The 56517-nt window shown below is 72.1% G+C and carries 50 protein-coding genes and 1 pseudogene (1 of these 51 only partly in view); 23 read left to right on the plus strand and 28 right to left on the minus strand.

Going from position 1 to position 56517, the window contains the following annotated elements:
- On the plus strand, positions 1-983 hold a 983-nt coding region (locus BZZ08_RS15770), incomplete at its 5' end, for a VWA domain-containing protein (RefSeq protein WP_133169200.1).
- A gap of 30 nt (positions 984-1013) precedes the next feature.
- Here BZZ08_RS15770 and BZZ08_RS15775 read toward each other — a convergent pair.
- Positions 1014-1829, minus strand: coding sequence for an SAM-dependent methyltransferase (locus tag BZZ08_RS15775; protein ID WP_104632854.1), 816 nt, complete (start codon positions 1827-1829; stop codon positions 1014-1016).
- A gap of 44 nt (positions 1830-1873) precedes the next feature.
- A complete protein-coding gene (locus BZZ08_RS15780) occupies positions 1874-2749 on the minus strand; it encodes a helix-turn-helix domain-containing protein (RefSeq protein WP_104632855.1) in 876 nt (291 codons plus the stop codon).
- Positions 2750-3035: 286 nt separating this feature from the next.
- On the opposite strand from BZZ08_RS15780, the gene BZZ08_RS15785 reads away from it, so the two are divergent.
- Positions 3036-3506, plus strand: coding sequence for a hypothetical protein (locus BZZ08_RS15785; RefSeq protein WP_104632856.1), 471 nt, complete (start codon positions 3036-3038; stop codon positions 3504-3506).
- A gap of 31 nt (positions 3507-3537) precedes the next feature.
- On the opposite strand, the gene BZZ08_RS15790 is transcribed toward BZZ08_RS15785, so the two are convergent.
- Positions 3538-4647 (minus strand): glycoside hydrolase family 43 protein, encoded by a 1110-nt coding sequence (locus BZZ08_RS15790; RefSeq protein WP_104632857.1) that lies wholly within the window; start codon positions 4645-4647, stop codon positions 3538-3540.
- Between the two features lie 253 nt (positions 4648-4900).
- On the opposite strand from BZZ08_RS15790, the gene BZZ08_RS15795 reads away from it, so the two are divergent.
- Both BZZ08_RS15795 and BZZ08_RS15800 read left to right on the plus strand, forming a co-directional pair.
- Positions 4901-6094, plus strand: a complete 1194-nt coding sequence (locus BZZ08_RS15795; RefSeq protein WP_104632858.1) for a glycoside hydrolase family 64 protein — start codon at positions 4901-4903, stop codon at positions 6092-6094.
- Between the two features lie 99 nt (positions 6095-6193).
- Positions 6194-7042: pseudogene (locus BZZ08_RS15800) on the plus strand (glycoside hydrolase family 16 protein); the annotation flags it as partial.
- Positions 7043-7151: 109 nt separating this feature from the next.
- Here BZZ08_RS15800 and BZZ08_RS15805 read toward each other — a convergent pair.
- Complete coding sequence (locus BZZ08_RS15805) at positions 7152-7298, minus strand: hypothetical protein (protein ID WP_037922471.1); 147 nt, start codon at positions 7296-7298, stop codon at positions 7152-7154.
- A 227-nt stretch (positions 7299-7525) separates the two neighbouring features.
- Between BZZ08_RS15805 and BZZ08_RS15810 the strand changes: the two genes are divergently transcribed.
- The 3 genes from BZZ08_RS15810 to BZZ08_RS15820 all read left to right on the plus strand — a co-directional run bounded on the left by BZZ08_RS15810 (position 7526) and on the right by BZZ08_RS15820 (position 11116).
- The gene (locus tag BZZ08_RS15810) at positions 7526-7870 is read left to right on the plus strand and encodes an STAS domain-containing protein (protein ID WP_104632860.1); all 345 of its coding nucleotides are present in this window, start codon (positions 7526-7528) and stop codon (positions 7868-7870) included.
- A gap of 142 nt (positions 7871-8012) precedes the next feature.
- Complete coding sequence (locus tag BZZ08_RS15815) at positions 8013-10262, plus strand: alpha-N-acetylglucosaminidase (RefSeq protein WP_241965487.1); 2250 nt, start codon at positions 8013-8015, stop codon at positions 10260-10262.
- Positions 10259-11116, plus strand: a complete 858-nt coding sequence (locus tag BZZ08_RS15820) for a glycerophosphodiester phosphodiesterase (protein ID WP_104632862.1) — start codon at positions 10259-10261, stop codon at positions 11114-11116. The genes BZZ08_RS15815 and BZZ08_RS15820 overlap by 4 nt, the downstream gene beginning before the upstream one ends.
- 6 nt (positions 11117-11122) lie before the next feature.
- Here BZZ08_RS15820 and BZZ08_RS15825 read toward each other — a convergent pair whose 3' ends face one another.
- From BZZ08_RS15825 to BZZ08_RS15840, 4 genes are all read right to left on the minus strand, one after another.
- A complete protein-coding gene (locus BZZ08_RS15825) occupies positions 11123-14047 on the minus strand; it encodes an FAD-binding and (Fe-S)-binding domain-containing protein (protein WP_104632930.1) in 2925 nt (974 codons plus the stop codon).
- A 92-nt stretch (positions 14048-14139) separates the two neighbouring features.
- Entirely contained in the window at positions 14140-14547 is a 408-nt protein-coding gene (locus tag BZZ08_RS15830; RefSeq protein ID WP_104632863.1) for a RidA family protein, read from the minus strand.
- Entirely contained in the window at positions 14544-15671 is a 1128-nt protein-coding gene (locus BZZ08_RS15835; protein WP_104632864.1) for a mandelate racemase/muconate lactonizing enzyme family protein, read from the minus strand. Before BZZ08_RS15835 ends, BZZ08_RS15830 begins: the two co-directional genes overlap by 4 nt.
- Positions 15672-15694: 23 nt before the next feature.
- Positions 15695-16486: a creatininase family protein gene (locus BZZ08_RS15840; protein ID WP_104632865.1), complete on the minus strand. Its 792-nt coding sequence runs from the start codon at positions 16484-16486 to the stop codon at positions 15695-15697.
- A 41-nt stretch (positions 16487-16527) separates the two neighbouring features.
- On the opposite strand from BZZ08_RS15840, the gene BZZ08_RS15845 reads away from it, so the two are divergent.
- On the plus strand, positions 16528-17487 hold the full coding sequence (locus BZZ08_RS15845) for an ROK family protein (RefSeq protein ID WP_104632866.1): 960 nt from the start codon (positions 16528-16530) through the stop codon (positions 17485-17487).
- An 11-nt stretch (positions 17488-17498) separates the two neighbouring features.
- Here BZZ08_RS15845 and BZZ08_RS15850 read toward each other — a convergent pair whose 3' ends face one another.
- From BZZ08_RS15850 to BZZ08_RS15870, 5 genes are read right to left on the minus strand one after another with little or no spacing between them, the layout of a single operon-like run.
- A complete protein-coding gene (locus BZZ08_RS15850; protein WP_104632867.1) occupies positions 17499-18398 on the minus strand; it encodes an ATP-binding cassette domain-containing protein in 900 nt (299 codons plus the stop codon).
- Entirely contained in the window at positions 18395-19261 is an 867-nt protein-coding gene (locus tag BZZ08_RS15855) for an ATP-binding cassette domain-containing protein (protein WP_104632868.1), read from the minus strand. Before BZZ08_RS15855 ends, BZZ08_RS15850 begins: the two co-directional genes overlap by 4 nt.
- Positions 19258-20172, minus strand: coding sequence for an ABC transporter permease (locus BZZ08_RS15860; protein WP_198601497.1), 915 nt, complete (start codon positions 20170-20172; stop codon positions 19258-19260). The genes BZZ08_RS15855 and BZZ08_RS15860 overlap by 4 nt, the downstream gene beginning before the upstream one ends.
- Positions 20169-21161: an ABC transporter permease gene (locus tag BZZ08_RS15865; protein WP_104632869.1), complete on the minus strand. Its 993-nt coding sequence runs from the start codon at positions 21159-21161 to the stop codon at positions 20169-20171. The genes BZZ08_RS15860 and BZZ08_RS15865 overlap by 4 nt, the downstream gene beginning before the upstream one ends.
- Positions 21158-22735 carry an ABC transporter substrate-binding protein gene (locus tag BZZ08_RS15870; protein ID WP_198601498.1) on the minus strand — a complete coding sequence of 526 codons (1578 nt, stop codon included), beginning with the start codon at positions 22733-22735 and terminating at the stop codon, positions 21158-21160. Before BZZ08_RS15870 ends, BZZ08_RS15865 begins: the two co-directional genes overlap by 4 nt.
- Before the next feature lie 54 nt (positions 22736-22789).
- Here BZZ08_RS15870 and BZZ08_RS15875 point away from each other — a divergent pair, with 54 nt between their 5' ends.
- The 4 genes from BZZ08_RS15875 to BZZ08_RS15890 all read left to right on the plus strand — a co-directional run bounded on the left by BZZ08_RS15875 (position 22790) and on the right by BZZ08_RS15890 (position 26570).
- Positions 22790-23626 (plus strand): IclR family transcriptional regulator, encoded by an 837-nt coding sequence (locus tag BZZ08_RS15875; RefSeq protein ID WP_104632871.1) that lies wholly within the window; start codon positions 22790-22792, stop codon positions 23624-23626.
- A complete protein-coding gene (locus BZZ08_RS15880) occupies positions 23623-24684 on the plus strand; it encodes a serine hydrolase domain-containing protein (RefSeq protein ID WP_104632872.1) in 1062 nt (353 codons plus the stop codon). The genes BZZ08_RS15875 and BZZ08_RS15880 overlap by 4 nt, the downstream gene beginning before the upstream one ends.
- A gap of 4 nt (positions 24685-24688) precedes the next feature.
- Positions 24689-25222, plus strand: coding sequence for a nucleotide triphosphate diphosphatase NUDT15 (locus BZZ08_RS15885; protein WP_104632873.1), 534 nt, complete (start codon positions 24689-24691; stop codon positions 25220-25222).
- Between the two features lie 151 nt (positions 25223-25373).
- Positions 25374-26570 carry a glycoside hydrolase family 64 protein gene (locus tag BZZ08_RS15890; protein WP_104632874.1) on the plus strand — a complete coding sequence of 399 codons (1197 nt, stop codon included), beginning with the start codon at positions 25374-25376 and terminating at the stop codon, positions 26568-26570.
- Between the two features lie 69 nt (positions 26571-26639).
- Here the strand turns inward: BZZ08_RS15890 and BZZ08_RS15895 are convergent, their stop codons facing one another.
- The 4 genes from BZZ08_RS15895 to BZZ08_RS15910 form a co-directional block, all read right to left on the minus strand.
- On the minus strand, positions 26640-28079 hold the full coding sequence (locus BZZ08_RS15895; RefSeq protein WP_104632875.1) for a GH1 family beta-glucosidase: 1440 nt from the start codon (positions 28077-28079) through the stop codon (positions 26640-26642).
- A 47-nt stretch (positions 28080-28126) separates the two neighbouring features.
- Entirely contained in the window at positions 28127-29050 is a 924-nt protein-coding gene (locus BZZ08_RS15900) for a carbohydrate ABC transporter permease (RefSeq protein ID WP_104632876.1), read from the minus strand.
- A 12-nt stretch (positions 29051-29062) separates the two neighbouring features.
- Positions 29063-30058 carry a carbohydrate ABC transporter permease gene (locus BZZ08_RS15905; RefSeq protein WP_104632877.1) on the minus strand — a complete coding sequence of 332 codons (996 nt, stop codon included), beginning with the start codon at positions 30056-30058 and terminating at the stop codon, positions 29063-29065.
- Positions 30059-30162: 104 nt separating this feature from the next.
- Positions 30163-31473, minus strand: a complete 1311-nt coding sequence (locus BZZ08_RS15910; RefSeq protein WP_104632878.1) for an ABC transporter substrate-binding protein — start codon at positions 31471-31473, stop codon at positions 30163-30165.
- Between the two features lie 337 nt (positions 31474-31810).
- Here BZZ08_RS15910 and BZZ08_RS15915 point away from each other — a divergent pair, with 337 nt between their 5' ends.
- Entirely contained in the window at positions 31811-32824 is a 1014-nt protein-coding gene (locus BZZ08_RS15915) for a LacI family DNA-binding transcriptional regulator (RefSeq protein WP_104632879.1), read from the plus strand.
- A 63-nt stretch (positions 32825-32887) separates the two neighbouring features.
- On the opposite strand, the gene BZZ08_RS15920 is transcribed toward BZZ08_RS15915, so the two are convergent.
- The gene (locus BZZ08_RS15920; protein WP_104632880.1) at positions 32888-33283 is read right to left on the minus strand and encodes a YunG family protein; all 396 of its coding nucleotides are present in this window, start codon (positions 33281-33283) and stop codon (positions 32888-32890) included.
- 95 nt (positions 33284-33378) lie between these two features.
- Here BZZ08_RS15920 and BZZ08_RS15925 point away from each other — a divergent pair, with 95 nt between their 5' ends.
- Positions 33379-34221 (plus strand): class I SAM-dependent methyltransferase, encoded by an 843-nt coding sequence (locus tag BZZ08_RS15925; RefSeq protein ID WP_104632881.1) that lies wholly within the window; start codon positions 33379-33381, stop codon positions 34219-34221.
- A gap of 6 nt (positions 34222-34227) precedes the next feature.
- On the opposite strand, the gene BZZ08_RS15930 is transcribed toward BZZ08_RS15925, so the two are convergent.
- Positions 34228-35190, minus strand: coding sequence for a zinc-binding dehydrogenase (locus BZZ08_RS15930; protein ID WP_198601499.1), 963 nt, complete (start codon positions 35188-35190; stop codon positions 34228-34230).
- Positions 35191-35298: 108 nt separating this feature from the next.
- On the opposite strand from BZZ08_RS15930, the gene BZZ08_RS15935 reads away from it, so the two are divergent.
- From BZZ08_RS15935 to BZZ08_RS15950, 4 genes are all read left to right on the plus strand, one after another.
- The gene (locus BZZ08_RS15935) at positions 35299-35916 is read left to right on the plus strand and encodes a TetR/AcrR family transcriptional regulator (RefSeq protein WP_198601500.1); all 618 of its coding nucleotides are present in this window, start codon (positions 35299-35301) and stop codon (positions 35914-35916) included.
- Between the two features lie 65 nt (positions 35917-35981).
- Complete coding sequence (locus BZZ08_RS15940; RefSeq protein WP_104632883.1) at positions 35982-36185, plus strand: hypothetical protein; 204 nt, start codon at positions 35982-35984, stop codon at positions 36183-36185.
- 167 nt (positions 36186-36352) lie between these two features.
- Complete coding sequence (locus BZZ08_RS15945) at positions 36353-37207, plus strand: glycerophosphodiester phosphodiesterase (protein WP_104632884.1); 855 nt, start codon at positions 36353-36355, stop codon at positions 37205-37207.
- Between the two features lie 121 nt (positions 37208-37328).
- On the plus strand, positions 37329-37673 hold the full coding sequence (locus BZZ08_RS15950; protein ID WP_104632885.1) for a hypothetical protein: 345 nt from the start codon (positions 37329-37331) through the stop codon (positions 37671-37673).
- On the opposite strand, the gene BZZ08_RS15955 is transcribed toward BZZ08_RS15950, so the two are convergent.
- The 6 genes from BZZ08_RS15955 to BZZ08_RS15980 are packed head-to-tail and all read right to left on the minus strand — an operon-like array spanning position 37648 to position 44192.
- Positions 37648-38646, minus strand: coding sequence for a formylglycine-generating enzyme family protein (locus BZZ08_RS15955; protein WP_198601501.1), 999 nt, complete (start codon positions 38644-38646; stop codon positions 37648-37650). The two genes, BZZ08_RS15950 and BZZ08_RS15955, sit on opposite strands and share 26 nt — an antisense overlap.
- A 31-nt stretch (positions 38647-38677) precedes the next feature.
- Positions 38678-40195 (minus strand): sulfatase-like hydrolase/transferase, encoded by a 1518-nt coding sequence (locus tag BZZ08_RS15960; protein WP_104632933.1) that lies wholly within the window; start codon positions 40193-40195, stop codon positions 38678-38680.
- A 32-nt stretch (positions 40196-40227) separates the two neighbouring features.
- Positions 40228-41253 (minus strand): aliphatic sulfonate ABC transporter substrate-binding protein, encoded by a 1026-nt coding sequence (locus BZZ08_RS15965; RefSeq protein ID WP_104632887.1) that lies wholly within the window; start codon positions 41251-41253, stop codon positions 40228-40230.
- A complete protein-coding gene (locus BZZ08_RS15970; RefSeq protein ID WP_104632888.1) occupies positions 41250-42062 on the minus strand; it encodes an ABC transporter ATP-binding protein in 813 nt (270 codons plus the stop codon). Before BZZ08_RS15970 ends, BZZ08_RS15965 begins: the two co-directional genes overlap by 4 nt.
- Positions 42059-42940, minus strand: a complete 882-nt coding sequence (locus BZZ08_RS15975; RefSeq protein WP_104632889.1) for an ABC transporter permease — start codon at positions 42938-42940, stop codon at positions 42059-42061. Before BZZ08_RS15975 ends, BZZ08_RS15970 begins: the two co-directional genes overlap by 4 nt.
- On the minus strand, positions 42927-44192 hold the full coding sequence (locus tag BZZ08_RS15980) for an ROK family transcriptional regulator (protein ID WP_198601502.1): 1266 nt from the start codon (positions 44190-44192) through the stop codon (positions 42927-42929). Before BZZ08_RS15980 ends, BZZ08_RS15975 begins: the two co-directional genes overlap by 14 nt.
- Before the next feature lie 236 nt (positions 44193-44428).
- Here BZZ08_RS15980 and BZZ08_RS15985 point away from each other — a divergent pair, with 236 nt between their 5' ends.
- The 3 genes from BZZ08_RS15985 to BZZ08_RS15995 all read left to right on the plus strand — a co-directional run bounded on the left by BZZ08_RS15985 (position 44429) and on the right by BZZ08_RS15995 (position 48753).
- A complete protein-coding gene (locus tag BZZ08_RS15985; RefSeq protein WP_104632891.1) occupies positions 44429-45790 on the plus strand; it encodes a family 43 glycosylhydrolase in 1362 nt (453 codons plus the stop codon).
- A gap of 132 nt (positions 45791-45922) precedes the next feature.
- A complete protein-coding gene (locus BZZ08_RS15990; RefSeq protein WP_104632892.1) occupies positions 45923-48085 on the plus strand; it encodes a SpoIIE family protein phosphatase in 2163 nt (720 codons plus the stop codon).
- Complete coding sequence (locus BZZ08_RS15995; RefSeq protein WP_104632893.1) at positions 48082-48753, plus strand: CBS domain-containing protein; 672 nt, start codon at positions 48082-48084, stop codon at positions 48751-48753. The genes BZZ08_RS15990 and BZZ08_RS15995 overlap by 4 nt, the downstream gene beginning before the upstream one ends.
- A 107-nt stretch (positions 48754-48860) precedes the next feature.
- Here BZZ08_RS15995 and BZZ08_RS16000 read toward each other — a convergent pair whose 3' ends face one another.
- Entirely contained in the window at positions 48861-51086 is a 2226-nt protein-coding gene (locus BZZ08_RS16000; RefSeq protein WP_104632894.1) for an MMPL family transporter, read from the minus strand.
- Positions 51087-51273: 187 nt separating this feature from the next.
- On the opposite strand from BZZ08_RS16000, the gene BZZ08_RS16005 reads away from it, so the two are divergent.
- Positions 51274-52008, plus strand: a complete 735-nt coding sequence (locus BZZ08_RS16005) for a TetR/AcrR family transcriptional regulator (RefSeq protein WP_104632895.1) — start codon at positions 51274-51276, stop codon at positions 52006-52008.
- 13 nt (positions 52009-52021) lie between these two features.
- Here the strand turns inward: BZZ08_RS16005 and BZZ08_RS16010 are convergent, their stop codons facing one another.
- Entirely contained in the window at positions 52022-52969 is a 948-nt protein-coding gene (locus BZZ08_RS16010; protein ID WP_104632896.1) for a LysR family transcriptional regulator, read from the minus strand.
- Between the two features lie 106 nt (positions 52970-53075).
- Between BZZ08_RS16010 and BZZ08_RS16015 the strand changes: the two genes are divergently transcribed.
- Positions 53076-54389, plus strand: a complete 1314-nt coding sequence (locus BZZ08_RS16015; protein ID WP_104632897.1) for an aspartate aminotransferase family protein — start codon at positions 53076-53078, stop codon at positions 54387-54389.
- A gap of 63 nt (positions 54390-54452) precedes the next feature.
- Here the strand turns inward: BZZ08_RS16015 and BZZ08_RS16020 are convergent, their stop codons facing one another.
- A protein-coding gene (locus BZZ08_RS16020) for an MMPL family transporter (RefSeq protein ID WP_104632898.1) crosses the window boundary here: on the minus strand, positions 54453-56517 show its 3' portion. Its footprint extends 155 nt past the window's final position; 2065 of the gene's 2220 nt are visible here — the last part of the coding sequence; its start codon lies off the right edge, out of view — the gene reads right to left on this strand; it ends in the stop codon at positions 54453-54455.

Consider the following 56517-nt stretch of genomic DNA (forward strand, 5'->3'; position numbering starts at 1 on the left):
CCCGGTCGCTCGCGGTGGCCGTGCCCGGCGGCGTCCGTGCCGCGGCCGGCGGTGCGGTGGCGCGGTCGGCGTCGGCGGCACGGCAGGAGGCCGCGCTGATGCGGGCCTGGGGTGTCGGTTCCAGCGAGCTGGAGCGGATGTCCTTCGACGAGCGGGCCCGGCTGGCCGAGCGGCTGCGCACCGGCCGGCTCGCCGAGTGGGCCGAACTGATCGGCCGTTTCAGGCGGATGGCCGACGGGGAACGGGCTCGCAAGGTGGAGAACGCCACCGGTGAGCTGATCGGGGTCACGCTCGGCGACGACCTCTCCCGGGTCGTCCCGTCCGAACTGGCGCATCTCGGACTGCCCGGACTGCGCGCGGTGTTCGCCGCGCGCTACGCCGCCGGGGAGCTGATGCTCTACGACGGTCAGGGCGAGCAGGCCACCGGCCGGGGTGCCGTCATCGCGTGCGTGGACACCTCGCACTCCATGTACGAGGCGGGGCCCGGCGGCATCACCCGGGAGGCGTGGGCGAAGGCGTGCGCTCTGGCGCTGCTGGACCAGGCCCGCCACGCGGGGCGTGACTTCGTCGGCATCGTGTTCTCCGCCGCCGACCGGCTCCGCGTCTTCCGCTTCCCGGCCGGCCGGCCCGCGGACCTCGCCCGCACCCTCGACTTCGCGGAGACCTTCCTCGGCGGCGGCACCAGCTACCAGCGGCCCTTGTCGGCGGCGGGCGAACTGCTCGAGGAGGAGTTCAACGACGCCGCCCGCACCCGGGGCGACATCGTCATGCTCACCGACGACGACTGCGGCGTCACCGAGGCGTGGATGCGGGGCTGGAACGCGGCCAAGCGCCGGCTGGGCTTCCGGGTCTTCGGCGTGGGCATCGGTGCCCCGCGCGTCGCGGCGGCCGGCTCGGTCCTCGCGGCGCTGTGCGACAACCTCCGTTCCGTCGAGGACTTCACCGACGTCCACGCCGCCGCGGACCTGTTCCGCGTGATCTGACCCGGCCGCCCCACGCCGCACGCCGGGCGGTCACGGCTTGCGGGCGACCGCCCCGTACATCGCGATGTCCTCGTCCCGGATGCCCTGTTCCCCGGTGCCGTCCGGGCGCCACTTGTGGACCTGGACGATGCCCGGCCCGGTCAGCTCCAGCCCCTCGAAGAACTCGTGGGCCTCGTCGAGGGTCCGCAGCCGCATCGGCATGTCGCGGGCCGCGTACTCGCGTGCGACCCGCCCCACCTCCTCGGGGGCGAACTCGGCGGTGCCGATGGTCATGGCCAGGTAGCTGCCCGCGGGCAGCGGTTCCAGGAGGCGGCGGACGATGCCGACCGCGTCGTCCTCGTCCAGGACGAAGTGGACGATCGCGATCACGGTGAGCGCGACGGGCTCGGCCAGGTCCAGTGTCTTGCGGAACTCGTCGGATTCGAGGACGGCTTCCGGGCGCTGGAAGTCCGCCTCGAGGTACGTCGTGCGGCCCTCGGGCGTGCTGGACAGCAGCCCCTGGGACAGGGTGAGGACGATCGGGTCGTTGTCCACGTAGACGACCCGTGACGCGGGGGCCACCGACTGGGCTATCTCGTGCAGGTTGGGCGAGGTGGGGATGCCGGTGCCGATGTCGAGGAACTGGCGGATGCCCGCCTCCTCGGCCAGCCATCGCACCGCGCGGTTCATCCAGTCCCGGTTGGCGCGCATGTGGACGGGCAGCGCGGGCCATTCCCGGGCCATCGCGTCACCCGCCTCCCGGTCGGCGGGGTAGTAGTCCTTCCCGCCCAGGATGTAGTCGTAGATCCGGGCCGAGTGCGCGTGCTCGGTGTCGATTCGGTCGGCCGGCCATCCGCTGTCGGACATCGTTCGCCTTTCTCCATGGGGTGGTGCGGTACGAGTGGAAGTCCTCACAGCTCCTTGCGCAGCGCGCCGAGGAGTTCCTCGGTGCCCCGGGCGGGCACCGCCTGGGCGCCCAGGCGGTCCAGGGCCTCGCGGTAGACCACGACGTCGTCGCCCTTGTCCAGGTAGACGGCGCCCACGAGCCCGCCGAGGTAGACGATGTCGGGGAGCTCGGGGGCCCGGAACCGGAAGAGGTCGAAGGCGCCGGCGCGCATGGCGGGGTGCGGACCCCCGGCGAACGGCATGATCTGCAGGGTCACGTGGGGCAGCCGGCCCACCTCGATCAGATGGTCCACCTGCCGCCGCATCACCTCGGTGCCGCCGACGGGCCAGCGCAGGACCGTTTCGTCCATCACGACCCACAGGCGGGGCGGGGAGGGGCGGGTGAGGATCTCCTGGCGCCGCATGCGCAGCGCCACCCGCCGTTCGGTGTCCACGGAGGGGGCGTGCGGGTTGCCCGCGCTCAGCAGGGCCCGCGCGTAGTCGGGGGTCTGCAGCAGTCCGTGCACGAACCCGGCCTCGTAGGCGCGGATGTGCAGGGCCGCCTGTTCCAGGCTCAGGTACGCCGCGAACCAGTCCGGCATGACGTCGCGGTAGGTGTGCCACCAGCCGCGTTTGTTCGCCTCGCGCGCCGACTTCAGGAAGGTGTCGATCTCCTGCTGGTCGCGGACACCGTAGACCTGGAGCAGCTTCTCCACGTCCGGGAGGCGCAGCCGGGCCACCTTCGCCGCCTCGAGGCGGCGGATCGTGGAGTGGCTCACCCCGATCGCCTCACCGGCCTGCTCGAACGTGAGACCGGCGCGGGTGCGCAGCTCCTCCAGCTGTCTGCCGAGGATCATCCGCAGCACGGAGGGGGCACCGCCCCAGTCGGTCTCCGCGGTCACACCATCTCCCCTTCGCCGTCCCGCGCCCGGGCCCGGACACGCCAGTCTGTCACGGGCGTCGTCCCGCCGCAGGAGCATGCCTCCAGTCAGCTGCAATTTTCAACTTGCCGGTTGCGCACCGTTGTTGACGGATGACACAGTGGCTCCACCGCCCCCTGCCCTCCCGACCCGCGTTTCTCGACCGACGACCAGGACCGTCCTTGGCGACCCGTCCCCCACCCCCACGGGCCGGTCTCGCATGACAACGTTCTCCTGACGTCCGTCGCGGCCAAAGGACCCACCCCCCATGGACCTGCAGCACACCCGTGATCCACGTCCGTCCGCAGCCACCGTCCGTGACCGCCCGTGCTCGTCCGGTACCGCCCGCCCGCCCCGGCGGCGCCGCCCGGGACCGGCCCCGCTCAGCCTTCCCGTCGGGCTCCGCGCCGGCCTGGGGCACGACGCCGTGGGCACCTCCGCGTCCCACGGCGAACGCATTCTGGCCCGCCTCCCCCGTGCGGGCTGCGTGTTCGCCGACGAGGGGCGATGGTGGTGGATCGTCCCGTCCGGGTCCGACATCGGCGTCGCGTGGCCCGCCGGCGCCCACTACATCGTCGGCGACCCGTCCTGGACCCGGGCTCGGCCGGGCGCACGGGCGGCCGGTCCGCGCCTGATCCACGGCCCCGACGGCGACTCGCCCTACACCGCGCCCATCCCCTTGTACTTCCTCGTCTGCCGGCTCGCCGGTGTGCCGCCGCGCTGGTCCCTGGCGCCCTGAACGGACCGCACCGCCGGCCGGCGCGACGGCGCTACTCGAAGAACTTGAGGCTCCAGCCGGTGTCGCTGGTGGGACCGGGCACGTTGGCCCGGCTGTAGGTGGTCCCGCCCCACCAGCAGAAGGTGCCGGTGTACCAGTAGCGGTTCTCCCACGCGTACGGCGTCCCCTTGGCGACCGCGTGGAACATCAGCGGGAACCGGGGGCCGGCGGGCGGGCTGGTGGCGATGTCGCCGTCGAGCAGGACGAAGCTGTGGTGGCCCGGCCCGTCGACGTACAGGGTGGGGTCCCAGCCGGTCATCATCGTCGCGCGGCGGGACCCGAAGAGGCAGCCGTTGGACTTGTACCAGTCCCACACGTACGTGGGGTCGCCGCCGGAGCGCAGCCTCAGGTCGGCCAGGCAGTACTGGTCGCTCCAGCTGCCGTTGGCGGAGTAGGCGATGTGCAGCTGCCCGTTGGGGTCCTTGATCGGCTCGGGGCCCTCGTTGATGTACGGGTTGCCCACCACGCGCTCCCAGCTCTCGCGCGGCTGCGAGATGACGTACCGCGCGCCGGCCGGTGCGGTCGGGCTGCTCATGCGCGCGATGTAGAGGTTCTGTTCGACGTTGGTGTCACCGGCCCAGCCCGACCAGACGAACCACCGCTGCCCCTCGAAGGTGAACAGGGTGCCGTCGATGGCCCACTTGTCGTCCGGCAGGGCCAGCTTCGTCTCGGCCGTGTATCCGCTGTCGGCGACGGCGGAGCTGATCACGTACATCCGGTGGGCCGCTCCGCGGCCGGCCGAGAAGTAGATGTAGTACCGGCCGCCGTCCCGCACGATCTCGGGGGCCCACACCTCGCCCCGGTCGCGGGTGTCCGACCAGACCTGACGGGCGGGCGCCGCCGCCAGCGCGGCCGTGGACGCGGCCTGGCGTACGGCGATGCCGCCCCCGGTGGACTGCACCGAGACGTAGGTCCCGCCGACCCGGATCACGCTGGGGTCGGCGGCCCGCAGACCGGTCCGGTCCGCCCGCGCGGGCCCGGCGGAGGACACCAGCAGCAGGAAGGCGACGAGGACGCCGGACAGCAGGGCGGCGACGGCACCGCGGAGGCGGCGGGAGGGCTTTCCGGTTCCGCTCGGCGGGCTTCCGGTCAGGGTCGGCATGTCCCTCCGCTTCCACGGGCCGTGATGTACATCGATGGAAGTAGACAGCGGATCCAGGATCGTAAGGGACGGCGAACATGTCAATGACCGCACCGCAACACCTCCTGCGCGCACGGCATCCGGAGGGCCGGCCCTTCCTCCGCTTCACCTTCCGAACCTGGAGGGCCTTCTTCCGATTGATCTCGTTCAACTAGTTGACATGCACAGGGAAGGACTACAACCCTGCAAGTCCCCCCACACCAAGGAGGACCGTGTGCTTTCCCCACGCAAGCTGACGGCGTCCCTGGCCGTAGCGGCGTCGATCGGCGCCGTCGCCGTCGTCGTCGGGCCGGCCCAACCGGCTTCGGCGGTACCGGACACCATCCCGCTCACCCTGAAGAACGACTCGGGCAACGCCGAGCAGGTCTACGTCTACGTCATCGGCACCGAACTCGCTTCCGGGAAGCAGGGGTACGCCGACGAGAGCGGCGCCTTCCACGCCTGGCCGGCCGGTGGCGCCCCGCCGGTGCCCGCCCCCGACGCCTCGTTCGAGGGGCCCGCAAACGGCGGGTCAAAGACCGTTCGGCTTCCGAAGTTCTCGGGCCGGGTCTACTTCTCGTACGGCAAGAAGCTCGACTTCCGGCTCGCCGAGGGCGGCCTCGTGCAGCCCGCCGTCCAGAACGCCGACGACCCCAACCACGACACGCTGTTCAACTGGACCGAGTACACGCTCAACGACTCCGGGCTGTGGCTCAACTCCACCCAGGTGGACATGTTCTCGGCGCCCTACTCCGTCGGTCTGACGGCGGGCGACGGCTCCACGAAGCAGACGGGTTCGCTGAAGCCCGGCGGGTACAAGGCGGTTGCCGACGGCCTGACCCGACAGGGCGGCGGCTGGGAGGGACTGGTCCAGACGCGGAGCGACGGCTCGCCACTGCGCGTCCTGGCCCCGGGGCACGGCATCGGTTCCGGCGACCTGCCCGCCGACGTGATGGACGACTACATCAACCGTGTCTGGAGCAAGTACGCCACCGACACGCTGACGGTGACGCCGTTCAAGGAGCAGCCGGACACGAAGTTCTACGGCAAGGTCAACGGCGACAGGATGGACTTCACCGACGGCAGCGGCGCGGTGGTGACCTCCTTCGAGAAGCCGGACTCCGACTCGGTCTTCGGCTGCTACAACAAGCTCGACGCCCCCAACGACCAGGTGCGCGGCCCCGTCTCGCGGACCCTGTGCGCCGCGTACAACCGCTCCACGCTGCTCACCAATGCCGAGCAGCCCGACGCCGACGCCTCCGGCTTCTACCAGGACGACGTCACCAACCACTACGCCCGCCTCGTCCACGCGCAGATGCGGGACGGCCAGGCGTACGCCTTCGCCTTCGACGACGTCGGCAACCACGAGTCGCTGGTGCACGACGGCGACCCCAAGGACGCGGCGATCACGCTGGAGTCCTTCGACTGACCGGGCCGGCCCCACCCGCGCCCGAACCGACGCACCACCTTCCCCCCACCCCCCTGCCCGCTCCCCTCCCGTGGGAGCGGGCCCACGAAAGGGAGAGACATGGCCTCCCCACGACTGCTCCGCGGTTGTCTCCTCGCCGCCCTGTCCGCCACCCTCGTCGCGGCCGCCGCGGTGACCCCCGCCCAGGCCGAGTACCGGCCGGAGTCCGCCGCGGCGGTGACGTTCTCCGACACCTTCGACGGACCCGCCGGATCCGGCGTCGACACCGCCAAGTGGCAGCTCGAGACCGGTGACAACGTCAACAACCACGAGCGGCAGTACTACACGCCCGGCACCGACAACGCGAAGCTCGACGGCCAGGGCAACCTGGTGATCGAGGCCCGCCGCGAGAACCCGGGCAACTACCAGTGCTGGTACGGCACGTGCGAGTACACCTCCGCCCGGCTGAACACCTCCGGCAAGTTCACGGCGACCTACGGTCACGTCGAGGCCCGGATGAAGATCCCGCGCGGGCAGGGCATCTGGCCCGCGTTCTGGATGCTCGGCCAGGACATCGGCGAGGTCGGCTGGCCCAACTCGGGCGAGATCGACGTCATGGAGAACGTCGGCTTCGAACCGTCCACCGTGCACGGCACCCTCCACGGCCCCGGCTACTCCGGCTCGGGCGGCATCGGCGCGGCCTACACGCTGCCGAACGGCGAGGCGTTCGCGGACGCCTTCCACACCTTCGCGGTGGACTGGGCCCCGGACAAGATCACCTGGTCGGTCGACGGCAACGTCTACCAGACCCGTACGCCGGCCGACCTGGGCGGCAAGGACTGGGTCTTCGACAAGCCGTTCTTCCTCATCCTGAACCTCGCGGTCGGCGGCTACTGGCCGGGCGACCCCGACGGTTCGACCACCTTCCCGCAGCAGCTGGTGGTCGACGAGGTGAAGGTGACCACGAGCGGCGGCTGACGGCCCCGGGCCGTATCCGGAACCGGAGCGGGCCGCCGCCTCCCCGAGGTGGCGGCCCGCTTCCCGGTCTCCCGTTCGGCCGCGAGTGACCTCGCGGGGCTCAGGGAGACGTGGTCCGGGCGATGTCCCCGGCCGGAGCGTCCTCGTCCGGGGCCGCCGGGGGCGGGAAGATCAGGTCTTCGAGCGCGTCCGCGGCGAAGAGGAAGGCCATCATCACGACTGGCAGGAGCAGCGCGAGCAGAATCACAGGACCTCCCGGTGGGTCGGTCTGTGGGCTTCGTGGCCCGGCTTCAAGGATGGACCCGAATGGCGGAACCCGCACGGCGGGAGCCGACGGAGCCGAACGCCCGGGACGACGTCCATGCGCCCAGGCACGGGCCGTACTACCTCTGGTGATCCTTTGGCCAGTCGTTCACGCATATGCAGAACGAATGTGCGGCGCCACCTCTGCCCAGGGCATGCCGTTGGGTACGTATGGAACCTCCCATCGAGATCAACCACAGCGTCGTCGGGGACTGGACCATCGTGGAGATCCGCGGAGAGGTGGACGTGTACACCGTGCCGACGATCAAGCAGTACGTGATCGAGCGGCTCGCGGACGGTCTCCGCCGGTTCGTCGTCGACCTGCGCGGAGTGGCGTTCATCGACTCCATGGGCCTGGGCGTGCTGGTCGGCGCCCTCAAACGGGTCCAGGCGGTGCACGGGGAACTGAAGCTGGTCATCACGGACGCCAACACCAAGCAGCTCTTCGCCCTGACCGGCCTGCGGCACGTCTTCCCCATCTACGACTCCGTGTACCAGGCGCGGCGAACCTCCTAGCCACGAGGGGCGTTTCGGCCACCCGCGCAGGACGGCCCGTGGTGTCCGAAGACCCACTGGCGCGCGGCGAGGCGCCCTTGACTGGCTGCTCGCCCACCCCCATATTCACCAGCACCCCGTCAACAACTCCCCAGAGGTGACCGTGAGAAGCCTCAGACCCTGGGCTGCCCTCTGCGCAGCCGCCGCCCTCGCCCTTCTCACCACCACGCTCACTCCCTCCCCCGCCCCCGCTGCGGCGTCCCCGCCGGGCGGACCGGCCTTCGCCACGCACTCCGCCCGGGCGGCACTCGCCCGGCTGCTGCCGCGGCACGTCTCGCAGTTCACCCTGGTTCCGGCGCGCCGATCCGCGTCCGGCGACTGGTTCAGCGTCTCCGGCCGCGCCGGCCACCTCCGGGTCCGGGGAACCAGTCCCGCGGTGATCCTCAGCGGCGTCAACTGGTACCTGAAGTACACGGCCAAGGTGGACATCGGGTGGCCCGGGCGCAGCACGGCCAAGCTGCCGCGCACGCTGCCCGCGCCCGAGGGCACCGTGCGCCGGCAGGCCTCGGTGCCGCACCGCTTCGCGCTCAACGACACCGACGACGGCTACTCCGGCGCCTACCGGGACTGGGCCTCCTACGAGAAGCAGATCGATCTCCTCGCCCTGCACGGCGCGAACGAGGTCTTCGTGCAGATGGGCGCGGACGCCGTCTACTACCAGACCCTCCAGGAGTTCGGGTACTCGAAGCAGGAGCTCAGATCCTGGATCCCGGGTCCAGCGCACCAGCCGTGGTGGCTGATGCAGAACATGTCCGGCTTCGCCGGTCCCGTCTCCGAGCGGCTGATCGAGGACCGCGCCGCACTCGGCCGCAGGATCGCGCACCGCTTGCGCGAGCTGGGCATGACCCCCGTGCTCCCCGGCTACTACGGCACCGTGCCGCCGGGCTTCACGGAACGGAACCCCGGCGGCACCGTCGTCCCGCAGGGCGAGTGGGTCGGCTTCGAGCGGCCCGACTGGCTGGACCCGCGCACCGACGTCTTCCCGAGGGTCGCCGCCTCGTTCTACCGCCATCAGCGTGCGCTGTTCGGCGACTCCGCGATGTACAAGATGGACCTGCTGCACGAGGGCGGCCGACCGGGGAACGTGCCCGTCCCGGATGCCGCCCGGGCCGTGATGAAGGCACTCCAGACGGCGCGTCCCGGTGCCGTGTGGACCCTGATCGGCTGGCAGAAGAACCCGTCGACGCAGATCATCGACGCCGTCGACAAGAGCAGGCTGCTCATCGTCGACGGCCTGTCCGACCGCTACGACGGCCTCGACCGCGAGACCACCTGGCACGGTGCGCCCTACGCGTTCGGCACCATCCCCAACTTCGGCGGTCACACCACCGTCGGTGCCAACACCGCCGTGTGGGCGGAGCTTTTCGACCGGTGGCGCACCGAACCCGGCAGCGCCCTCGCGGGTATCGCCTACCTGCCGGAAGGAACGGGGGGCAATCCGGTCGCCTACGAGCTGTTCACCGAACTGGCCTGGCGCACGGGCCCGGTGGACCACGCGGCCTGGTTCGCCGGATACGCGGAACGCCGCTACGGCGGGCCCGATCCGCACGCGGCCCGGGCCTGGGAGCTGCTGCGCACGGGCCCGTACAGCATGCCGTCCGGCACCTGGAGCGAGGCCCAGGACAGCCTCTTCACCGCCCGTCCCCGGCTGACGGCCACCTCGGCGGCCAGCTGGAGCCCCGGCGCGATGCGCTACGACCCGGACACGGTGCGCGAGGCGCTGGCGGAGCTGCTGAAGGTCGCACCGGCCCTGCGGACGACCGACGCCTACCGCTTCGACCTGGTCGACGTCGCCCGTCAGGCACTGGCCAACCGCAGCCGCTCCCTGCTCCCGGAGATCAAGGCCGCCCATGACGCCCGTGACCTGTCCCGCTTCCGTGCGGGGGCGGCCGAGTGGAAGGGCGACCTGGTCCTGCTGGACCGGCTGCTGGCCACCGACACCCGCTTCCTGCTGGGCCCGTGGCTGGCGGACGCCAGGTCATGGGGCCGTACCGGTGCGGAGCGCGACGCCGCGGAGTTCGACGCCCGCTCGATCCTCACCACCTGGGGCCACCGCTCCGGCAGCGACTCGGGCGGCCTGCGGGACTACGCCAACCGGGAGTGGTCCGGGCTGGTCTCCGACTTCTACGCGATGCGCTGGACGACGTACCTCGACTCCCTCGACACCGCGCTGGCCACCGGACGGCCACCGGCCGCCATCGACTGGTTCGCGCTGGAGAACGCCTGGAACCAGCGGCACGACCGCTATCCCGTCGAGCCCTCGGGCGACCCCGTGGCGACGGCCGCCGAGGTGCTCGACGCCCTGCCCGCCGCGGTGCCGTCGGTGCCGGCCGGGTCCGGGAGGGTGCGATGAGGCGCGTGAGCGGCAGAGCCGCCGGGCTGGTCGTGGCCGTGCTGAGTGGTCTGGCACTGGCGATGACGTCGACGACCGCGCAGGCCGCGACCGGTCCCGACGTCATCGCCCACCGCGGCTCCTCGGGCATGGCACCCGAGAACACCGCCGCCGCCATCGACCTCGCCGTCCGCCAACGCGCCGACTACGTCGAAATCGACGTCCAGCGCACCAAGGACGGCAAACTCGTCAACTTCCACGACTGCACCATGGAACGCACCACCGACATCGAAGACCTCTACCCCGGACGCCCCCGCTACCGCGTCTCCGACTTCACCTGGAACGAACTCCGCCACCTCGACGCCGGCTCCTGGTTCCACGACGACTACACAGGCGAACCGATCATCACCCTCGACGACGTCATCCACCACATCCAGCACACCCGCACCGGACTCCTCGCCGAAATCAGCCCCTGCAGCCAGTACGGCACCACCGTCGCCACCGACCTCGCCGACACCCTGCACGGCAAACCCCGCTACGTCCGCGAAGCCCTCGCCCGCCACCGGCTCGCCGTGCAGTCCTTCCAGACCGACGACGCCCGCACCTTCCACACCGCCCAGCCCGACATCCCCATCGGCATCCTCGACGCCGACCGCCCCACCGACACCGAACTGACCGAACTCAGCCAGTGGGCCGACCAGATCAACCCCCAGCACACCGTCACCGACCAGACCCTCGTCGACCGCGTCCACCAACTCGGCATGGACATCAACGTCTGGACCGTCGACGAACCCGGCGCCATCCGGAAGATGGCCGGCCTCGGCGTCGACGGCATCATCACCGACTACCCCCAGACCCTCACCCAACGGGGGTGACCCGACTCAGGGACGGGTGGCCCGGTCCAGTTCGATCAGGACCGAGTAGTACGCACGGCCGGTCGCGCGGTCCATGCCGATCTCGCACATGCGGTTGGCGGACAGGTGGGCGTCGTAGGGGCGCGAGGTCACCTCGGCGGCCTCCTTGGCCGTCGCCGAGGCCGTCAGTTCCTTGTGCAGCATGCCGCGGTCGCCGGCGAAGGCACAGCATCCGGCGTCGTCCGGGACGACGACCTCGTCGGCGACCGCGTCGGCGACCGCGCGCAGGTGGTCCACGTCGCCCAGGTGCTGCATCGAGCAGGTCGGGTGCAGCACCGCCGAACCGGCCGTCCGGCGGACCGTCAGCCGCGGCAGGAGCTCCTCGGCGGCCCAGACGACGGAGTCGATCACCTCAAGGCGTCCGTGCAGTTCCCGGTTGGCGTGGGTGAGGTAGGGGACGACCTCGTGCCGGAGGCCGAGGGTGCAGGACGAGGCGTCGACGACGAGGGGGATCCTGCCACCGTCGGTCCAGGCCCAGGCGGCCTCGACGACGCGGTTGGCCATCACGGTGTTGCCGTCCGCGTAGCCCTTGGAGTGCCAGATCGTGGAGCAGCAGGTCCCCGCGACGTCGTCGGGGATCCACACCGGGCGGCCGGCCCGGGCCGAGACGTCGACCACGGCCTGCTGGAGCGAGGGGGTGCCGTCGCCCTCGGGCCCGGCGAAGATCCGGTTGACGCAGGCCGGGTAGTAGACGGCGCTCGCTCCCGTGCGGGAGGTGGGCGGCGCGGTGCGGGCGGCGGCGCCCGGGATCTCCGGCAGCCACTCGGGCAGCAGATCGGGGCGTACGGCCTTGCGGGCGAGGCCGGTCGCGGCCTCCAGCAGCCGGTCGCTGATCCGGTCCGCCGCGCCGACCGCGAGGCGTGCCGACGCCTCCACCGCCCTGAAGCGCTTCGCGGTGAGGGCGGCGATCCGCTCCTCGCGCGGCGAGTGCCTCCGGTGCCGGAAGTCCTTCATCATGGCGCCGGTGTCGATGCCGACCGGACAGGCGATCGCGCAGGTGGAGTCGCCCGCGCAGGTGTCGACGGCGTCGTAGCCGTAGGAGGCGAGGAGTTGTTCCTCCACGGGTGATCCGTCCGGCTGCCGCAGCATCTCCCTGCGCAGCACGATGCGTTGGCGCGGGGTGGTCGTCAGGTCGTGGCTGGGGCAGGTGGGTTCGCAGAAGCCGCACTCGATGCAGGGGTCGGCGAGCGGCTCGATCCCGGGGATCGTCTTCAGCCCGCGCAGATGGGCCTTCGGGTCGCGGTCGAGGACGACCCGGGGCGCCAGTACGCCCTCGGGGTCGATCAGCCGCTTGAGGCGCCACATCAACTCGGTGGCCCGGGGCCCCCACTCCAGCTCCAGGAACGGGGCGATGTTGCGTCCGGTGGCGTGCTCCGCCTTCAGCGACCCGTCGAAACGCTCCACGGTCATCCGGCAGAAGTCGTCCATGAACGCGGCGTACCGGTCGACGTCGGAGGGCTTCGACGCGTCGAAGGCGAGCAGGAAGTGCAGGTTGCCGTGGGCGGCGTGACCGGCGACCGCGGCGTCGAAGCCGTGCTCCGCCTGGAGTCCGAGCAGTTCCTCGCAGGCGTCGGCCAGCCGGGACGGCGGGACCGCGAAGTCCTCCGTGATCAGGGTGGTGCCCGCCGGGCGGGAGCCGCCGACCGCGGTGACGAAGGCTTTGCGGGCCTTCCAGTAGCCGGAGATCGCCTTGGCGTCGCGGGTGAACTCGTTGGTCACCGAGGCGACCGGCGCGACCAGTTCCAGCCGTTCCACGACTGCGGCCGCCGCCCGCTCGAAAGCCTCCTGCCCCGCCTCGTCGGGTGCCCGGAACTCCACCAGCAGCGCCGCCGTCTCCCGCGGCAGACCGGCCCAGTCGGCCGGTACGCCCCGCACGCTCACCGAGGCGCGCAGCGTGTTGCCGTCCATCAGCTCGACGGCGATCGCCCCGGCCTCGTTGAAGAGGGGTACGGCCGCCGCGGCGGCGGTCAGCGAGGGGAAGAAGAGCAGTCCGCTGGAGACCTTGCGGTCCAGCGGCAGGGTGTCGAAGACGACGTCGGAGATGAACCCGAAGGTGCCCTCGGAGCCGACCATGAGCCCGCGCAGGATCTGGACGGGTGTGGTGCCGTCGAGGAAGGCGTCCAGCCGGTAGCCGTTGGTGTTCTTGATCTCGTACTTGGCCCGGATGCGGGCGGTGAGTGCCTGGTCCGCCTCGATCTCCGCCTTGAGCGCGAGCAGCCCGGCGCACAGCTCCGGCTCGGTCCGCGCCAGCGCCTCGTCCGCGTGCGGGTCGGCCGTGTCGACGACGGTGCCGCTCGGCAGCGCGAAGGTCAGTGAGGCCAGCGTGCGGTACGAGTTGCGGGTGGTGCCCGCGGTCATGCCGGAGGCGTTGTTGGCGACGACCCCGCCGACGGTGCAGGCGATGGCGCTGGCCGGGTCGGGCCCCAGGATCCTGCCGTACCGGGCGAGGGTCGCGTTGGCCCGCATCACCGTGGTGCCGGGGCGGATGCGGGCCCGCGCGCCGTCGTCCAGGACCTCGACGCCGGTGAAGTGGCGGCGGACGTCGACGAGGATGTCCTCGCCCTGGGCCTGGCCGTTCAGGCTGGTGCCGGCGGCGCGGAAGACGACCTGGCGGCCGTGGTCGCGGGCGTACGCCAGCACCGCGGCCACGTCGTCGACGGTCTCGGGAAGGACGACGACCTGCGGGACGAACCGGTAGGGGCTGGCGTCCGAGGCGTACTTCACGAGGTCGGAGATCTTCCAGAGGACCTTGTCCGGGCCCAGCAGCGCGGTCAGTCCGGCGCGCAGGGGTTCGGGGGTGCCCGTGGCACCGCCGTCGGGCACCCGGTCGGCGGACGCGACGCGGGCCGTGCCGGGGCGGAGGCTTTCCGGCTTGGGCTCCAGCAGGGGCATGACGTTCGACTCCCACACGGTCTCGATCGGTGCTGATCAGCGTACGACTGCCGGGCTCGCCGGCCCAGGCCGGGCCGGCGAGCACGAACGGTTCACCCGGGCAGGTCCGGGCCGGGCAGGAGGGCGACCACGTCGATCTCGACGAGGATGTCCATCAGGTCGGACCCGACCGTGGTGCGCACCGGGCAGGGTTCCTCGAAGAACGCGCGGTAGGCCGCGTCGTACGCGGCGAAGTCCCGCCGGAGGTGTTGCAGGTGCGCCGTGACCTTCACGACGTCCCGCGAGGACAGGCCCCGCGCGGCGAGGACCGCCGCCACGTTGCGCAGCACCTGCGCGGTCTGTGCCGCGACGCCCTCCGGTACGGCGCCGGTGGCGGGGTCCTGGGGGCCGAATCCGGCCGTGAACAGGAACCCGCCCGCCACCACCCCCTGGGAGTAGGCGCCCGCGGGACGGGGAGCATCGGGCGTGTGCACGGCTCGCTTGCCGGTCGGCTCGCTCATCCGGTCAGATCACCGTCCCGCTCGTTGACGCCCGCGTAGTGGCGGAGCTTGTCCTCGTCCACGCTCACCCCCAGCCCGGGTCCCGGCGGCACGCGCAGCCGGCCGTTCTCCAGGTGCAGCGGCTCGATGATGTCGTCCGCGTGCAGGTAGTACATGCTGTCGATGGCCCGCGAGAGGACGGGGGTGCTCGACACGACGGCCAGGTGCGCCGCGGTGGCGATGCCTAGTTCGCCGCCGCTGTGCAGGTTCATGCCCAGGCCGAAGGTCTCGCAGTGCGCGGCGAGCGCCTTGGTCGCGGCGATGCCGCCCCACTTGTAGACGTCGCCGTGGATGACGTCGACCGCGTTCAGCCGCATGGCCGGGGCGAAGTCCTCGAAGCGGACCACGCACATGTTGGTGCACAGCGGGATGCGTACCTTGGCCTTCACCTGGGACATCCCCTCGATGCCGACGCAGGGGTCCTCCAGGTACTCCAGGTCCAGTTCCTCCAGGGCGATGCCGGCGCGGACCGAGTCGGGGACGGACCAGGCCGCGTTGGGGTCGACGCGCAGGTTCACGCCGGGCAGCGCCTGGCGGACCGCGCGCAGGACGGCGACGTCGCCCGCGCAGTCCCTGGTGCCCTTCAGCTTGACGGCGTCGAACCCGCCCTCCTCGACGACGCGCACCGCGTGCTCGGCCATGGCCTTGGGCAGGTCCGCCGGGGTCGCGCCCCGCGCGTCGGCGCGGGTGATCAGCGCGGTGATCGGGACCTCGTCGCGGACCGCGCCGCCCAGCAGGTCGGTGACGGACTGGCCGGTGGCCTTGCCCATCGCGTCCCAGCAGGCGACGTCGACGGCGGCGATCGCCGCGTAGCCGAGGTAGCCGTGGAAGAAGGGCACCATGTGCTGCTTGCGGTGGAAGCCCTCCAGGGCGAACGGACTGGTGCCGATCAGGTCCGGGACCATCCGGCGGACGATCGCGGCGACCGGCGCGCCCCACATCGTCTCGCCCCAGCCCTCGACGCCCGCGTCGGTGCGCACCCGCACGACGGTGCGGGTCTCCCCGGTCTTGGTCTCGAAGGAACTGGTGAAGGGGTTGACGAGTGGGAGGTTGACGACCCACACGTCGACGTCGGTGATCTTCATTTCTTCTCCTCGCATCATCGGGGTCACCGGCTCGCCGCGTCGAAGGCCCGGATCGCGCGGGCCAGTCCCCGGGCCCGGTCGTCCAGGAGGCGGCCGCCCCGGTCGGCGTCGGCGCCGGAGGCGTCGTCGGTGGAGCCGTCGACCCGCTCCCACTCGCCGTGCCGCTCGACGGTCAGACCGGGGTGGGGAGGGTGGTCGAACAGCGGGGGCGGTTCGACGGGGGTGCGGGCGGGCACGGGGGTGCGCACCAGTTCCGGGTGGGCCGCCAGCATGAGGGACGTCTCGAACCATCCGGCGTGCCCCGGGGTGACGTCGGGCCGTCCGGCCTCGGTCTCGCCCTCGGTGAGGGTCCAGTACGAGCAGGCGGCGACCGTGACCCGGGCGCGCAGCGCGAACCGCTTCACGGCGAGCCGCATGATCTCGTCGTTGCCGCCGTGGCCGTTGACGACCATGACGCGTCGGTACCCGCTGGTCACGAGCGAGTCGAGGACGTCGTCCAGTACGGCGCCGAGGGTCGCCGCGGAGAGCGAGACGGCCGCCGCGAACAGGTGGTGCGGACTGTGCCCGAAGGGCAGCGCGGGCAGCCGCACGACCTCCGGAGCCGAGGGTGCGGAGGGCGCCGAGGACGCGGCGGCCTCACGGTCGAGGAGGTCCAGCGCCCGGTCCACGACCTCCTCGACCAGGAGGGTGTCGGTGCCCATCGGCAGGTGGCCGGCGTGCTGCTCCTGCGAGCCGATGGGCAGCAGGGCGATGCCCCGCTCGCCGGCCCGGCGCACCTCCCGCCAGGTCAGTTCGGTCAGTCTCGATTGGCTCACGGTGCTACCTCTCCGAAACGGGGCCATGGCAGAGTCGGCGCATGGTCCACAAAAGTTCTCCGTTGCGACTGGTCCCGGATGCCGCGGAGCAACCGGCCGCTCCCGCGGCAGCGCGGCGGCTGGGGGCCGTCGAGCTGGTGCCCGGCCGGGTCCGGGCGGCCGTGCTGTCCATGGCCGGGCGGGTGCTCGACCGCGCCGAGGCGTCGTACGACGCGGCCACCGCGACTCCCGCGGACATCGACGGGGCGCTGGCCGGGGTGGCCGGTGTCTTCGCGGCCCAGGAGGTCCAGGGGATCGGGGTGGCCGCCGCGGGGCTGGTGGACCCCGGCACGGGGCTGATCCTCGAGGTCAACGACGTGCCGGCGCTGCACGGCTATCCGGTGACGGAGCGGCTGGGCGCCCTCACCGGGGCAGGGGTGCACCTGGAGCACCGGGCGCGGCTCCAGGTGCTCGGCGACCGCTGGTTCGGCGCGGGCCGCGGGCGGCGCACCTTCGCCTCGGTCTCGACCGGCGAGGTGCTCGGGGTGGGTGTCCTCTACGACGGTGAGGTGATGGCGCCGCCCGGCGGGCGCAGCGGGGCGCACATGACGGTGTCGGCCAGTGGCGAGCGCTGCACCTGCGGGAACCGGGGCTGCTGGAAGACCCTGGCCACCACCGGCTGGCTGCGGGCCAGGGCCCGCGCCGCGGGGCTCGGGGAGTCGATGTCGCTGGCCGAGCTGGTGCGGGGCGGGGACGCGCCGGCCGGGCAGGTGGTGGAGGAGTACGCGCACAACCTGGCCCTGGGGCTGGTGAACGTGCAGCAGCTCTTCGCGCCGGGCCTGTTCATCCTGCACGGCGAGGCGCGTGAGGGCGGCGAGCGCTTCCGCACCGTGGTGGAGGAACGGCTGCGGGACGCGGTCGCCTTCGCGGGGGCCGAGCAGCCGCGGGTGCTGGTCGGCACCGCCGCGGTCGACGACGTGGCGCTTCTGGGCGGGGCGGGTCTGGTGCTGTCGCACCTCTAGCGTGGCGCGGGTCATCGGCTCGCTTCGTCCGTCGCTTCGCCCGTCCGGGCGCGTGCCGCGGCCCGGCGGCCCCGGCGCGGGTCGAGGACCGGTACGGCGTCGAGCAGCTGCCGCGTGTAGGGGTGCCGCGGGGTGCGCAGGACCGCCGCCGCCGCACCGACCTCGACCAGGCTCCCGCGGCTCATCACCGCCACCCGGTCGGCCACCTGGGCCACCACGGCGAGGTTGTGCGAGACGAAGACGTAGGTGAGGCCCAGCCGCTGTTGCAGGTCCGCCAGGAGGTCGAGGACGGTCGCCTGCACGGAGACGTCCAGGGCGCTGGTCGGCTCGTCCAGCACCAGCAGCCGGGGGTGGAGTGCCAGCGCCCGCGCGATCGAGACGCGCTGGCGCTGGCCGCCGGAGAACTCGTGCGGGTAGCGGTCCTGGATGCCGGCGTCCAGGCCGACGGCCTCCAGGAGTTGTCCGACCCGTTCCCGGTTGCGGGCCCGTGCCCGCCGTCCGCGTGCCTCGGGGTCGTGGGTGACCAGCGGTTCGGCGACGATGTCGGTGATGCGCATGCGCGGGTTCATGCTGGAGTAGGGGTCCTGGAGGACGACCTGCAGCTGCCGTCGTACGCCGCGCAGTTCGGACGCGGTGAGGGCGGCGAGGTCCCGCCCGTCGAAGCGGACGCTTCCGGCGGTGGGTTCGAGGAGTCCGAGGAGCAGCCGGGTGAGGGTGGTCTTGCCGCAGCCGGACTCGCCGACCAGGGCCAGGGTCTCGCCCTCGTGGACTTCGAGCGACACGTCGTCGACGGCGACGTTCGGGCGCCTGCCGCCGAACTCCTTGCGCAGGCCGGAAAGTTCGAGGAGCGGGCGGCCGGTCGCGGGGCCGGGCCCGGTGGTGCCGGCGGTCTCGGTCGCGTCGGTGCTCATGCCGCCTCCAGTCGGGGGGTGGCCGCCAGCAGCTTGCGGGTGTAGGCGTCGGCCGGACGGTCGAACACGTCGAGGACGTCGCCGGTCTCGACGACCTTGCCCCGGTTCATGACCACGACGCGGTCGGCGGTCTCCGCGACGACCGCGAGGTCGTGGGTGATCAGCACGACGGCCATGTCGTGCTTGTGCTGGAGGGTGACCAGGAGGTCGAGGATCTGGCGCTGCACGGTGACGTCCAGGGCGGTGGTCGGCTCGTCGGCGATGAGGAGGCGGGGCCGGGCCACCAGCGCGGTGGCGATCATCACGCGCTGGCGCAGGCCGCCGGAGAGTTCGTGCGGGTACTGGCGGTAGCGCAGGGCCGGGTCGGGGATGCCGACCTCGTCGAGGGCCGCCAGCGCGGCCTCCTTGGCCTCGGCGCGGGACATGCCGGTGTGGTGCCCGAGCACCTCGGCGACCTGGGCGCCGACGCGCTGGAGCGGGTCGAGGCAGGTCATCGGGTCCTGGAAGACCATGGCGATGTCGCGGCCCCGGACCCGGCCGAGTTCCTTCTCGGACAGGCGCAGCAGGTCGCGCCCGTCGAAGCGGATCTCGCCGCTCGGGTAGACGCACGGCGGGCTCGGGTTGAGGCGCAGCACGGACAGCGCGGTGGCGCTCTTGCCGCTGCCGGACTCCCCCACCACGGCGAGGGTCTCGCCGGCCCGGACGTGCAGGGAGACGTCCTGGACGGCGTGGACGACGGAGCCCTCCAGGCGGAAGTCGACGCGGAGGCCGTCGATCTCGAGGAGCGGCCGCTGGTCGGCGGGCCGCCGGGACGTGGCGCCCGTGGCTCGGTCGGGGCCGGTTGTCGGTCGGTCGTTGCTCATCGGCGGTAGGCCTTCGGGTCCGCGACGTCGCGCAGGGCGTCGCCGGTGATGTTGATGGCGAGGGAGGTCAGCATCAGCGCGATGCCGGGGAAGACGGCGACCCACCAGGAGGTGCCCAGGTAGAGCTGCCCGTCGGAGAGCATGCCGCCCCAGGTGACCGTCTCCTTGGGGACGCCGAGGCCGAGGTAGCTGAGGGACGCCTCGGCGACGATGGCGGCGGCGACGTGCAGGGTGCCGATGGTGGCCAGGGGTGCCATCACGTTGGGCAGCAGGTGGCGGCGCATGATGGTGACGTCGGTGACGCCGATCGCGCGGGCCTCGGTGACGAAGTCGCGGGTGCGCAGCGACATCACCTCGGAGCGCACGACGCGGGCGTAGGAGACCCAGCCGGTGAAGCCGAGCACCACGATCACGACCCACAGCCCGGAGCCGAGGAAGCCGACGACGGCGAGGGCCAGCAGGAGGGAGGGGAAGGCGAGTTGGACGTCGGCGAGCCGCATCAGGGTGCGGTCGGCCCAGCCGCCGAAGTATCCGGAGGCGAGGCCCACGACGGTGCCGACGACGCCGGCGAGCAGCGCGGCTCCCGCGCCGACGAGCAGGGAGACCCGGGTGCCGTAGACGACGCGGGAGAGCATGTCGCGGCCGAGCTGGTCGGTGCCGAGGAGGTGGGCGCCGCTGCCGCCGTCCTGCCAGGCGGGCGGCCGCAGCCGCAGCAGGAGGTTCTGGGTGTTGGGGTCGTAGGGGGCGAGCAGGGGCGCGAACAGGGCGGCGACGAGCAGCAGGGCGAGTACGGCGAGGGCCACTGCGGCGAGCTTGTTGCGCAGCAGGCCGCGCAGGACGACGGAGCCGGAGCCGCCGGACGGCTTGTGCTGCAAGGTCGCATCGGTCGCGGCCGGTGACATGACGGTCATCGGGACGTCCTCACCCTCGGGTCGAGGAAGCTGTAGGAGAGGTCGACGAGCAGGTTCACCACGACGAAGGTGGCGGCGAAGAACAGGACGGTGGCCTGGACGAGCGGGAAGTCGCGGTTGGAGATCGCCTCGACGGTCAGCTGGCCCACTCCGGGCCAGGAGAAGACCCGTTCGGTGAGGATCGCCCCGCCGAGCAGGTTGCCGACCTCCAGGCCGACGACGGTCACCACGGGCAGCGAGGCGTTGCGCAGTCCGTGCCTGAGCACCACCTGCAGCGGCCCGAAGCCCTTGGCGCGGGCGCTGCGGATGTGGTCCGAGGACAGGACGTCGATCAGCGAGGAGCGCAGCAGACGGGCGACGACGGCGACGGAGTACACGGCGAGGGTGACGGCGGGCAGGACCAGGTTGGCGAGGGTGCCGTAGCCGGAGGCGGGCAGGGCGCGCAGCCAGACGGCGAAGACGAGGATGAGCAGGATGCCGACCCAGAACGGCGGGGTGGACTGGCCGAGCAGGACGCCGGTCATCACGGTGTTGTCGGTGCCCCGGCCGCGGCGCATGGCGGCGAGGATGCCCGCCGGGATCGCGATGACCAGGGTCACCGCGAGGGCGGCGGCGGCCAGTTCGATCGTGGCCGGCAGCCGGTCGGCGAGGATCTCGCTCACGGGCTGGCCGTAGACGAGGGAGTCGCCGAAGTCGAGGTGCAGCAGTCCCCAGAGGTAGTCGAGGTACTGGGAGAACAGGGACTGGTCCAGGCCCAGGGAGTGGCGCAGCACCTGCTCCTGTTCGGCCGTGGCGTCCGGCGGCAGCAGGATCTTCACGGGGTCGCCGGACAGACGGACGAGGAAGAAGGCGACGGTCGCCGTGCACAGCAGCACGAACAGGGCGGTGCCCAGGCGCTTGACCACCCCGAGGAGCAGCCCCGCCCGGTCCGGGCGGCGGGTCGGGGTGTCCGCCGGGGCGGGGGGCTTGTCGAGGGTGAGGGCGCTCATCGGGACACCTCCGCGCTCTCCATGGCGAGGACGCCCGCGGCTCCCGGCGTCCAGCGGGGCCGGTCGTTGCGGGCGTAGATGTTGTCGATCTGGTAGAGGAAGACGAAGGGGGCTTCCCGGCGCATCAGCCGTTGCAGGTCCGAGAAGGCCGCTTCGCGCTCCGCGGGGTCCTCGGAGAGTTCCTCGGCGTCGATGAGGCGGTCGGCCTCGGCGGAGTGCCAGCGGCTCTGGCGGCGGTCGCTGCGCACGTTGGACTGGACGATGCTGGCGCCGTCCATCGTCCAGACGGTGCTGGCCGCGAGGTAGATCGGGCCGAGCGCACCGCGGTTGTCGGAGGTGAGGCGGGCGGAGTAGGTGCCGGGGTCGAGCAGGTTGACGCGGGCGTCCACCCCGGCCCTGGCGAGGAGTCCGGAGAGGGCCTCGGCGACGTTGGCGTCGACGTTGGAGGCGGTGAGCGTGGTGGCGAAGCCGTGCGGGTGACCGGCTTCGGCGAGCAGGCGGCGCGCGGTGTCGACGGAGCGGGTGAAGGGCTTGACGGTGGGGTCGAAGCCGAAGGAGCCGCGCGGGACGAGGGCGGGCGTCTCGGTGGCCTTGCCGCCGAGCACGGCCTTGATGAGCAGTGGGACGTCGATGGCGTGGTTGAGCGCCTGGCGCACCCGGCGGTCCTGGAGCGGGCCGCGTTCCAGGGTGTTGAGGGACAGGTAGGCGGTGCGGATGCCGGTGTGGCCGTCGATGGTGATGCCGCCGTAGCCGTCGAGTTGCTGGGCGGCGTCCGGGGTGAGTCCGGCGACGAGGTCCACGCCGCCGCTCTGCAGGGCGGCCAGGGACGACGAGGCGTTGGGGGCGGGGCTGAAGACGAGGCCGTCGACGGCCGGGCGCCCGTTCCAGTGGCCGGCGTAGGCGCGCATCCGCAGTTCGTGGTCGCGCTGCCAGCTCGTGAAGGTGAACGGGCCGGTGCCGACGGGGTGGTCGGCGAAGGCCGCGTCGCCCACCTCGGCGAGGTGGCGGGGCGGTACCACGACGCCGCCGAACAGGGAGAGCTTGGCGGGCAGGATGGGGTCGTGCACGGTGGTGTGCAGGTCGACGGTGAGCCGGTCGACGACGGTGACGCCCTTGACGAAGCGCAGCTCGACGATCGGTGACTTGGTGGCGGGGTCGAGCAGTCGCTCGATGCTGAAGGCGACGGCCCGCGCGTCACACACCTCACCGTTGTGGAAGGTCACCCCGGGGCGGAGCGTGAAGCGCCAGGTGCGCGCGTCGGTGGCCTTCCAGCTCAGGGCGAGCCTCGGGTGCAGCCGGTTGTCCCGGCCGCGGGTGGTGAGGGTGTCGAACATGTTGACCAGGACGTTCATCGACACCATGTCGCCCTGCTTCTGCGGGTCCAGGGTCTTCGGGTCGCCCGGCTGGGAGACCCGCAGGACGTTGCCGGCCCGGTCCGCGGCGGCGGTCGTGCCACACGCGCTCAGGAGCGCCGGAGCGCTGAGGGCTCCGAGCAGGAGACCGCCGGTCCGCAGGACGTGGCGTCGGCTGGGACGGCTGCGGTCCATCGTGCGCCCCTGAAGAATTCGTTCCATTGAACAACACCTCCGTTCCGTCAGATGGAATGCGGTTGGGTTAAGCTAAGCGACATGGTGAAAGCGGTCAACACCCGGTCGGTCGACCAGGAACTCGCGAAGGGCCCCGTCGACAAGGCGATGGAGGTGCTAGATGCGCTCGTCCAGCCCGGTGGCCCCCACCGGCTGGGGGAGATCGCGCGCCGCACAGGACTGACCAAGCCCACCGTCCACCGGCATCTGCGGACCATGGCGGAGTACGGCTTCGCCGAGCCCGCCGAGGGCGGCAGCTACCGTCCGGGACCGCGGCTGCTGGGCCTCGCCGCAGCGGCCCTGAGCGACAGCCGGGTCCTGGAACTGACCAGGCCCGCCCTCGCCGACCTGCGCCGGCGCACCGGCCACGTGGCGTTCTACGCGGTGCGCCACGCGTCCGACGCGGTGTATCTGGAGCAGTCGGAACCGGCCCGCGAGTACCGGATGGGCACCCGGCCCGGCCACCGGTCGCCGCTGTACACCTGCGGCGTGGGGCTCGCGATGCTCTCCGCGCTGCCCGCCGGGGAGGCCGCGGCGGTCCTGGAGGCACCGGACCTGGAGGCGCGCACGCCGGACACGCCCACCGACCCGGCCGCGCTGCGGGCGGTGCTCGCGCGCGCGGCGCTGTGCGGTTACGCCGTGGACGACGAGTACGACGAGCCGGACGTGCGGTCGGTGGCGGCACCCGTGCTGGACGCGGAGGGCCGGGCCGTGGGTGCGATCGGCATCGCCGGACTGACCTTCACCCTCGACCCCGGCAGTGTGGAGGTGTTCGGGCCGATGGTGCGGGCCGCCGCGCGCACGGTGTCCGCCGCACTCGGCGCGCGCCCGCCCCAGCTCGGCGTGGTGGACCCGGCCAGGGGCGGTGAGCAGGCGTGAGCACCCTGGGAGAACTGCTCACCGAGGGGCGGGAACGGCGCATCTACTCCGGCGCCGCCTGGTCCGTCGGAGGCCCGGAGGGACCACTGGACCGGGGCTGGACCGGCACCCGCGGCTGGGACGGACCTCCGCTGGACGGCGACGACGTATGGGACCTCGCATCGGTGACCAAGCCGATCGCCGGACTCGCGGTCATGGCGCTCGTCGAGCGCGGCGCGCTCGGCCTCGACGACACCGTGGGCGCGTACCTCCCGGACTACCGGGGCGGCGACAAGGCGGAGCTGACCGTACGTCAACTCCTCACCCACACCTCGGGGATACCGGGACAGGTGCCGCTGTACCGCGACCGTCCCACCCGTGCGGCGCTGCTGGAGGCGGTGCGCCTGCTGCCGTTGACCGCGGCGCCGGGCACCCGCGTGCAGTACTCCTCGCAGGGGTTCATCGTCCTCGGCCTGATCGCCGAGGCGGCGGCCGGGGAGCCGCTGGACGCGCTGGTGGAGCGGCTGGTGTGCGCACCGCTCGGTCTGCGGGACACCGTCTTCCGCCCGGACGCCGGGCGCCGGGCGCGGGCGGTGGCCACCGAGGACTGTCCCTGGCGCCGCCGCCCGGTCGTGGGCGAGGTCCACGACGAGAACGCGGTGGTGCTCGGCGGAGTCGGCGGCCACGCGGGCCTGTTCTCCACGCTGGCGGACATGGAACGGCTCGGCGCCGCCCTCGCCGCCGGTGGCCGGGGCCTGCTGCGGCCCGACACCTTCGCCCTGATGACGGCCCCCCACACGGACCACCTGGCGCTGCGGCGCGCCCTGGCCTGGCAGGGCCGCGATCCGGTCGGCTCCCCCGCCGGGGAGGTGTTCGGCCCGGAGTCGTACGGCCACACGGGCTTCACCGGCACCAGCCTCTGGGTCGACCCGGCCACGCGGCGCTACGCCGTGCTGCTCACCAACCGGGTGCACCCGACGAGGACGGGGGAGGGGATCGTCGCCCTGCGCCGCGCGTTCCACGACGCCGCCGCCCGGACGCCCCCGGTGGCCGCCGGGGCCCCGCACGGTGTGGAATGAGCCGGTGACCCCTTCCGCACCGCGCGCCGAGCGCCCCGAACGCAGCCGCCCCGCCGCCCAGAGCCTCACCGGCGTCGGCCTCGCCGTCCTCGATCCCGCCGGCCGGGTCCTGCTCGGGCTCGGCCACGACGGACGCTGGGAGCTGCCCGGCGGCAAGGTCGACGCGGGCGAGGACTTCGAGACGGCCGCCGCCCGGGAGTTGACGGAGGAGACCGGGCTCGTGGCGGCCCCCGCGGACGTGCGGGTGCTGGCCGTGCTCGTCGACGGCGTGGGCGGGCTGACCCGCGTGACGGCGGCGGCCGTCACCGAGCGGACGGCCGGTACGCCCCGGGTCACCGAGCCCGACAAGATCGAGCGCTGGGAGTGGTTCGCCCGCGAGTCGGTCCCCTGCGCGCTCTTCCCGCCGTCCGCCTCGGTCCTGGACTGCCTGTGGCCCGAGGAGGAGCGGCGGGGTGCGGCAGGAGTCCGGCACTACGCGGTGGCCGGGCCCGTCGTGAACGGCAGCACGCGCCGGGACGGGTGCGCCGCGTCGCGGTAGGCCCCGCCGTGGAGGCCGGAAGCGGCATCGTGTTCCGGCCCGCGTACTTCCGCTGCCGCGCGCATTGACATGGCCGCGCCCCGGCGCAACCCTGAGAGCGCTCTCAGAATCGGTACGGACCAATTCCCCCACACCCGCACGGAGGTGGAGAGTGCTCTCCCGACTCAGACACCGTCTGCTCGCCGTGGCCGCGGCCGCAGGCCTCACCGGCGCCCTGCTCACGTTCGGCGCCGCACCGCCCGCGGACGCCGCGGTGCCCGCCACCATCCCCCTGAAGATCACCAACAACTCGGCCCGCGGCGACGCGGTCCACATCTACAACCTGGGCACCTCCCTGACGACCGGTCAGCAGGGCTGGGCCGACGAGAACGGCACCTTCCACGCCTGGCCCGCCGGTGGCAATCCCCCCACTCCCGCACCGGACGCGTCCATCCCCGGACCGGCCGCGGGACAGACCAAGACCATCCGCATCCCGAAGCTGTCGGGACGCATCTACTTCTCCTACGGCCAGAAGCTGGACTTCCGGCTGACCACCGGCGGCCTGGTCCAGCCCGCCGTCCAGAACCCGAGCGACCCCAACCGCAACATCCTCTTCAACTGGTCGGAGTACACACTCAACGACGGCGGGCTGTGGCTGAACAGCACCCAGGTCGACATGTTCTCCGCGCCCTACACGGTCGGCGTGCAGCGCGCCGACGGCAGCGCGATCAGCGCCGGGCAGCTCAAGGCCGGTGGTTACCGCGGGGTGTTCGACGCCCTGCGGGCCCAGCCGGGCTGGGGCGGCCTGGTCCAGACCCGGCCGGACGGCACGGTACTGCGGGCGCTGGCGCCGCTGTACGGGGTGGAGACCGGGGCGCTGCCCGCGTCGGTCATGGACGACTACATCAACCGGGTCTGGCAGAAGTACACGACGTCCACGCTCACCGTCACGCCCTTCGGGGACCAGCCGAACACCAAGTACTTCGGCCGGGTCTCGGGCAACGTCATGAACTTCACCAACACCTCCGGCGCGGTCGTCACCAGCTTCCAGAAGCCCGACGCCTCCAGCGTCTTCGGCTGCCACCGGCTCCTGGACGCGCCCAACGACCAGGTGCGCGGGCCGATCTCCCGCACGCTGTGCGCCGGGTTCAACCGCTCGACGCTGCTGAGCAACCCCAACCAGCCCGACCCCTCGGCGGCCGGCTTCTACCGGGACTCCGTGACCAACCACTACGCCCGGATCATCCACGAGCGCATGGCCGACGGGAAGGCGTACGCGTTCGCCTTCGACGACGTCGGCAACCACGAGTCGCTGGTGCACGACGGCAACCCGGCCGAGGCGCGGCTCACGCTCGCCCCGCTCGACTGAACCGGGGACGGGACTCGGGTCCGCCCCCGTCCCCCGCCGGTGCGGCGGAGGACGGGGGCGGTCCGGTGGTCAGGCGCCGGGCAGTACGCCGGTGCGGACGACCTCGGAGTACCAGCGGGCGCTCGCCTTGGGGATGCGGGTGCCGGTCGGGTAGTCGACGTAGACGGCGCCGAAGCGCTTGCTGTAGCCGTGGGCCCACTCGAAGTTGTCCAGCAGGGACCACAGGAAGTAGCCGCGCACGTCCGCGCCGTCCAGGATGGCCTGGTGGACGGCGGCCAGGTGGCCGCGCACATAGGCGATCCGGGCGGGGTCGTTGACCCGCCCCTCGGGATCGGCGTAGTCGTCGAAGGCGGCGCCGTTCTCGGTGATGACCAGCGGCAGCCTCGGGAAGTCGGCGGACAGCCGGCGCAGCAGGTCGTACAGGCCGGTGGGGTCGACGGCCCAGCCCATGGCGGTGGTGTCGCCGGGCGGCTGGTGGAAGGCGACCCGGTCGGCTCCCGGCCAGGGGCTGTGGGCACTGTTGCCGTGCCCGTCGGAGGTGTGCGTGGCGCTGCCGTCGGTCTCGGAGACCACGGTGGGCGTGTAGTAGTTGACGCCGAGGAAGTCCAGCGGCTGGTGGGCCTGGCGCAGGTCGCCGTCCTGGACGAAGGACCAGTCGGTCAGCTCGGCGGTGTCCTTGAACAGGTCCTCCGGGTAGGCGCCGTTCAGCATCGGACCGGTGAAGACCCGGTTGGCGAGCGCGTCGATCCGGCGCACCGCGTCGGCGTCGCCGTCGCTGGTGGTGAGCGGGCGGACATGGTGGACGTTGAGGGTGACGGAGACCTGGGCGTCGGCGCGGATGCGGTCGCGCAGGGCCTGGGCGGCCAGGCCGTGCGCCAGGTTGAGGTGGTGGGCGGCGCGCAGGGCGGCGACCGGGTCGGTGCGGCCGGGGGCGTGCACGCCGGAGCCGTAGCCGAGGAAGGCGCTGCACCAGGGCTCGTTGAGGGTGGTCCAGGTCTTCACCCGGTCGCCGAGCGCGTCCGCGGCGAGGGCCGCGTACTCGGCGAACCGCTCGGCCGTGGCACGCTCGGGCCAGCCGCCCGCGTCCTCCAGCTCCTGGGGCAGGTCCCAGTGGTAGAGGGTGGCGACGGGCTGGATGCCCTTCTCCAGCAGCTCGTCCACCAGGCGCCGGTAGAAGTCCAGGCCCCGCTGTACGGCCGGGCCCCGGCCGGTGGGCTGGATCCGTGGCCAGGCGAGGGAGAAGCGGTAGGCGCCCAGGCCGAGTTCGGCCATCAGGGCCACGTCCTCGCTGCGGCGGTGGTAGTGGTCGGTGGCGGTGTCACCGGTGTCACCGTTGCGGACCCGGCCGGGGGTACGGGCGTAGGTGTCCCAGATGGACGGCGTGCGACCGTCCTCCGCGGCGGCCCCCTCGATCTGGTAGGAGGCGGTCGCGGAACCCCAGAGGAAGCCCTTGGGGAAGGTGCGGGCGGCGTCCGGGGCGGACGCGGTCTGCTGTGCTGCGGTGACCACGTAAGTCCTTTCGGGGTGGGGGTGCTGGGTACGGCGGAGGCGACGGGTCAGCCCTTGACGGCGCCCGCCATGATGCCGCTGACGATCTGGCGGCCGAAGACGACGAACATCGCCAGCAGCGGCAGCGTGCCGAGCAGCGCGCCGGCCATGATGAGCGACTGGTCGCGGACATAGCCCGCACTGAGCTGCGTGAGCGCGACGGGGACCGTCGGGTTGGTCATGTCGAGGACCACGAACGGCCAGAAGAAGTCGTTCCACGCGTGCACGAACGTGATCATGAACAGGACGGCCATCGCGGGCCGCGCGATGGGCAGCACGATGCTGAAGAAGATCCGCAGCGAGTGCGCTCCGTCCACGCGTCCGGCCTCGACGAGTTCGTCCGGCAGCGCCTCGGTCAGGTACTGCCGCATGAAGAACACGCCGACCGCGCTCACCAGCGTCGGGAAGATGACGGCGGGCAACTGCTGCGACCAGCCCAGGTCGGCCATCATCATGAACAGCGGCACGACGGCGAGCTGCGGCGGGACCATCATGGTGCCGATCACCAGCATGAGCAGGGCGTTGCGGCCCTTGAACCGCAGCTTGGCGAAGGCGAACCCGGCCAGCGTCGCGAACAGCACCGTGGACAGGGCGATCACCCCGGCCACGATGAGGCTGTTGATCATGGCCTTGCCCATCGCCGCCTCGTCCCAGGCGCGGGCGAGGTTGCTGAACAGGTTCGGGCCGGGCAGGAACGGGGGCGGCGTCTGGCTGACCCGGGTGTTGTCGGTGGACGCGGCCACCATCGTCCAGTACAGCGGGAAGATCGACAGGATCGCCATGATGGCGAGCAGCACGTAGGCCAGCGGACCGGCGTGGTGCTGGCGGCCGGCACGCTGGCGCAGCAGCCGGCGGCCGCCGCGGCCGCCCGCCTTCACGGCGGGGGTCCGGGCCGGGGCGTCGGTCCGGGCCGGGAGACTTTGAGTGGTCATGGCGACTCCAGGTCAGGACGTGCGGGAGCGCAGGCGCTTGATGACGCGCTGCACGACGAAGACGAGGACCAGCAGCATGAACATCGCCCAGGCGACGGTCGCCGAGCGGCCCATCTGGTAGTTCTTCCAGCCCTCCTCGTACAGCAGCAGGCCCAGCGTCTGGTACTGGTTGTCCGCGCCGCCGGTGACCCCGTTGGGCCCCTGGCCGAAGATCAGCGGCTCACCGAAGAGCTGGGTGGCGCCGATCGTGGAGAGCACGATGGTGAAGACGATGGTGGAGCGGATGCCGGGGACGGTGACGTGGATGAACTGCTGCCACCGGGAGGCGCCGTCGAGGGAGGCCGCCTCGTACCGGTCGGCGGGGATGGCCTGCATCGCGGCCAGGTACAGCAGCGCGTTGTAGCCGGTCCAGCGCCAGATGACGATGGTGGAGATCGCGATCTGGGCGGGCCACTTGTCGGCCTCCCAGTCCACCGGATCGATCCCGACCGAGCCGAGCGCCCAGTTGATCATGCCGAAGTCGCGCTCGAAGATCATGGTGAAGACGAGGGCCGCCGCGGCCACCGAGGTGGCGTACGGGACCAGGGAGGCGACCCGGAAGAACAGCGAGGCGCGCATCCGGTAGTTGAGCAGGTGGGCCATGCCGAGCGCCATCATCAGCTGCGGCACCGTGGAGATGACGCCGATGGTGATGGTGTTCTGCAGCGCGTTCCAGAACCGGGAATCGCCCCACAGGTCCACGTAGTTGTCGAACGCCACCCACTCCATGACATCGAGGGTGGCCAGCTCCACGTCGTGCAGGGAGATCCACGAGGTGTAGATGAGGGGGTAGAAGCTGAACGCGGCGAAGATGATGAAGAAGGGCGCGACGAACGCGTACGGGGCGCCCTTGATGTCGAGCCGGTGCAGGAGCGCGCCGCGCCGCCGGGGGGTGTCCCCGCCGCCCCCGCGGGGGGACGGACGCGGAGGCTCGCCCCCGGCCAGGGCCTTGGTGGTGGAGGTGGCCACCGGTCTTCCTTCCTGAGAGCGGATGGGTGAGCGAGGCGCCGGGCCCGCCGGCCAGGACCTGGTCCTGGAGGCGGGCGGGCCCGGTCGGCCTCGGGAGCGGAGAGTCAGCCGACCGCCTTCTCGATGCGCTCCCCGGTGGTCTTCCACGCCTCGTCACGCGTGGCGTCGCCCTGCTCGATCAGGGCCAGGCCCTGGGAGAAGGTGTCCTTGATCGTGCCGTCCTTGCGGCCGAGGACCTGCTTGTCCGGGATCTCCTGGGCGGCCGCGCCGAAGATCTGGCCGATCGGGGCGCCGCTGAAGTACTCGGACTTGGCGTTCTTCACGTCGGGGTTGTCCAGTGCCTCGCGCGAGGACGGGATGTTGCCGATCTCCTTGAAGATGTGGGCCTGCTGCTCGGGCGCGGTGAGCCAGGCGACGAGCTTCTTGGCCTCCTCCTTCACCGGGCTCTGCTCGACCACGCCGAGGAAGGAACCGCCCCAGTTCGCGCCCTTGGGCGCCTTGGCCACGTCCCACTTGCCCTTGTTCGCGTCGCCTGCCTTCTCGCTGATGTGGCTGAGCATCCACGCCGGGCACACCGCGGTGGCGAAGGTGCCGTTGGCCAGGCCGGGGTCCCAACCGGGCTGGAACTGGCGGAGCTTGGCGGTCAGTCCGTCCTCGGCCGCGTCGGCGGAGAGCTTCCACGCCTCCTTGACGGCCGGGTTGGTGTCGTAGATCAGCTCGCCGTTCTCGTCGTAGTACTGCTCGGGGTAGCCGTAGACCATGGCGTTGAACAGGCCGCTGGCCGCGTCCATGTAGGCCACGTCGCCGCCCTTGAAGTCCTTCTTGAAGGTGCGGCCGACCTCGACGTACTTGTTCCAGTCGCCCTCCCAGAGCTTGGCGACCTCCTCGCGGTCGGTGGGCAGGCCCGCCTTCTCGAAGTAGTCCTTGCGGTAGCAGACGGCCATCGGGCCGATGTCGGTGCCCAGGCCCAGCACCTTGCCGTCCTTGGTGCTGATCTGGGACTCCTTCCACGGCAGGAAGTGGTCGGTGCCCGGGACGTCGGAGAAGTCCGCGAACTTGTCCGCCTGGGTCTCGGTGATCTCCTTGGCCCGGCCGATCTCGATGCCCTGGATGTCCTTCAGGCCCTTGCCCGCCGCGAGCCTGGTCTGCAGGGCGGTGTAGTAGGTCTGCTCGTCACCGGCGATCTCGGCCTTGATGTCGACATCGGGGTTCTCCTTCTCGTACTGCTCGAGAAGGCCCGTCTCCTTGATGCCCATCACCCCGTACATGCCCATGGTGATGGTGACCTTGCCGTCCTTCTTGCCACCGCCGGTGGCCGAGTCGTCGCTGCCCCCGCAGCCGACGACGAGCGCCAGCGCTCCGACGGCCGCGGCCGTCGCCACCGCCCTTCTGCGCAATGAACCGAGAGTGCCCATGGATCTCCTCCTAGCGACGACGCTGACACATCGGAGTGACGAGTTCTGCGATGACTACTGCGATGGCTACAGCGGCTACAGCGATGAAAGACAGCGGCTCGAACATGGGGTGGGAACGTGCCCAATTTTGGTGGGCACGTTCCCACCGGCGCATCGAAGACTCGTGGGAACGGGGCCTGTATGTCAATAACTTGAAAGCAACTTGTCGCAAGCGCCCCGGCGCCGCGTTCGCCTCCCGGAGCCCGGGGGGTGCTTCGCCGACCGCGGTGTCTGCAAGAATTGCCGCAGGTCACCTCCGCGGCAGGCAGCGCCGCCGCGGCCGCCGAGGGGGGAGTACATGACCGGCAACCGCCGTCCAACGATCAAAACCGTCGCCGCCCGCGCCGGCGTGGGCCGCACCACCGTCTCCCGTGTCGTCAACGGCTCGGAGCTGGTCAGTGCCGACGCGCGCGAGAGGGTCCTTGCGGCGATCAAGGAACTGAACTACGTTCCCAACTCGGTCGCCCGCGGCCTGGTCACCAACCGCACCAACGCCGTGGCCCTGGTGATCCCGGAGTCGGAGAGCCGGCTCGGCTCGGAGCCGTTCTTCGCCGCGCTCATCCGCGGTGTCAGCGGGGCCCTGGCCGAGAGCCGCACCCAGCTGCAGCTGATGCTCGTCCGCGACCAGGCCGAACGGGACCAGCTGACCGAGTCGGTCGCGACCCGCCGGGTGGACGGCGTGCTGCTGGTCTCCGTGCACTCCGAGGACCGGCTGCCGGGCATGCTCGAGGAGATGGGCCTGCCCACCGTGCTCGCCGGCCGCCGGGACGCGGGCGAGCGGCTGAGCTACGTCACCTCCGACAACGCCGGCGGGGCGGCCGCCGCGGTGCGCCATCTGCTGGGCGGTGGACGGCGCCGGGTGGCCACCATCACCGGGCCGCTGGACATGGACGTCGGCCGCAGCAGGCTCGCCGGCTGGCGCGCCGCCCACGAGGAGGCGGGCGTGCCGACGCCGGAACTCCTCGTCGAGGCGGGTGACTTCACCGAGGAGGGCGGCGCGCGCGCCATGCGTTTGCTTCTTGAACGCGTCCCCGACCTGGACGCCGTCTTCGCCGCGTCCGACCTCATGGCGGTCGGCGCCCTGGCCGAACTGCGCCGGCAGAAGCGACAGGTGCCGGGGGACGTGGCCGTCGTCGGTTTCGAGGACTCCGTCCTGGCCCGCCACACCAACCCGCCGCTGACGACGGTGCGTCAGCCGGTGGAGGAACTGGGCCGGACCATGGCCCGTATCCTCACCGACATCACGCAGCACGGCGCGCCCCGGCAGCAGATGACGCTGCCGACGGAGCTGGTGGTGCGCGAGTCGTCGTAGGCCCGGCGCCTCATCGCGGGGACGGCGACCAGGCGTCCGGCGACCGGGTACCCGGCCGGCCGGTCACGAGGCGGCCCCCGGCGGACGCAGCCGCTCCAGGACCCGCCCGCGCAGCAGCTCGTACTCCTCCCGCAGCCGGCGTATCTCGGGCGGCCGGGGGACGACGGTGCCGCCGACGACGCTCTCGTGCGGGCCGAACTGCTCCCGGGTGAGGTCGATCTCCACGCCCATGCCCAGCCGGTTCCACCAGTGGAAGTCGACCCGCTCGCCCGCCACGTGCACCTCGCCCCGGATCAGCTCGCCGCCCAGCAGGTCGTTGAGCACCATGGCGGTCACTCCGCACTGGTCGCGGGCGGGGTCGTCCCCGGTCCACCGCGTCCGGAACTCCGGCGTGCACGTCTCGGCACTCCAGCTGCTGCGGACGGCGCGCTCGACATCGGCGAGAAGCAGGGGTTTCATGCCGTCCATTGTGCCGAGGGGCACTGACAATCACGGGTGACCGAACGACGACGCACCGGGCGCGCACGTACCGGACGGAGGGAGGGGCGGGCGGTATGGGGGTCGGCTGGGAGTGGGACGAGACGCTGTTCTCCGGTACCGCCGCCTTCTACCGGCGCGGGAGACTCCCGTACGCCCCCGGCCTGGCGGACGTGCTCGCCGAGGTGCTGGGCCTGGACGGGCGGGGCCGGCTGATCGACCTGGGGTGCGGGCCGGGGACGGTCGCCCTGCCCCTGGCCGCTCTCTTCGACGAGGTGGTCGGGGTGGATCCGGACGCGGGGATGCTCGCGGAGGCGGCCCGCGAGGCCGCCGAGCTGGGTGTGGCGGACAAAGTGCGGTGGGTGCGGGCCCGGGCCGAGGAACTCCCGGCAGGACTCGGCGACTTCACCGTCGCGACCCTCGCCCAGTCGTTCCACTGGATGGACCGCGAGCCGGTGGCGGCGACCGTCCGGGGCATGCTGCGGCCGGGCGGCGCGCTGGTGCACATCTCGGACCTCAAGGGAGAGACCCGGACCGTCGACGGGCTGCCGCACCCCCCGGTCCCGCACGCGGCGATCGACGCCCTCGTCAGGCGGTATCTGGGGCCGGTCCGCCGGGGCGGCCGGGGGCTGCTGCCGCGCGGCACGCCCTCCGGTGAGGCCGCGGTCCTGGCCGGGGCGGGGTTCGTCGGCCCGTACCGCCATGTCGTGCCCGGTGGGCAGGCAATGGTGCGCACGGAGGACGACGTCGTCGCGGGGGTGTTCTCCCTGTCCTTCTCGGCCCCGCACCTGTTCGGCGCCCGGCTCGCCGTCTTCGAGGCGGATCTCCGCCGGCTGCTGGGGGAGGTCTCGCCGTCGGGCCGCTTCTCCGAGCGCCGACCGGGCACCGAGGTGTTCGTCTGGCCACGCGGGGCGGACTGAGCGGGCCTAAGGGGTCAGTACGATCCGCCCGAACACCTCGCCCGCGTCCATCTTCCGGTGCGCCGCGGCCGCCTGGTCCAGGGGCAGCACCTCGTGCACGACGGTCTCGATCTCCCCCCGGCCCGCGGCGGCGAACTGCGCGGCCCGCACGGCCCGCAGGTCCGCTCCCGGGACGGTGGCGGCGCTGAAGGTGGCGAACGACATCGACTTCTGGAAGGACGCCATCAGACGCGTGCCGAAGTCCGCGGGCGGCTGCCCCGCGACGGCGCCGACCACCACCATCCTGCCGTTCGGCGCGAGCCTGGTGAAGAAGGAGGGCAGGTCGGCTCCCGCCACGATGTCCACGATGACGTCGAAGGACTCGGGAGCGTCCGCGTCGCCCTCGCCGGAGCGGTCCAGGACGTGGGTCGCGCCGAGCCCGCGCAGCCGCTCGCCGCGCGCGGCCGACGAGGTCGTGACCGCCACCGCCGCGGCACCGCCACGCGCCGCGAGCTGGACCGTCATGATGCCGATGCTGCCGGCCGCGCCCCGCACCAGCACGTTCTCACCCGCGGTGAAGTGGGCGTGGGCGAGTCCGAAGTGCGCCACCACCCCGGCACTCCCGAGCGTCACCGCGTCCAGGGCGGACAGTCCCTCGGGGAGCGGAAGGACGTCGTGGACCGGGGCGGTCGCCTGCTCGGCGTAGCCGCCTCCCACGCCGGTCTGGGCCCACACGCGCCGACCGGTCCAGGAGGCGTCGACGCCCGCGCCGACCGCCGTGACGGTGCCCACCACCTCGCCGCCGGGGACATGTCCCTCCTGGAATCCGTAGGAGGCGAGCGCGCCGCTGCGCATGGCGACGTCGGCACCGCTGACGCCGATCGTCTCCGTCGCGACCAGCACCTGTCCCGCGGCGGGCACGGGGACGGGGAGGTCGACGAGCGCCATCCCCTCGGGTCCGCCGAACGCCCGGATCGCCACTGCCTTCATTCGCCACTCCTTGCTCGCCGAAGCCATGCCGCCATGTCCTCGGGTACTGGGGCCCGTGCTCTTCGGACGTTAACGGACGCCCCCGTCCACTTCGCTAAAGTGAGAGTGGTGACCGATCATTTGCCTCACACCCTGCGCGCCGACGCCGAGGACAACCGCGAGCGCATCCTCGGCGCGGCCCGCGCGCTGTTCGCGGCCGAGGGGCTGCGGGTGCCGATGCGGGAAGTCGCCCGGCGGGCCGGCGTCGGGCCCGCCACCCTCTACCGGCGTTTCCCGACCAAGCAGGAACTGGTCACCGAGGCCTTCAGGGACCAGCTGCGCGCGTGCCGGACGATCGTGGACGAGGGCCTGGCCCACCCCGATCCCTGGGCCGGTTTCCGCCTCGTCGTCGAGAAGACCTGTGAGCTGCACGCCCGGCACCTGGGTTTCACCGAGGCGTTCATGGCGGCCTACCCGGACGCGATGGACTTCGCCGCCGCCCGCGCGTACTCGCTGGAGTCCGTCGGTGAACTGGCCCGTCGGGCCCAGGGCGACGGCGGTCTGCGCCCCGACTTCGTGCTGGACGACCTCATCCTCATGATCATGGCCAACCGGGGTATCCACGCCCTGTCGACGGCCGCCCGCGTCGCGGCTTCCCGGCGCTTCGCCGCACTGGTGATCCAGGCGTTCAAGGCCTCCCCCGAGCACGCGCCGCTCCCGCCGGTGCCACGGCTGGCGCCCGCGTGAACCCGACTGGCCCAGTCCGGCCCCGGCGGGCGTTTCCCCCGGGGTCTCCGTTCGTTGGGACGGACATGATCAAGAAGCTCGCCTGTGTCGCCGTCATGGCCACCGCTCTGCTGGTCTCCGCTCCCGTCGCCGAGGCCGCTCCCGTGCCCGACCCGTCCGCCGGTGTTCCCGGTGGTCCGCTCCTGGACGGACTCCTGGGATCGCTGGAGGTCGGGCACCCGGCCACCTCACCGCAGTCGCTCCTCCCCCAGGGTCTCCTCGGCAGGTGAAACGCACGGGGCGGAGGGGGTGATTGCGCGCAATCGCCCCCTCCGCCTTCGATGACCGGTTCGGCGCTCCGCTCCACCGGCCCCTCCCGGGCCCGCCAGACCGCGGCAGGCTTCCCGTAACCAGCGTCCGGGAGTCTCCAGGGAGTCATTCAACGTGGGAGGCTCCAGTGAAGTTCGCGAGCAAGAGGCGTGCCGGTGTGGTCGTGGCCGTGCTGAGTGGTCTGGCACTGGCGGCGACATCGACGACCGCGCAGGCCGCGACCGGTCCCGACGTCATCGCCCACCGCGGCTCCTCGGGCATGGCACCCGAGAACACCGCCGCCGCCATCGACCTCGCCGTCCGCCAACGCGCCGACTACGTCGAAATCGACGTCCAGCGCACCAAGGACGGCAAACTCGTCAACTTCCACGACTGCACCATGGAACGCACCACCGACATCGAAGACCTCTACCCCGGACGCCCCCGCTACCGCGTCTCCGACTTCACCTGGAACGAACTCCGCCACCTCGACGCCGGCTCCTGGTTCCACGACGACTACACAGGCGAACCGATCATCACCCTCGACGACGTCATCCACCACATCCAGCACACCCGCACCGGACTCCTCGCCGAAATCAGCCCCTGCAGCCAGTACGGCACCACCGTCGCCACCGACCTCGCCGACACCCTGCACGGCAAACCCCGCTACGTCCGCGAAGCCCTCGCCCGGAAGCAACTGGCCGTGCAGTCCTTCCAGACCGACGACGCCCGCACCTTCCACACCGCCCAGCCCGACATCCCCATCGGCATCCTCGACGCCGACCGCCCCACCGACACCGAACTGACCGAACTCAGCCAGTGGGCCGACCAGATCAACCCCCAGCACACCGTCACCGACCAGACCCTCGTCGACCGCGTCCACCAACTCGGCATGGACATCAACGTCTGGACCGTCGACGAACCCGGCGCCATCCGCACCATGGCCGGCCTCGGCGTCGACGGCATCATCACCGACTACCCCCAGACCCTCACCCGACGGTAGCGGGGCACGGGAAACCGGCTTTGACACACATCGCCATCGGGCGTTGACTGTCCGTACGGCGCAGCGTATGCCGCTCCGGGGAACCCGGTGATCCAAGCAACCCAGGAAAGCGGCACACGACATGTATGACCAGACGCGCGCACAGCAGCCCCCGGACCGGGACCGTGACCGCGCCGAGCGCCGTTCCGCGGCGCCGGACGCGCTCCTGCCGTCGGCGGAACGGGACGCGGTCCTGGACCGCCTCCGCAAGGCCATCAACACCTTCGCCGACGCACCGCACGACGCGCTGGCGGAGGCGGAGGGTGCCTTCGACGAGGCCGCCGCCCACCTCGCGAACGCCCTCGCGGAGCGGCGTCGTGCCCTGCACGAGAGTTGGCAGGACCAGGACCCCGAGGCGCAGGCCGAGGAACTCCGGCTCGCCCTGCGGCAGTACCGGGAGATCACGCAGCGGCTGATCCGCATGTGACGGCCGCGTCGTTGGCGCAGCGGAAGCCGAGGTTGCCGGACGAGGAGTCCGGGGTGTTGGAGGAGCGGGCGGCCACCCGGTAGCGGTTGCAGTAGGAGTCGTGGCAGAGGTAGGAGCCGCCGCGCAGGACCCTGGCCGTCCCGGTCCCTGGTCCGCGCGGATCCGCGGCCGGGGACTCGGCGTAGTAGGACGGCGAGAACCAGTCGGAGCACCATTCCCACACGTTGCCCGCGGTGTTCCACAGGCCGTGGCCGTTGGGCCGGTAGGACTTGACCGGCGCGGTGGTGAGGTGTCCGTCCTCGGCCGTGTTGACGTGGGGGAAGCGGCCCTGCCAGATGTTGCAGCGCCACCGGCCGCCGGGGGTCAGTTCGTCGCCCCAGGCGTAGCGGCGGCCGGCCAGTCCCCCGCGGGCGGCGTACTCCCACTCGGCCTCGGTGGGCAGCCGCTTGCCGGCCCACCGCGCGTAGGCGGCGGCGTCGTTCCAGGAGACGTGGACGACGGGATGGTTCGGCCGGCCGGTGATGTCGGAGCGGGCGCCCTCGGGGCGGCGCCAGTGGGCGCCCCGCACGTTGATCCACCAGGGTGCGCCGGCGGCGTTGCCGAGGACGTCGGCGGCGGGGGCGGCGACCACCAGGTGGAAGACCGCCGACGAACCGAAGCGTTCGGCGTCGGTCACATGGCCGGTCGCCTTGACGAAGGCGGCGAACCGGGCGTTGGTGACGGCGGTCTCGTCGATGTGGAAGGGCTCCAGACGCACCGTGTGCACGGGTGTCTCGCCGTCGGCCGGGTATCCCTCCCCGAAGGCGTCCCCCATGGCGAACTCACCGCCCGCCAGGCGCACCTGGCCGCGAGTCGAGCGCGGACGGGCGGCCGGTCCCGGTGCCGCGAGGGGCGCGGCGGGCGCGGCAGGCGTGGTGTCCACGGCGACGGATGCCGTCGCGGGGGCGCAGCACGGGCGGTGAGTACGGGTCATCGGTCCTCGAATCGTTCGCGTGCCCGGCCCGCTACGCCTTGTACGTGGACTCGTCGAGCCCGCTCAGGGTCGGGTCGTGTCCCACCTCGCCCACGTCGTACATCGACGTCATCCAGTGGTAGAAGTTGTCGCCGCGTTCCCGCAGGACGTCGTACAGCCGGCGCATCATGCGGCCGCGGACCTCCGCCTGTTCCGGATGGGCGTAGACGTTCTGCAGCTCGTCCGGGTCGGTGTGCAGGTCGTACAGCTCGTTGACGGAGTCGGGGTTGACGACGAGTTTGTAGCGGTCCTCGCGCAGCATGCGCTGCGGGTAGGGGAAGTGGTGGCCGTGGAACTCGCAGACGATGTCCTCGTCCCAGTCCACCGCCTCGCCCCGCACGAGGGGCAGCAGGCTGCGCGAGTCGACGGCGGGTTTCGGGTCGAGGCCCGCCAGTTCGAGGATGGTGGCGGTGCAGTCGAGGAGGCTGACGAACTCGTCGCGCACCTGTCCACCGGGTGCGCCCGGGACCCGGAGCAGGCCGGGCGTGCGGTAGATGTCCTCGTACATCGCCGGGCCCTTGTCGTGCAGCCGGTGCGAGCCGGTGAACTCGCCGTGGTCGCAGGTGAAGAACACCGCCGTGTCCTCGACGAGGCCGAGCCGTTCCATGGCCGCCATGACCCGGCCGATCTGTTGGTCGATGAGGGCCACGTAGCCCCAGTAGACGGCGATGAGCTTGCGGGTGGTCTCGATGGGCATCGTGTCGAAGGTCCAGTGCGCGCTGTAGTTGCGCTGGACCGGGGGTTTGCCCTCGAAGGTCTCGGACACCGACCGCGGCAGTTCCACGTCCGCGGGGTCGACCAGGTCGAAGTACGCGTCGGGCAGGATGTACGGCAGGTGCGGTCCGAAGAAGTGCAGGGCCAGGAAGAAGGGCCGGTCGCGGTCGTGGGCGTCGGCGGCGTACCGCTCCAGTTGCTCGATGGCGCGGGTGGCCAGGTAGTGCTCGAAGGTGGCCTCGACCGGCTGGTGCAGCCGGGCGGCGAGCAGGTTGCCGGGGCCGCCGTTGGGCAGGGTGCCGCGGACCCGGTCGCTGATCTCGTACGGGGGCAGTCCGCGTTCGGCGAGGTAGGCGAGGTAGTCCGGGTGGTCGACGGGGTTGTGCCAGCCGGGGAGTTCGGGGCCGTCGAAGCCGTAGTCGGCCGCGGTGCGCCGGTTGCCGGCGTGCCACTTGCCGAACAGGCCGCAGTTGTAGCCGTGTTCGCGCAGTGCGCGGGAGAAGGCGAACTGGTCCTCGGCCAGGTCTTCGAGATAGCCGACGTTGCGTTCGTGGTTGGCGAGGAGCTTGTGCCGGAAGGGTGCCTGGCCGGTCAGGAGGCTGGCGCGGGCCGGGGTGCAGATGGCGGTGGGGGTGTACCAGCGGTCGAAGCGGGTTCCCGTGGCGGCCAGTTCGTCGAGCGCGGGGGTGTGGGCCAGTGGGTTGCCGTAGGCGCCGAGGGTGTCCGTGCGGTGCTGGTCGGTCATCAGGAAGAGGATGTTCTTCCGGGACGCCCCGGACTGCGCACCGGGCTGCACACCGGACTGGGCGCCGGGCTGGTTCTCTCGCGTCACTTGCCCGCTCCCGTGAAGAGGTCGCCGGTGTAGTAGGTCTTCGGGTCGGCGGGCTTCTTGAGTTTGCCGGCGTCGACGAAGTAGTCGTTCATGCCCTGGAGCCATTTCACGACGGTGCCGTCCTGGGTCAGCTTGTCGAGCTCCGCCACGCTGAGCACCTTGTTGTTCGCGGCGTCCGCCTCGACCTGGTCGACGGGGATCTTCAGCTTGTCGGCGGTGAGCTTGATCGCCTCGTCGGTGTGCTCGGCGCGGAACGTCATGGCCTCGCGCAGTACGGCGAGGACCTTCTTGGTCTTCTCCGGCTGGTCGGCCACCACCTTGTTGCCCGCGACGAACGCCGTGGGGAAGGAGACGTCGTCTTCGAAGTCGGCGTTCTTGGCGAGTTCGACCAGGTCGGGGACCTGCTTCTTGATCGTCGCCGCGGCCGGGTACCAGAAGCCGGCGCCGTCGACCTGCTGAGAGGAGAAGGCGGAGACGATGGTGGACGGGTCCATGGGGACGACCTTCAGGTCCTCCTTGGTCATCCCGGCCTTCTCCAGGGCGAGGGAGAGGATCATGTCGCCGGAGGTGCCCTCGGGTACGGCGACGGTCTTGCCCTTGAGCTGCCGCATCGAGGTGATGCCCGGCTGGGCGAGGACCCGGTCGGAGTTGCCGAGGGTGTTGATGGCGACGACCTTGGCCTGGCCGGAGGCGGGCAGCCACATGGCGCCGGGGCCTATGTAGCCGAAGTCGAGGTTGTTCGTGCCCAGGGCCTGGATCTGGAGCGGCCCGTTGGTGAAGACCTTGGTGTCCGCCGACAGCCCGTGCTTCTTCCACAGGCCCTTGGCCTCGGCGATGGCGATCAGGCTGGCGCCGTTGAAGTCGTTGATGTAGCCGAAGCGCACCTTGTCCGACGATCCGCCGGAGGACGAGCCGCCGCCGCACGCGGCGAGCAGCGCCATCGCGGCCACGCCGGCGAGGGTGGTGGTGAGGCTTCTGCGGGTGAGGGCGGGTGACATGGCGGTGAGTCCCTTCCGGGTCATGATGTCGGGGCGTGGGAACCGGAAAGGGCGGCGGTGCGGCCTTCCTGGTGGTAGACGGAGTGCCAGACGCGGTTGCGCAGCGCGGCGAACTCGGGGCTGAGCCGGAAGGCCTCGTCGCGCTCGATGGCGGGGTCGACGTCGACGACGTCGTAGACGCGCCCTGGGCGGGCGGCCATCACGATGACCCGGTTGGCCAGGAACACGGCCTCGTCGACGTCGTGGGTGATGAACAGGACGGTGCGCTTGTCCTGGCTCCAGGTCTTGAGCAGCTGCTCCTGGAGCTTGACCCGGGTGAGCGCGTCGAGGGCGCCGAAGGGTTCGTCCATCAGCAGGATCGAGGGGTCGACGGCGTAGGCGCGGGCGATGGCGCAGCGCTGGCGCATGCCGCCGGAGAGGGTCTTGGGGAGCGCGTCGGCGAAGCGTTCCAGGCCGACCAGTTCGATGAAGTGCTCCGCCCTGGCGCGGCGTTCCTGTTTCGGCACGCGCGTGGTCCTGAGGCCGAACTCGACGTTCTGGCGCACGGTCAGCCAGGGGAAGAGGGCGTACTGCTGGAAGATGACGCCGCGTTCGGGTCCGGGGCCCGAGACGGGGGCGCCGTCCACCAGGGCCCGGCCGGCGGTGGGTGTCTCCAGCCCGGCGAGGATGTTCATCAGGGTGCTCTTGCCGCAGCCCGAGGGACCCACGACGGTGACGAACTCGTGGTCGGCGATGTCGAGGCAGACGTCGTCGAGGGCGGTGAAGGTCTCCCGGCCCAGCGAGAAGGTCTTGGTCACGTGCTGGACGGAGATCTTGGCGGGTGTGCTGGTCATCGGCGTTCCTGCCATCGGGTGAGCCGGCGTTCGGCGAGGAGGAGGACCCGGTCCATGAGGAGACCGAGGATCCCGATCGAGATGAGCCCGACGAAGATGGTCGGGAGGTCGTAGTAGAGCTGGGCGTTCTGCATGCGGTAGCCGAGGCCCTCCTGGGCGGCGATCAGCTCGGCGGCGACCAGGGTGGCCCAGGCCGAGCCGAGGCCGACGCGCATGCCGACGAGGATGAACGGGGTGGACGCCGGCACCACCACGCGGGCGAAGATCGTGGCGTCGCCCGCGCCCAGCACCCGGGCGGCGTTGATCAGGGTGCGGTCGACGTTCACCACGCCCTGGAAGGTGGAGATCACGCAGGCCAGGAACGCGGCGAGGAAGATGACGAAGATCTTCGGTGTCTCGTCGATGCCCATGGCGACCACGGCCAGGGGGATGATCGCCAGCGGCGGGATGGTGCGGAAGAACTGGATCCAGGGTTCGATCAGTCCGCGCAGGATGCCGTACCAGCCCATCAGGAAGCCCACCGGGACGGCCACGGCCGTGCCCAGGGCGAAGCCGAGGAGGACCCGGGTCAGGCTGGCCAGCGCGTCGTCGGCGAGCGTCCCGTCGCTGATCAGGGTGCCCGCCCGGGAGACGACTTCCGGCGGCGTGGGCAGTTTGAAACCGGCGGAGGCGAGGGCCCACCAGAGCGCGATGCCGAGCGCGACGGACACGGCGTTCAGGGCGAGGGGCAGCCCGCGCCGGCCGGAACGGGAGCGTCGCGGCGCGGACGTGACGGCGTCCGCCGGGGTGTCGCCCGCCTCGGCGCCGGGTGAGGCCCCGGGCCGTTGCTCGGGCCGCGGGTGCCGCTCGTCGGCGCTCCGCTTGTCAAGGACGGACATGGGCGGCTCCTTCGGTGGCGGAGTCGGATGCATCGGAACGGCCCTTCACGTCGGCGGTTTCGGGATACCTCGCCAGGAGGGGTGAGCTGTGGAAGACCGCGGCCAGCGCGCCGATGGCGCCGTCGTCGTCGGAGAGCCGGGCCGCGGCGACGACGGGCCCTGCGGACGCGGTCGGGAAGATCTCGGCGGCGAGGGTGGCGGCGACCTGCTCCACGAGGACGGGCGCCAGCCGGGTGATCTCGCCGCCGATGACCACCTTGGCCGGGTTCAGCATCATGGTCGCGGCGCCGACCACCCGGCCCAGTGCCCCCGCGGCCTCCCGCAGGACCCGGTCCACGACGGGGTGGGCGCGGCGCACGGCGGCCGCGAGCTCGTCCAGGTTCTCCAGGCGCAGGCCGAACTCCCAGCAGGCGGCGAGGATTCCCGGCACCGAGGCCACGGTCTCCAGACAGCCCCGCTTGCCGCACCGGCAGGGGCGGCCCGCCGGTTCGACGGTCACGTGCCCCAGTTCCCCGGCCAGTCCGGACGAGCCCGTGACCAGCTGGCCGCCGACGACGAGACCGCCGCCGACGCCGTCGGACAGCCGCACGTAGACCAGGTCGGCGACGCTGTCGGCGCCGCTGATCGCCTCGGCGAGGGCCGCGAGGCGGGTGTTGTTGTCGACGATCACCGGGGCGTCGAAGCGTTCGGCGAAGGCCACGTCGACTCCTTCGGGTGCCGGGCGGAGGACGGTGGTGCCCTTGGTGGCGCGGGGCCAGGCCGCCCCCTCGGGGGCCGGGTAGGGGCCGGGTACACCGATGCCGATGCCCTGGAGCGCCCCGTAGTGGACGCCGGCCTCGCCGCTCAGCCGGTCGACCAGTTCCAGGGCCAGTTCGGTGCGGGTCGCCCAGGTCGCGGTGTCCTCGTACCGGACGGAGCCGGAGACCATGACCTCGTGCGCGGCGTCGGCCACGACGACGTGGACGCGGCGGTGCCCGAAGTCGACGCCCATGAACTGCGCCGACGCCGGGTCGAGGGCCAGCCGTTCGGCCGGTCGCCCGCTGCCCTCGCGGCGGGAGGCGTCGGTGTCCACGACGACGATGGCGCCTCGTTGCAGGAGGTTGCCGGTGATCTCGGACAGGGTGGTGCGGGACAGGCCCACGACCCGGGCGATCTCGCCCCGGCTCATGGCGCCGTTCTCCTGCAGCGCACGCATGACGCGCTCTTCGTGGGTCCGCCTGACCAGTGCGTGCACTCCGCTGGGCATCTGCATGCCGGTCAACGTAGGGAGGCTCGATTATTCCGTCAACACTCCGACAGAAAGAGGCAATGAAGTGTTCACAATGCCTGGTGGGCGGATGCCTGGGTGGGGCACTCGAACGCCATTATTCGTCCGCCCTGTTGACGTAAATGCGCGGGCGTTCGCATGCTGTGCGCCATGCCCCCGTCCCGCGGCGCGTGTGCCGCGCCCCGGTTCCCGGACGGGGACGACGAAGGAGAACCCGACTGATGACCGATGCCGAGTACGGACTCCACCGACGATCCCTGCTGGCCGGCGCCGCCGGTGTGGGGGCGGCGTTCACCCTGCCCGCGGGCGCCGCACAGGCGGCTCCCGCGGTGGCGGCCCCCGCTGCTCCCGCGGCGGCCGGGGCGTCCCGGCGGTACCCGCGGAACTGGCCCGACCCCGAGCCGTACGGCGCCGCGGACACCCGGGCCGACCTGTGGCCGAGGGACGACAACGCGTTCGTCCTCCCGCTGGAGCTGCGCCCCCGTGACGAGGAGCGCGGCACGGTCTGGATGCGCGACACCTATGTCAACTGCTTCGTCGTCGACGGACGCCCCCTCTACGTCGCCACCGGCACCACCCGGGTGCCCGGACTCGACGTCGCCGGGCCCTGGAACGACGGCATCTTCGTGTGGCTGGCCCCCTCCCTCAAGGGCCCGTGGCGGCTGGCCGACACGACCCGCGTCCGGCCCGGGGCCGAGCGCGGCAAGGTGTGGTCGCCCGAGTTCGCCGGGGAGAACCGCCCCGGCCGCACGGTCGTCGCGCCCTGGCAGGAGTACTGGCACGACGAGCAGTTCGGCAAGCGGGGACAGGCCTGGGCACCGGAGCTGCACTACTTCCGCGGCACCTGGTACATCGTGGCGTGCATGGGCGACCACTCCCGCAAGGTGGGCTCGTTCATGCTGGTGAGCGAGGGCGGCGTCGAGGGACCGTACCGGCTGATCGAGGGGAACCTGGAGAAGCCGTTCGGCGACTCGTTCGCCGGAGGGCCGAAGTTCATCGAGCCCGGCGCCTACCACCACATCGACGGCGGCCTCTTCTCCGAGGGCGACGACGCGTGGCTCGTGCTGCACAACGACCTGTACGCGAAGTTCCGGGACGACATGGAGGACATCGTCACGACGACGGACCTGCCCCGGTTCCAGCAGACGCCCTACTCCCCCGAGCCGTACCTCGAGGGCGCCTACGTGTTCAAGTACCGCGGCAAGTACCACCTGGTCCACGCCGCCTGGGACCGGACCTCCGTCAACGCCGACGGCACCGTCCGGCACGCCTACGACGTGCCCGCGACCGGGCGGGTGCAGTACCAGTACGACGCGATCGTCGCCGTGGCCGACCGGTTCGAGGGCCCGTACGCGGAGCGGTACACCGCGGGGGTCGGCGCCGGGCACAACAACTTCTTCGTCGATCACCGCGGCGGCCTGTGGGCGACGTACTTCCTGAACCCGGCCGCCGGCTACTGGTCCGGCGCCTCGCGCGTCGCCCAGGCCGCAGTACCCGGGGTCGTACGGCTCGAATGGACCGGCCCGGCGGACGGCCGGCTGTACGTGGCACGCGGGCCCGAGGGGCACGGCGACCGGCCCTGATCAGGGGCGACGCCCGGCCCACCGCCCCTCGCATGCCGTCGCGGCGGTACGGGCGTAGTGTCCAGATATGGGTGGTGTTCGGTGTGGCCGGCGTCGGGCAGCCCTGTCGGCGCGGACGCGGGCGGACCGCTGATGGACTCCGCGATGGCGGCCGTGGTGCGGGCGAGCGGTGCGTTCGGAGGAATCCTCTACGTACTGCCACCGGGCGAGAACGCCGTGTGGCAGGTCCTGGTCACGGGGGTCCCGCAGGAGATGGCCGCCCCGTGGCGGCGGGTGGGGCTGAAGGATCCGATGCCCGTGGCGGACGCCGTCCGCGAGCGGCGTCTGGTGTGGGCGGGCGGCCGGGAGGAGATGGCACGCGAGTATCCGCGGCTGGCGCTCGTCCTGCCGTACGACTTCGGGCTGGCGGCCTCGCCGCTGGTCTCGGGCACCGCCGTCCGCGGCGGGCTGGTGCTGCTGTGGTCCGGGAGTCACCCGTCGCGGCTGAGCGCCGGTGAACAGGACGTCATCCGGGCGGGCTGCCGCCGCCTGGGCGACAGCCTGCAGCGGGCGCTCGACCGCGGCGAGGCGCTGCCGCCCCCGGACCGGCCCCGGACCCTGTCGCCGGCGGCCCCGCGCGCCCCCTCCCCCGCCGAGGCGACCGCGCTGTCCGCGTTCGTGGACCGCCTGCCCGGCGGTTCGTGCGCCCTGGACCTGGACGGGCACCTCACCTTCGTCACCCCCGGGGCGGCCGAGCTGCTCGGTGTCGACCGGTCGCTGCTGGTGGGCGCCCTGCCCTGGGAGGCGCTGCCCTGGATGGACGTGCCGCACGTCGAGGACCGCTACCGCGCCGCGCTGGTCAGCCGCAGGCCGCAGACCTTCACCGTGCTGCGCCCGCCGGGGACGTGGCTGTCCTTCGAGCTGTACCCGGACGCCACCGGGCTGAGCGTGCGCATCACCCGCGGCAGCCCGGACGCGGACGGGTCCTCCTCACGGTCGGTACCGCCCTCGGGTCCCAGCCGTGCCACCGTGCTCTACCACCTGATGCACCTGGCCTCCACCCTGACCGAGGCCGTCAGCGTGCAGGACGTGGTCGAGCAGACCGCCGACCAGCTGATGCCCGCGCTCGGAGCGCAGGGCATGGTGGTGATGGCCCCGGCGGAGGGCCGTCTGAAGGTCGTCGGGCAGCGCGGCTACCGCCCGGAGCTGCTGCGGCGCTTCGACGGGACGCCCCTCACCGCGGCCATCCCCGGCGTCGACGTCATGGCCACGGGTGTCCCGGGATTCTGGACGACCTTCGAGGAACTCCACGAGGCCTATCCCGCCATGACGCACGAGGACGGGATGGCCGCGTGGGCCCTGCTGCCGCTGATCGCCTCCGGCCGCCCCATCGGCTCGCTCCTGCTCTCCTACCGCCGGCCCCACGTCTTCCCGCCCGGCGAACGGGCCGCCCTCACGTCGCTGGCGGGACTGGTCGGGCAGGCCCTGGACCGCGCCCGGCTCTACGACTCCAAGCACCACCTCGCCCACCGCCTGCAGTCCGCCCTGCTGCCCCACACCCTCCCCGACGTGCCCGGTCTGAACGTCGCCGCCCGCTACCTCCCGGCCGCCCGGGGCCTGGGCATCGGCGGCGACTTCTACGACGTCATCCGGCTCGACGAGCGCACCGCGAGCGTCACCATCGGCGATGTGCAGGGGCACAACGTGGACGCCGCGGCCCTGATGGGGCAGGTCCGTACCGCCGTGCACGCCAACGCCACCGTGGGGGCGTCCCCCGACCACGTCCTGGCCCGCACCAACCGCCTGCTCACCGACCTGGACCCCGGGCTGTTCACCAGCTGCGCCTACGTCCACCTCGACCTCGCCACACACCGCGCCTGCCTGGCGCTCGCGGGGCACCCGCCTCCCCTGCTGCGCCACGCGGACGGGCATGTCGAACCCCTGCGCGTGCCGCCCGGTCTGCTGCTGGGCATCGAGCGGGACGCCCGGTACACCGCGCTGGAGTTCCCGCTGCCGCCGGGCAGCGTGCTCGCCCTCTACACCGACGGACTCGTCGAGGCGCCCGGGGTCGACCTCGACGACGCGATCGCGGCGCTCGCCGGGCTCCTGGAACACGGCGACCCCGGCGACCTGGACGCCATGGCGGACACCCTCATCCGGCACGCGCCCACCCCGGGCGACGACATCGCCCTGGTCCTCGTCGGGCCGCCCGCGCGGACGCCGGGGCACTCCCGGGACCACTCGATCGTTTTCACGGGCAAGAAGGACGAACGCCGGTCGACACGGGCCGGCAGCGGAGGAGAAGACCCTTCATGAAACACCAGAGGGTGCGCGATCTGATGAGCGACGCCGTGGTCCGCGTGCAGCGGGGCACCCCGTTCAAGGAGATCGCCCACCTGCTGCTGGAGTACGACATCACGGCGGTGCCGGTCCTCGACGGGGAGAGCCGCCCCGTGGGGGTGGTGTCGGAGGCGGACCTCCTGCAGAAGATGTGGGGCGGGGAGCCCGACGGTTCCCCGGAGCACGCCGAGTGGTCCCGGGCCTCGGCCGCCAAGGCGGGCGCCACGGACGCGGGCGGGCTCATGACCTCGCCCGCGCTCTGCGCCCGGGAGGACTGGAGCGTCGTGGACGCCGCCCGCGTGATGGCGCGGCACCGCATCAAACGGCTCCTGGTCGTGGACGGGGACGGGCGGCTGGCCGGGGTCGTCAGCCGTAGCGACCTGCTGCGGGTCTTCCTGCGCACGGACCGCGCGATCCGCACCGAGATCATCGAAGAGGCTCTGGTCAAGGCGCTCGGTCTGGCGCCCTCCTCGGTGCAGGTGGACGTGACGCACGGCCATGTCGTGCTCAGCGGCCGGCTCCCGGACCGGGTGTCCGCCCCGCTGCTGGAGGAGCACTGCCGGAGTGTGGACGGCGTCGTCGCCGTGGAGTTCCGGCCGGCCGGCGAGGCCGGTGCCGAGGATGCCGCGGCGGTCGGTTCCTGACCTGCCGCCCTGGCGGCGGACGCCCGCCCGTGCCCGCTTCCCTGGGGAGAGGACGCGGACACGGGCGGAGCACGGGGCCGGAGCGGGTCAGACTCCGGTCGAGTCCTTCACTCGGGCGCCTCGGCGGGCGGCGCCGGAGCGGGGACCGGCGCGGGCGCCGGGCCGCCCTCGCTGAGCCCGAACCGGCCGTGGAACCTGCGCAGGGAGGGCGGCGCGTACCAGGCGGACCGGCCGAGCAGGCGCATGGCGGCCGGTACGAGGACACCGCGTACGGCGACGGCGTCGATGAGGATGGCCAGTCCGCTGCCCAGCCCGAACATCTGCATGAAGCTGATCTTCGCCGTCCCGAAGGCGAAGAAGCTCACCGCGAGCAGACAGGCCGCCGCGGTGACGATGCGTCCGGTGTGGCCGAGGCCGTCGGTGACGGCCGTGCGGGTGTCCGCGCCCTGGTCGTGCAGCTCCTTGATCCGGCTGGTGACGAACACCTCGTAGTCCATGGAGAGGCCGAAGGCGATGCAGAACATCAGCACCGTCATGGACGCCTCCATCGGCTGCGGTGTGACGCCGATCAGCGAGGCCAGGTTGCCGTCCTGGAAGATCCAGGTCATGACGCCGAGGGTCGCGCCCAGGCTGATCACGTTGAGGACCAGCGCGCGCAGCGGCTGCACGACACTGCCGGTGAACAGGAAGAGCACGACGAAGGTGGTCAGCGCGACCAGGCCCAGGGCGAGCGGGAGCCTGCCGCTGATGGAGTCCTTGGAGTCGACCAGCTCGGCGTCCCCGCCGCCCACCAGCGCCTCGGTCCCGGCGGGCGGTGCGACGGCCCGCACCTCGTGGACCAGGTCCTGCGCCTCGTCCGACCGGGGGGTGAGGCCGCTGACCACGGTGACGCGCTGGGCGTCGGGGCGGCTGAGGGCCGCGTTGCCGGGACCGGTCGCCCTCGGCTGCCCCTTCGTGTAGCTGCCCGTGCCGGTCTCGACGCGGACGACGCCTTCGAGAGCGGACAGTTCGGCCGCGTAGGAGCCCAGCGGTCCCTCGTCCACAAAGGCGTCGATGACGACGTGGAGGGCGGCGGCGTCGTTGCCGTCGAACTTCTCCCGCAGCACGGCGGCGACCTGTCGGCTCTGCGCGTCCTCGGGCAGCACGCGTTCGTCGGGGGTGCCCAGGGTGATGCCCAGCAGGGGGCTCGCCGCCACCAGCAGTACGGCCAGCACGGGCAGCGCGGTGAGCACGGGGCGCCGCATGACGGTGCCGGCCAGCCGTCCCCACAGGGGCGCCCGGGTGGCGGCGGTGCGTGCGCGCCCGGCCCACGGCAGCCGCCCGCTGTTGACCCGGTGGCCCAGGACGACGAACAGGGCCGGCATCACGAAGAGCGTGCCGACGGCGGCGATGGCGACGACGCCGACCCCGGCGTAGCCGAACGAGCGGAGGAAGTACTGCGGGAAGACCAGGAGCGCCGCCAGCGCTACGGCCACCGTGGCGGCCGAGAAGGCGACCGTGCGCCCGGCGGTGCGCACCGTGTGGCGGACGGCGTCGTCCACGGTGGAGCCGGTGGCGAGCTGCTCCCGGAACCTGCTGATCATCAGCAGGGCGTAGTCGATGCCCAGACCGAGTCCGAGGGCGGTGGTCAGGTTGGTGGCGGACACGGACACGTCGACGGAGCCGCCGAGCAAGGCGAGTTCGGCGAACGTGCCCGCGATGGCGATGGTCCCGATGGCCAGGGGCAGGAGCGCGGCGACCACGCTGCCGAAGACGACCAGGAGCAGCAGGAGGGTCAGCGGTACGGCGATGGCCTCGGCCAGCAGCAGGTCCTTGGGCGTCTGCGTCTCCATGTCGTTGCCGACGGCGGCGCCGCCCCCGGCCCGGACGCCCAGCCCGCCCTCGTGGGGCCCGGTGTACTCGTCGATGACGGTCTTGGCGTTCTCCCGCTGCTGGGTCTCGTCGCCCTTCACATGGGCGAGCACCAGGGCCTCACGGCCGTCCTCGGAGCGCAGGGCGGGCTGCTTCGCGTCCCAGTACGCGACCACGTTCTCGAGGTTCGGGTCGTTTCTGAGGTCGGCCACCAGGGCCCGGCCGCCGCGCTCGGCGTCCGGCGCGTCGACGCGCGACCCGGCAGCGCGGACCAGCAGGACCAGGTTCGTCTCCCCGCCGAACTTCTCCTCGATGGCCGTCCCGGCCCTGGTGGACTGGGAGGCGGGGTCGTCGTAGCCTCCCCCCTTCAACTTGCCGAACGCGCCGGCTCCGACGGCACCCATGAGCGCCACGGCCACCACGGCGACCACCAGTACCAGCCGGGACCGGCGGATCGCCAGTTCGGCTATGCGATCGAACACGCACGTTCTCCCTTGTTCTCTTGCGGTGAAGACGACGGAATGCGGCCGGAGTTGATGGCCTCGACAGGCCCTGCGTCGCCGCACCACGACGTTAGTGAGACACCATGCGCTTTGGCAGTGTGAGATTTACCTAACAGTGTTCGGCTTCTTGACGCGCCATCAGCCCGGGTCGCCCTAGGCTCGCCGCATGTCCGCAGACCGGCACACCACCACGGCTCCCGTCTCCCTCCGCGAGCGGCGCCGGACCGCCGCGGCCCAGGAGATACTCGACGCCGCCGAGCAGCACATCGGCCGACACGGGCCCGCGGCCCTGTCGCTGCGCGCGGTCGCCCGCGGTCTCGGCATGACCGTGCAGGCGCTCTACCACTACTTCCCGAACCGCGACGCCCTCGTCACCGCGCTGATCACCAAGGCGTACGGCGACCTGTCCGACGCGTTGCAGGCCGCCGCCGACGGTGCGGGCGAGGACCTCCGCGCACCGCGTCCGCTCGTGGTGGCCGAGGCCTACCGGGACTGGGGCGTCGCCCACCCGGAGCGCTTCCAGCTGCTCTACGGGACGCCGCTGCGGTACTACGCGGCACCCGCCGAGGGGCCGACCACGCAGGCGGTCCGCCGGATGGGCGCGATCTTCCAGCGCGAGCTGTTCGCCGGCTTCACCCCGGCGCAGCTCGCCGCGGCCGACGTCCCCGCGCCCTCACCCCCGTACCGGGATCATCTGGAACGGCTCCCCGTGCCCGCCCAGGGCGATCTGCCGTCCGCCGCGGTCTCCCTCTTCCTGAGCGCGTGGGGTCACGTCCACGGGCTGGTCGTCCTGGAGGTGTTCGGGCACACCGCGTTCCTGGGAGACCATCAGGCGGAGGTCTTCCGCACGTCGGTCCGGATGATGCTGGAGGACATCCACCGCCGGATCCCCGCCGTCTGACCGGGCGCCGCTCTCAGGGGTGCCGGTCGCCGTCCCGGCCCTCGCCCGAGGGATCGGGGGCGGACAGGGCCTCGATCTCCGGGTGGTCGCGCAGGGCGGCGATGACCGCGTTCACCGCGGCGCGCCGCGGGGCGCCGCTCCGCACCACGACGGCGACGTTGCGGTGCACCGGCGGGCTCAGCCGCCGGGTGACGACGGCATGGTCCGCCGTGACCGCGAGGGCGGGCAGCAGGGCGATCGAACCGGTCGTCTCGACGTGCCGCAGCAGCATGAGGTAGTTGCCGAACCGGCAGGCCACCCGGGGTTCGAACCCCGACTCCCGGCACAGCCGGACGGTCAGGTCCGCCATGTACGACTGCGGCCGGTCGCAGGCCCAGGTCTCCTCCTTGCAGGCAGCGAGGTCCACCGCGGTGCGGGAGGCCAGCGGATGGCCGTGCGGCAGCACCAGGACGACCGGGTCGCTGCCGAGCGACATCACTTCGAGGTCCGCGCCCCACGTCAGACCGGAGTAGTCGGTGGTGGTGACGACGACGTCGGCCTCGCCCGAGCGCAGGGCGGGGCCGCTCTCGTGCGGCTCCATCTCCACGAGTTCCAGGTGCAGGTGCGGGTGGGTGGCGGCCAGCCGGTTCGCCGCGGGGACGGCGAGGCTGTAGATGGCGCTCTGGAACACGGCGAGCCGCACGGTCCCGATGGGCTCGTCGTTCAGGGCCCGCAGTTCGGCCTCGACGTCGGCCATCCGGTCCAGGATCTCCCGGCCGCGGCGGGCCAGCAGGAGTCCGGCCGGAGTCAGCCGCACCCGGCGCCCGGTCCGCTCGATCAGCCGGCACCGGGTCTCGGTCTCCAGCACCGCCAGTTGCTGGGAGACCGTCGACGCGCTCAGATGCAGCGTCTCGGCGACCGCGCGGACCGTACCGAGCGTGTCGAGCTGGCTGAGCAGGTGCAGTCGTCCGGAGTTGAGCACGCGGCGATGATACGGCGCACACCGGCTTGTTGTACGTTTTTGACGTACAGCAGCGTCGAATCTGTGCGATGGACACGCGCAGTGGCACGTTCCTACCGTCGGTCGCATGCCTTTGGAGACTTCGAGCGCCGACCCGGGGCGCCACCTGATCCGCTACTCCGGCCACGCGCCCTTCTCGCCGGAGGTCGTCGTGCGCGCCGCCGGCACCTCCGTGTTCACGGAGAGCGGGCGTGAGCTGCTGGACTTCACGTCCGGTCAGATGAGTGCCATTCTCGGGCACTCCCATCCGGCGATCGTCTCGACGGTGCGCGAGCAGGTCGCGCACCTCGACCACCTGCACAGCGGCATGCTCAGCCGCCCGGTCGTCGAGCTGGCCCGCCGGCTCGCCGGGACCCTGCCCGAGCCGCTGGAGAAGGCGCTGCTGCTGACCACCGGGGCGGAGGCGAACGAGGCCGCGGTGCGGATGGCGAAGCTCGTCACCGGCCGCCACGAGGTCGTCTCCTTCGCCCGGTCCTGGCACGGCATGACCCAGGCCGCCGCGAACGCCACCTACAGCGCCGGGCGCAAGGGCTACGGCCCCGCCGCGCCGGGCAACTTCGCGCTGCCGGTGCCGGACCGCTACCGCCCCTCCGTCGTCGGCGCGGACGGCGAGCTGGACTGGCGCCGCCAGCTGGACCTGGGCTTCGAGATGATCGACGCCCAGTCGGTCGGCAGTCTCGCCGCGTGCCTGGTCGAGCCGATCCTCTCCTCGGGCGGCGTCGTCGAGCTTCCGCCGGGCTACCTCTCCGCCCTGGCCGGCAAGTGCCGCGAGCGGGGCATGCTGCTGATCCTGGACGAGGCCCAGACGGGGCTGTGCCGGACCGGCGACTGGTACGCCTTCGAGCACGAGGGTGTCGTCCCGGACATCCTCACGCTGTCCAAGACGCTGGGCTCGGGACTGCCGCTGGCCGCCGTGCTGACCGGCCCGGAGATCGAGCAGCGGGCGCACGAGCGGGGCTTCCTGTTCTTCACCACCCACGTCAACGACCCGCTGCCCGCCGCGGTGGGCAACACCGTCCTCGACGTCCTGGTCCGCGACCGGCTGGACGAGCGCGCCCGCACGCTGGGGGCCGCGCTGCGCCAGGGCCTCGACAAGCTCGCCGCCCGCCACGAGGTCGTGGGCGACGTCCGCGGCCGCGGGCTGCTGCTGGGCATGGAACTGGTCGGGGACGAGGTGCTGGGCGAGGGCGGTGCCGACCGCCTCGGCGCCGCCGTCACCCGGCGCTGCTTCGATCTGGGCCTGCACATGAACATCGTCCAGCTCCCCGGGATGGGCGGCATCTTCCGCATCGCGCCCCCGCTGACCGCGAGCGACGACGAGATCGCCCGCGGCGTGGCCGTCCTCGACCGGGCGCTCACCGACGCCGCCGGGGATCTGTAGCACGAAGGCCCCGGCGGCCTGGGGTTCCAGGTCGCCGGGGCCGCGCGTGCGATGTCGCGGGTGTCAGACCCCGGCCGTCTCCGGCTCGCGGACGGGCTCCGCGGGCGCGGCGGTGTCGCCGAGTTCGCGGTGCAGCTTCTCGCCCTCGACGTCGACGTTCGGCAGGACGCGGTCCAGCCACCTGGGCAGCCACCAGGCCTTGGTGCCGAGCAGGGCGAGCACCGCGGGCACGATGGCCATGCGGACCACGAAGGCGTCGAAGAGCACCGCGATCGCGAGGCCGAAGCCCATCATCTTGATCATGGCGTCGTTCTCCAGGATGAAGCCGGAGAAGACGCTGATCATGATGATCGCGGCCGCCGCGACGACCCGGCCGCCGTGGGTGAAGCCCGTGGTGACGGAGTCGGCGGCGGACTGTCCGTGGACGTACGCCTCCCGCATGCGGGTGACGAGGAAGACCTCGTAGTCCATCGCCAGGCCGAAGACCACGCCGATCATGAAGATGGGCATCATCGACATGATCGGGCCCGGCTGGTCCACGCCGAACACGTCGGCGAGCCAGCCCCACTGGAAGACCGCGACCACCGCGCCGAGCGCCGCGGCCACCGAGAGCAGGAAGCCCAGGGCCGCCTTCAGCGGGACGAGGACCGAGCGGAACACCAGCATCAGGAGCAGGAAGGCGAGCCCGACGACCAGCGCCAGGTAGGGGATCAGCGCGTCGTCCAGGGTCTGCGAGAAGTCGATCGTCATCGCGGTCGCGCCGGTGACCAGCATGGTCGCGCCGGTGTCGGCCCGGATGTCGCCGGACAGCGAGCGGAGGTCGTGCACCAGCGACTCGGTGGCGATGTCGCTCGGGCCGGTCTTGGGTATCACGGTGAGGACGGCGGTGTCGCCCTTGTCGTTGAAGTTGGCCGGGGTGACGGCCGCGGCCTTGCCGAGACCGGTGATCTTCTCGCCGACGGCGTCCGCGGCGGCCTTCGGATCGTCGGCGCCGCGTGCGTCCACGGTGACCATCAGCGGGCCGTTGAACCCGGCCCCGAAGGACTCGGACAGCATGTCGTAGGCCTTGCGCTGGGTGGTGTCGGGGGCCGAGCTGCCCTCGTCGGGCAGGCCCAGCTCCATACTGGCGGCCGGTACGGCGATCACGCCGAGTCCGAGGACCGCGGTCAGCAGTACGGTGACCGGGCGCCGCTGTACGAAGCGGGCCCAGCGGGTGCCGAGCTTCGGCTTGCCGGCGGCGGTCCGCGCCCCGGCGGGCGCCTTGCGGTCCTTGCGGCTCAGCGCCCGCTTGCCGGCGAAGCCGAGCAGTGCCGGGGTGAGGGTGAGGGCGATCAGCACGGCGATGCCGACGGTGCCGGCGGCGGCCAGGCCCATCTTGGTGAGGATCGGGATGTTGACGATGGCGAGACCCGCCAGGGCCACGACGACGGTCAGTCCGGCGAAGACCACCGCGGAGCCCGCGGTGCCGACCGCGCGTCCGGCCGCCTCCTCGGGGGCGCGGCCCTCGGCTATCTCGGCCCGGTAGCGGGAGACGATGAACAGGGCGTAGTCGATGGCGACCGCGAGGCCGATCATCATGGCGAGCGTGGAGGTCGTGGCGGACAGCTCCAGGGTGCTGCCGAGTGCCCCGATGGCGGAGATGCCGATGCCGACACCGATGATCGCCGAGAGCAGCGGCATACCGGCCGCGACCAGTGAGCCGAAGGTCAGCAGGAGCACGATCGCGGCGACGCCGATGCCGATCAGCTCGGCGGTGCCGCCCATCTCCTGCTCGGCCACGACCGCGTCGCCGCCGGTCTCGACGGTGTACCCGCCCTCGCGGGCGGCGTCGGTGGCGGCGGTGAGCGAGTCGCGGGCCTCGTCGGTCAGCTCCATCGCGTTGACCTTGTAGGTCACGGAGGCGTAGGCGGTGGTGCCGTCCTTGCTGACGGCGTTCGCCTTGAACGGGTCGTCCACCGAGGCGACCTGCGGGCCGGCCTTCAGGTCGGCGACCAGTTCCTCGACCCGGTCCTTGCCGGCCGCGCCGGATATCTTCGCGCCCTCGGGGGCACGGATCACGACACGGGCCGCGGCGCCCTCGGCGCTGGCGGCCGGGAACTGCTCGTCGAGCAGGTCGAACGCCTTCTGG

This window comes from Streptomyces sp. MH60, assembly GCF_002939385.1.
Lineage (GTDB): Bacteria > Actinomycetota > Actinomycetes > Streptomycetales > Streptomycetaceae > Streptomyces.

Bases quoted from the DNA above. Each gene is read 5' to 3' on its own strand.
- BZZ08_RS15985 (WP_104632891.1), top strand. From the start codon at position 44,429: ATGACCGATGCCGAGTACGGACTCCACCGACGATCCCTGCTGGCCGGC.
- BZZ08_RS15965 (WP_104632887.1), bottom strand. From the start codon at position 41,253: ATGACCCGGAAGGGACTCACCGCCATGTCACCCGCCCTCACCCGCAGA.
- BZZ08_RS15785 (WP_104632856.1), top strand. From the start codon at position 3,036: ATGGACCTGCAGCACACCCGTGATCCACGTCCGTCCGCAGCCACCGTC.
- BZZ08_RS15915 (WP_104632879.1), top strand. From the start codon at position 31,811: ATGACCGGCAACCGCCGTCCAACGATCAAAACCGTCGCCGCCCGCGCC.
- BZZ08_RS15845 (WP_104632866.1), top strand. From the start codon at position 16,528: ATGGTCCACAAAAGTTCTCCGTTGCGACTGGTCCCGGATGCCGCGGAG.
- BZZ08_RS15910 (WP_104632878.1), bottom strand. From the start codon at position 31,473: ATGGGCACTCTCGGTTCATTGCGCAGAAGGGCGGTGGCGACGGCCGCG.
- BZZ08_RS15955 (WP_198601501.1), bottom strand. From the start codon at position 38,646: ATGACCCGTACTCACCGCCCGTGCTGCGCCCCCGCGACGGCATCCGTC.
- BZZ08_RS15850 (WP_104632867.1), bottom strand. From the start codon at position 18,398: ATGAGCACCGACGCGACCGAGACCGCCGGCACCACCGGGCCCGGCCCC.
- BZZ08_RS15930 (WP_198601499.1), bottom strand. From the start codon at position 35,190: ATGAAGGCAGTGGCGATCCGGGCGTTCGGCGGACCCGAGGGGATGGCG.
- BZZ08_RS15950 (WP_104632885.1), top strand. From the start codon at position 37,329: ATGTATGACCAGACGCGCGCACAGCAGCCCCCGGACCGGGACCGTGAC.
- BZZ08_RS15810 (WP_104632860.1), top strand. From the start codon at position 7,526: ATGGAACCTCCCATCGAGATCAACCACAGCGTCGTCGGGGACTGGACC.
- BZZ08_RS15900 (WP_104632876.1), bottom strand. From the start codon at position 29,050: ATGACCACTCAAAGTCTCCCGGCCCGGACCGACGCCCCGGCCCGGACC.
- BZZ08_RS15970 (WP_104632888.1), bottom strand. From the start codon at position 42,062: ATGACCAGCACACCCGCCAAGATCTCCGTCCAGCACGTGACCAAGACC.
- BZZ08_RS16005 (WP_104632895.1), top strand. From the start codon at position 51,274: ATGTCCGCAGACCGGCACACCACCACGGCTCCCGTCTCCCTCCGCGAG.
- BZZ08_RS15835 (WP_104632864.1), bottom strand. From the start codon at position 15,671: ATGAAGATCACCGACGTCGACGTGTGGGTCGTCAACCTCCCACTCGTC.
- BZZ08_RS15975 (WP_104632889.1), bottom strand. From the start codon at position 42,940: ATGTCCGTCCTTGACAAGCGGAGCGCCGACGAGCGGCACCCGCGGCCC.
- BZZ08_RS15790 (WP_104632857.1), bottom strand. From the start codon at position 4,647: ATGCCGACCCTGACCGGAAGCCCGCCGAGCGGAACCGGAAAGCCCTCC.
- BZZ08_RS15825 (WP_104632930.1), bottom strand. From the start codon at position 14,047: ATGCCCCTGCTGGAGCCCAAGCCGGAAAGCCTCCGCCCCGGCACGGCC.
- BZZ08_RS15775 (WP_104632854.1), bottom strand. From the start codon at position 1,829: ATGTCCGACAGCGGATGGCCGGCCGACCGAATCGACACCGAGCACGCG.
- BZZ08_RS15860 (WP_198601497.1), bottom strand. From the start codon at position 20,172: ATGACCGTCATGTCACCGGCCGCGACCGATGCGACCTTGCAGCACAAG.
- BZZ08_RS15920 (WP_104632880.1), bottom strand. From the start codon at position 33,283: ATGAAACCCCTGCTTCTCGCCGATGTCGAGCGCGCCGTCCGCAGCAGC.
- BZZ08_RS15995 (WP_104632893.1), top strand. From the start codon at position 48,082: ATGAAACACCAGAGGGTGCGCGATCTGATGAGCGACGCCGTGGTCCGC.
- BZZ08_RS15830 (WP_104632863.1), bottom strand. From the start codon at position 14,547: ATGAGCGAGCCGACCGGCAAGCGAGCCGTGCACACGCCCGATGCTCCC.
- BZZ08_RS15865 (WP_104632869.1), bottom strand. From the start codon at position 21,161: ATGAGCGCCCTCACCCTCGACAAGCCCCCCGCCCCGGCGGACACCCCG.
- BZZ08_RS15875 (WP_104632871.1), top strand. From the start codon at position 22,790: ATGGTGAAAGCGGTCAACACCCGGTCGGTCGACCAGGAACTCGCGAAG.
- BZZ08_RS15855 (WP_104632868.1), bottom strand. From the start codon at position 19,261: ATGAGCAACGACCGACCGACAACCGGCCCCGACCGAGCCACGGGCGCC.
- BZZ08_RS15980 (WP_198601502.1), bottom strand. From the start codon at position 44,192: ATGCAGATGCCCAGCGGAGTGCACGCACTGGTCAGGCGGACCCACGAA.
- BZZ08_RS15925 (WP_104632881.1), top strand. From the start codon at position 33,379: ATGGGGGTCGGCTGGGAGTGGGACGAGACGCTGTTCTCCGGTACCGCC.
- BZZ08_RS15940 (WP_104632883.1), top strand. From the start codon at position 35,982: ATGATCAAGAAGCTCGCCTGTGTCGCCGTCATGGCCACCGCTCTGCTG.
- BZZ08_RS15870 (WP_198601498.1), bottom strand. From the start codon at position 22,735: ATGGAACGAATTCTTCAGGGGCGCACGATGGACCGCAGCCGTCCCAGC.
- BZZ08_RS15820 (WP_104632862.1), top strand. From the start codon at position 10,259: ATGAGGCGCGTGAGCGGCAGAGCCGCCGGGCTGGTCGTGGCCGTGCTG.
- BZZ08_RS16015 (WP_104632897.1), top strand. From the start codon at position 53,076: ATGCCTTTGGAGACTTCGAGCGCCGACCCGGGGCGCCACCTGATCCGC.
- BZZ08_RS15990 (WP_104632892.1), top strand. From the start codon at position 45,923: ATGGACTCCGCGATGGCGGCCGTGGTGCGGGCGAGCGGTGCGTTCGGA.